General features: G+C 58.2%; 63 protein-coding genes, 3 tRNA genes and 4 pseudogenes. 43 read left to right on the top strand and 27 right to left on the bottom strand.

Translation table 11 applies throughout. The annotated features are described in order from the left end of the window. Positions 1-27: 27 nt before the first annotated feature. Together C3Y91_RS12135 and gloA are read right to left on the bottom strand one after the other, a co-directional pair. On the bottom strand, positions 28-1,092 hold the full coding sequence (locus C3Y91_RS12135) for a YcbK family protein (protein ID WP_168575331.1): 1,065 nt from the start codon (positions 1,090-1,092) through the stop codon (positions 28-30). 166 nt (positions 1,093-1,258) lie between these two features. Then, positions 1,259-1,699, bottom strand: coding sequence for a lactoylglutathione lyase (gene gloA, locus C3Y91_RS12140; protein ID WP_018073425.1), 441 nt, complete (start codon positions 1,697-1,699; stop codon positions 1,259-1,261). Between the two features lie 195 nt (positions 1,700-1,894). On the opposite strand from gloA, the gene C3Y91_RS12145 reads away from it, so the two are divergent. Then, entirely contained in the window at positions 1,895-2,473 is a 579-nt protein-coding gene (locus C3Y91_RS12145) for a cold-shock protein (protein ID WP_018073426.1), read from the top strand. Between the two features lie 2 nt (positions 2,474-2,475). Further along, a complete protein-coding gene (locus tag C3Y91_RS12150; RefSeq protein ID WP_024320686.1) occupies positions 2,476-2,964 on the top strand; it encodes a DUF192 domain-containing protein in 489 nt (162 codons plus the stop codon). 65 nt (positions 2,965-3,029) lie between these two features. Here C3Y91_RS12150 and C3Y91_RS12155 read toward each other — a convergent pair. Both C3Y91_RS12155 and C3Y91_RS12160 read right to left on the bottom strand, forming a co-directional pair. Beyond that, a tRNA-Pro gene (locus C3Y91_RS12155) sits at positions 3,030-3,106 on the bottom strand. 182 nt (positions 3,107-3,288) lie between these two features. Then, complete coding sequence (locus C3Y91_RS12160) at positions 3,289-3,501, bottom strand: hypothetical protein (RefSeq protein WP_020397615.1); 213 nt, start codon at positions 3,499-3,501, stop codon at positions 3,289-3,291. A 317-nt stretch (positions 3,502-3,818) separates the two neighbouring features. Between C3Y91_RS12160 and C3Y91_RS12165 the strand changes: the two genes are divergently transcribed. Both C3Y91_RS12165 and C3Y91_RS12170 read left to right on the top strand, forming a co-directional pair. Beyond that, positions 3,819-4,124 carry an ETC complex I subunit gene (locus C3Y91_RS12165; protein WP_130664515.1) on the top strand — a complete coding sequence of 102 codons (306 nt, stop codon included), beginning with the start codon at positions 3,819-3,821 and terminating at the stop codon, positions 4,122-4,124. Positions 4,125-4,181: 57 nt separating this feature from the next. Continuing rightward, positions 4,182-4,258: transfer RNA gene (locus C3Y91_RS12170), tRNA-Arg, on the top strand. 150 nt (positions 4,259-4,408) lie between these two features. On the opposite strand, the gene C3Y91_RS12175 is transcribed toward C3Y91_RS12170, so the two are convergent. From C3Y91_RS12175 to C3Y91_RS12190, 3 genes are all read right to left on the bottom strand, one after another. Further along, a complete protein-coding gene (locus C3Y91_RS12175) occupies positions 4,409-4,690 on the bottom strand; it encodes a hypothetical protein (protein WP_168575332.1) in 282 nt (93 codons plus the stop codon). Then, positions 4,687-5,553, bottom strand: coding sequence for a hypothetical protein (locus C3Y91_RS12180; RefSeq protein ID WP_168575333.1), 867 nt, complete (start codon positions 5,551-5,553; stop codon positions 4,687-4,689). The genes C3Y91_RS12175 and C3Y91_RS12180 overlap by 4 nt, the downstream gene beginning before the upstream one ends. 382 nt (positions 5,554-5,935) lie before the next feature. Beyond that, a complete protein-coding gene (locus C3Y91_RS12190; protein ID WP_168575335.1) occupies positions 5,936-6,511 on the bottom strand; it encodes a hypothetical protein in 576 nt (191 codons plus the stop codon). 126 nt (positions 6,512-6,637) lie between these two features. Here C3Y91_RS12190 and C3Y91_RS12195 point away from each other — a divergent pair, with 126 nt between their 5' ends. The 7 genes from C3Y91_RS12195 to C3Y91_RS12225 all read left to right on the top strand — a co-directional run bounded on the left by C3Y91_RS12195 (position 6,638) and on the right by C3Y91_RS12225 (position 10,293). After that, positions 6,638-6,844 carry a helix-turn-helix transcriptional regulator gene (locus tag C3Y91_RS12195; RefSeq protein ID WP_168575336.1) on the top strand — a complete coding sequence of 69 codons (207 nt, stop codon included), beginning with the start codon at positions 6,638-6,640 and terminating at the stop codon, positions 6,842-6,844. Positions 6,845-6,966: 122 nt separating this feature from the next. Beyond that, positions 6,967-7,284 (top strand): winged helix domain-containing protein, encoded by a 318-nt coding sequence (locus tag C3Y91_RS12200; protein WP_168575337.1) that lies wholly within the window; start codon positions 6,967-6,969, stop codon positions 7,282-7,284. A 187-nt stretch (positions 7,285-7,471) separates the two neighbouring features. Further along, on the top strand, positions 7,472-8,512 hold the full coding sequence (locus tag C3Y91_RS12205; protein WP_168575338.1) for a bifunctional DNA primase/polymerase: 1,041 nt from the start codon (positions 7,472-7,474) through the stop codon (positions 8,510-8,512). A 90-nt stretch (positions 8,513-8,602) separates the two neighbouring features. After that, on the top strand, positions 8,603-9,049 hold the full coding sequence (locus C3Y91_RS12210) for a hypothetical protein (protein ID WP_168575339.1): 447 nt from the start codon (positions 8,603-8,605) through the stop codon (positions 9,047-9,049). Next, positions 9,046-9,333 carry a hypothetical protein gene (locus tag C3Y91_RS12215; protein ID WP_168575340.1) on the top strand — a complete coding sequence of 96 codons (288 nt, stop codon included), beginning with the start codon at positions 9,046-9,048 and terminating at the stop codon, positions 9,331-9,333. Before C3Y91_RS12210 ends, C3Y91_RS12215 begins: the two co-directional genes overlap by 4 nt. Beyond that, a complete protein-coding gene (locus C3Y91_RS12220; protein WP_168575341.1) occupies positions 9,330-9,608 on the top strand; it encodes a hypothetical protein in 279 nt (92 codons plus the stop codon). Before C3Y91_RS12215 ends, C3Y91_RS12220 begins: the two co-directional genes overlap by 4 nt. Positions 9,609-9,612: 4 nt before the next feature. Continuing rightward, positions 9,613-10,293, top strand: a complete 681-nt coding sequence (locus C3Y91_RS12225) for a transcription termination/antitermination NusG family protein (protein ID WP_168575342.1) — start codon at positions 9,613-9,615, stop codon at positions 10,291-10,293. 128 nt (positions 10,294-10,421) lie between these two features. Here the strand turns inward: C3Y91_RS12225 and C3Y91_RS12230 are convergent, their stop codons facing one another. The 4 genes from C3Y91_RS12230 to C3Y91_RS12245 all read right to left on the bottom strand — a co-directional run bounded on the left by C3Y91_RS12230 (position 10,422) and on the right by C3Y91_RS12245 (position 11,860). Next, positions 10,422-10,730, bottom strand: coding sequence for a hypothetical protein (locus C3Y91_RS12230; RefSeq protein ID WP_168575343.1), 309 nt, complete (start codon positions 10,728-10,730; stop codon positions 10,422-10,424). Positions 10,731-10,770: 40 nt separating this feature from the next. Further along, complete coding sequence (locus tag C3Y91_RS12235) at positions 10,771-11,010, bottom strand: hypothetical protein (protein WP_168575344.1); 240 nt, start codon at positions 11,008-11,010, stop codon at positions 10,771-10,773. 39 nt (positions 11,011-11,049) lie between these two features. After that, complete coding sequence (locus tag C3Y91_RS12240; protein ID WP_168575345.1) at positions 11,050-11,184, bottom strand: YHYH domain-containing protein; 135 nt, start codon at positions 11,182-11,184, stop codon at positions 11,050-11,052. 205 nt (positions 11,185-11,389) lie between these two features. Then, complete coding sequence (locus C3Y91_RS12245) at positions 11,390-11,860, bottom strand: hypothetical protein (RefSeq protein ID WP_168575346.1); 471 nt, start codon at positions 11,858-11,860, stop codon at positions 11,390-11,392. A gap of 260 nt (positions 11,861-12,120) precedes the next feature. On the opposite strand from C3Y91_RS12245, the gene C3Y91_RS12250 reads away from it, so the two are divergent. The 16 genes from C3Y91_RS12250 (at position 12,121) to C3Y91_RS12330 (ending at position 28,761) form a co-directional block, all read left to right on the top strand. Continuing rightward, on the top strand, positions 12,121-12,357 hold the full coding sequence (locus tag C3Y91_RS12250; RefSeq protein WP_018449515.1) for a spike base protein, RCAP_Rcc01079 family: 237 nt from the start codon (positions 12,121-12,123) through the stop codon (positions 12,355-12,357). Positions 12,358-12,429: 72 nt separating this feature from the next. After that, positions 12,430-12,903, top strand: a complete 474-nt coding sequence (locus tag C3Y91_RS12255) for a terminase small subunit-like protein (protein WP_168575347.1) — start codon at positions 12,430-12,432, stop codon at positions 12,901-12,903. After that, a complete protein-coding gene (locus tag C3Y91_RS12260; RefSeq protein WP_168575348.1) occupies positions 12,869-14,440 on the top strand; it encodes a terminase large subunit in 1,572 nt (523 codons plus the stop codon). Before C3Y91_RS12255 ends, C3Y91_RS12260 begins: the two co-directional genes overlap by 35 nt. Beyond that, complete coding sequence (locus tag C3Y91_RS12265) at positions 14,440-16,515, top strand: hypothetical protein (protein ID WP_168575349.1); 2,076 nt, start codon at positions 14,440-14,442, stop codon at positions 16,513-16,515. Before C3Y91_RS12260 ends, C3Y91_RS12265 begins: the two co-directional genes overlap by 1 nt. Continuing rightward, positions 16,512-16,823: a hypothetical protein gene (locus C3Y91_RS12270; protein ID WP_168575350.1), complete on the top strand. Its 312-nt coding sequence runs from the start codon at positions 16,512-16,514 to the stop codon at positions 16,821-16,823. The genes C3Y91_RS12265 and C3Y91_RS12270 overlap by 4 nt, the downstream gene beginning before the upstream one ends. Before the next feature lie 35 nt (positions 16,824-16,858). After that, entirely contained in the window at positions 16,859-17,941 is a 1,083-nt protein-coding gene (locus C3Y91_RS12275) for a hypothetical protein (protein WP_168575351.1), read from the top strand. Between the two features lie 18 nt (positions 17,942-17,959). Then, the gene (locus C3Y91_RS12280; RefSeq protein WP_168575352.1) at positions 17,960-18,931 is read left to right on the top strand and encodes a phage major capsid protein; all 972 of its coding nucleotides are present in this window, start codon (positions 17,960-17,962) and stop codon (positions 18,929-18,931) included. Between the two features lie 22 nt (positions 18,932-18,953). Then, positions 18,954-19,739: a hypothetical protein gene (locus C3Y91_RS12285; RefSeq protein ID WP_168575353.1), complete on the top strand. Its 786-nt coding sequence runs from the start codon at positions 18,954-18,956 to the stop codon at positions 19,737-19,739. A 10-nt stretch (positions 19,740-19,749) separates the two neighbouring features. Then, positions 19,750-19,905, top strand: a complete 156-nt coding sequence (locus C3Y91_RS12290; protein WP_168575354.1) for a hypothetical protein — start codon at positions 19,750-19,752, stop codon at positions 19,903-19,905. Positions 19,906-19,965: 60 nt separating this feature from the next. Then, on the top strand, positions 19,966-20,532 hold the full coding sequence (locus C3Y91_RS12295; RefSeq protein WP_168575355.1) for a hypothetical protein: 567 nt from the start codon (positions 19,966-19,968) through the stop codon (positions 20,530-20,532). 15 nt (positions 20,533-20,547) lie between these two features. Then, positions 20,548-21,255: a phage adaptor protein gene (locus tag C3Y91_RS12300; protein ID WP_168575356.1), complete on the top strand. Its 708-nt coding sequence runs from the start codon at positions 20,548-20,550 to the stop codon at positions 21,253-21,255. After that, on the top strand, positions 21,252-23,075 hold the full coding sequence (locus C3Y91_RS12305) for a hypothetical protein (protein WP_168575357.1): 1,824 nt from the start codon (positions 21,252-21,254) through the stop codon (positions 23,073-23,075). The genes C3Y91_RS12300 and C3Y91_RS12305 overlap by 4 nt, the downstream gene beginning before the upstream one ends. Further along, positions 23,072-23,470, top strand: a complete 399-nt coding sequence (locus C3Y91_RS12310; protein WP_168575358.1) for a GNAT family N-acetyltransferase — start codon at positions 23,072-23,074, stop codon at positions 23,468-23,470. Before C3Y91_RS12305 ends, C3Y91_RS12310 begins: the two co-directional genes overlap by 4 nt. Continuing rightward, entirely contained in the window at positions 23,454-24,455 is a 1,002-nt protein-coding gene (locus tag C3Y91_RS12315) for a tail fiber domain-containing protein (RefSeq protein ID WP_168575359.1), read from the top strand. The genes C3Y91_RS12310 and C3Y91_RS12315 overlap by 17 nt, the downstream gene beginning before the upstream one ends. Continuing rightward, a complete protein-coding gene (locus C3Y91_RS37855) occupies positions 24,455-26,836 on the top strand; it encodes a hypothetical protein (RefSeq protein WP_246780191.1) in 2,382 nt (793 codons plus the stop codon). The genes C3Y91_RS12315 and C3Y91_RS37855 overlap by 1 nt, the downstream gene beginning before the upstream one ends. After that, positions 26,824-28,761, top strand: a complete 1,938-nt coding sequence (locus tag C3Y91_RS12330) for a hypothetical protein (RefSeq protein ID WP_168575360.1) — start codon at positions 26,824-26,826, stop codon at positions 28,759-28,761. The genes C3Y91_RS37855 and C3Y91_RS12330 overlap by 13 nt, the downstream gene beginning before the upstream one ends. Positions 28,762-29,030: 269 nt before the next feature. Here C3Y91_RS12330 and C3Y91_RS12335 read toward each other — a convergent pair whose 3' ends face one another. After that, on the bottom strand, positions 29,031-29,342 hold the full coding sequence (locus tag C3Y91_RS12335; RefSeq protein ID WP_130749715.1) for a hypothetical protein: 312 nt from the start codon (positions 29,340-29,342) through the stop codon (positions 29,031-29,033). 87 nt (positions 29,343-29,429) lie between these two features. On the opposite strand from C3Y91_RS12335, the gene C3Y91_RS12340 reads away from it, so the two are divergent. The 8 genes from C3Y91_RS12340 to C3Y91_RS12375 all read left to right on the top strand — a co-directional run bounded on the left by C3Y91_RS12340 (position 29,430) and on the right by C3Y91_RS12375 (position 34,639). Then, on the top strand, positions 29,430-30,785 hold the full coding sequence (locus C3Y91_RS12340) for a hypothetical protein (RefSeq protein WP_168575361.1): 1,356 nt from the start codon (positions 29,430-29,432) through the stop codon (positions 30,783-30,785). Then, complete coding sequence (locus C3Y91_RS12345; protein ID WP_168575362.1) at positions 30,785-31,138, top strand: hypothetical protein; 354 nt, start codon at positions 30,785-30,787, stop codon at positions 31,136-31,138. The genes C3Y91_RS12340 and C3Y91_RS12345 overlap by 1 nt, the downstream gene beginning before the upstream one ends. A gap of 206 nt (positions 31,139-31,344) precedes the next feature. After that, positions 31,345-31,776 (top strand): DUF7338 family protein, encoded by a 432-nt coding sequence (locus C3Y91_RS12350; protein WP_168575363.1) that lies wholly within the window; start codon positions 31,345-31,347, stop codon positions 31,774-31,776. A 24-nt stretch (positions 31,777-31,800) separates the two neighbouring features. Beyond that, positions 31,801-31,998 (top strand): DUF7940 domain-containing protein, encoded by a 198-nt coding sequence (locus C3Y91_RS12355; RefSeq protein WP_168575364.1) that lies wholly within the window; start codon positions 31,801-31,803, stop codon positions 31,996-31,998. Further along, positions 31,988-32,452 (top strand): lysozyme, encoded by a 465-nt coding sequence (locus tag C3Y91_RS12360; RefSeq protein WP_168575365.1) that lies wholly within the window; start codon positions 31,988-31,990, stop codon positions 32,450-32,452. The genes C3Y91_RS12355 and C3Y91_RS12360 overlap by 11 nt, the downstream gene beginning before the upstream one ends. Next, complete coding sequence (locus C3Y91_RS12365) at positions 32,452-32,796, top strand: hypothetical protein (protein ID WP_168575366.1); 345 nt, start codon at positions 32,452-32,454, stop codon at positions 32,794-32,796. The genes C3Y91_RS12360 and C3Y91_RS12365 overlap by 1 nt, the downstream gene beginning before the upstream one ends. Positions 32,797-32,832: 36 nt before the next feature. Then, a complete protein-coding gene (locus tag C3Y91_RS12370; protein WP_168575367.1) occupies positions 32,833-34,068 on the top strand; it encodes an SGNH/GDSL hydrolase family protein in 1,236 nt (411 codons plus the stop codon). 139 nt (positions 34,069-34,207) lie between these two features. Then, positions 34,208-34,639 (top strand): DUF1515 domain-containing protein, encoded by a 432-nt coding sequence (locus C3Y91_RS12375; RefSeq protein WP_168575368.1) that lies wholly within the window; start codon positions 34,208-34,210, stop codon positions 34,637-34,639. A gap of 74 nt (positions 34,640-34,713) precedes the next feature. Here C3Y91_RS12375 and C3Y91_RS12380 read toward each other — a convergent pair whose 3' ends face one another. The 4 genes and pseudogenes from C3Y91_RS12380 to C3Y91_RS12390 form a co-directional block, all read right to left on the bottom strand. Next, complete coding sequence (locus C3Y91_RS12380; RefSeq protein WP_168575369.1) at positions 34,714-35,469, bottom strand: hypothetical protein; 756 nt, start codon at positions 35,467-35,469, stop codon at positions 34,714-34,716. Between the two features lie 146 nt (positions 35,470-35,615). Then, a pseudogene (locus C3Y91_RS37860) lies at positions 35,616-35,774 on the bottom strand (thermonuclease family protein); the annotation flags it as partial. 63 nt (positions 35,775-35,837) lie between these two features. Further along, positions 35,838-36,815: a hypothetical protein gene (locus tag C3Y91_RS12385; protein ID WP_168575370.1), complete on the bottom strand. Its 978-nt coding sequence runs from the start codon at positions 36,813-36,815 to the stop codon at positions 35,838-35,840. 165 nt (positions 36,816-36,980) lie between these two features. Then, complete coding sequence (locus C3Y91_RS12390; protein ID WP_168575371.1) at positions 36,981-37,127, bottom strand: hypothetical protein; 147 nt, start codon at positions 37,125-37,127, stop codon at positions 36,981-36,983. A gap of 176 nt (positions 37,128-37,303) precedes the next feature. Between C3Y91_RS12390 and ligD the strand changes: the two genes are divergently transcribed. Then, the gene (gene ligD, locus C3Y91_RS12395) at positions 37,304-38,347 is read left to right on the top strand and encodes a non-homologous end-joining DNA ligase (RefSeq protein WP_168575372.1); all 1,044 of its coding nucleotides are present in this window, start codon (positions 37,304-37,306) and stop codon (positions 38,345-38,347) included. Here the strand turns inward: ligD and C3Y91_RS12400 are convergent. After that, positions 38,332-38,514 (bottom strand): hypothetical protein, encoded by a 183-nt coding sequence (locus C3Y91_RS12400; RefSeq protein ID WP_168575373.1) that lies wholly within the window; start codon positions 38,512-38,514, stop codon positions 38,332-38,334. The genes ligD and C3Y91_RS12400 overlap by 16 nt on opposite strands. Before the next feature lie 430 nt (positions 38,515-38,944). Here C3Y91_RS12400 and C3Y91_RS12405 point away from each other — a divergent pair, with 430 nt between their 5' ends. After that, complete coding sequence (locus tag C3Y91_RS12405; protein WP_168575374.1) at positions 38,945-39,232, top strand: hypothetical protein; 288 nt, start codon at positions 38,945-38,947, stop codon at positions 39,230-39,232. A 306-nt stretch (positions 39,233-39,538) separates the two neighbouring features. On the opposite strand, the gene C3Y91_RS12410 is transcribed toward C3Y91_RS12405, so the two are convergent. Further along, positions 39,539-39,829, bottom strand: a complete 291-nt coding sequence (locus C3Y91_RS12410) for a CopG family transcriptional regulator (protein ID WP_168575375.1) — start codon at positions 39,827-39,829, stop codon at positions 39,539-39,541. A 209-nt stretch (positions 39,830-40,038) separates the two neighbouring features. On the opposite strand from C3Y91_RS12410, the gene C3Y91_RS12415 reads away from it, so the two are divergent. Both C3Y91_RS12415 and C3Y91_RS12420 read left to right on the top strand, forming a co-directional pair. Next, the gene (locus tag C3Y91_RS12415; RefSeq protein ID WP_168575376.1) at positions 40,039-40,260 is read left to right on the top strand and encodes a hypothetical protein; all 222 of its coding nucleotides are present in this window, start codon (positions 40,039-40,041) and stop codon (positions 40,258-40,260) included. 27 nt (positions 40,261-40,287) lie between these two features. Continuing rightward, a complete protein-coding gene (locus tag C3Y91_RS12420) occupies positions 40,288-40,878 on the top strand; it encodes a hypothetical protein (protein WP_168575377.1) in 591 nt (196 codons plus the stop codon). On the opposite strand, the gene C3Y91_RS12425 is transcribed toward C3Y91_RS12420, so the two are convergent. After that, positions 40,857-42,143 carry a tyrosine-type recombinase/integrase gene (locus C3Y91_RS12425; protein WP_168575378.1) on the bottom strand — a complete coding sequence of 429 codons (1,287 nt, stop codon included), beginning with the start codon at positions 42,141-42,143 and terminating at the stop codon, positions 40,857-40,859. The genes C3Y91_RS12420 and C3Y91_RS12425 overlap by 22 nt on opposite strands. A 140-nt stretch (positions 42,144-42,283) precedes the next feature. Between C3Y91_RS12425 and C3Y91_RS12430 the strand changes: the two genes are divergently transcribed. Beyond that, a tRNA-Arg gene (locus C3Y91_RS12430) sits at positions 42,284-42,353 on the top strand. A 342-nt stretch (positions 42,354-42,695) separates the two neighbouring features. On the opposite strand, the gene C3Y91_RS12435 is transcribed toward C3Y91_RS12430, so the two are convergent. The 4 genes and pseudogenes from C3Y91_RS12435 to C3Y91_RS12450 all read right to left on the bottom strand — a co-directional run bounded on the left by C3Y91_RS12435 (position 42,696) and on the right by C3Y91_RS12450 (position 45,645). Further along, positions 42,696-43,028, bottom strand: coding sequence for a thermonuclease family protein (locus C3Y91_RS12435; protein WP_130672544.1), 333 nt, complete (start codon positions 43,026-43,028; stop codon positions 42,696-42,698). Positions 43,029-43,344: 316 nt separating this feature from the next. After that, a pseudogene (locus tag C3Y91_RS12440) lies at positions 43,345-44,386 on the bottom strand (IS110 family RNA-guided transposase). 249 nt (positions 44,387-44,635) lie between these two features. Then, on the bottom strand, positions 44,636-45,250 hold the full coding sequence (locus C3Y91_RS12445) for a hypothetical protein (protein ID WP_246711195.1): 615 nt from the start codon (positions 45,248-45,250) through the stop codon (positions 44,636-44,638). 104 nt (positions 45,251-45,354) lie between these two features. After that, positions 45,355-45,645, bottom strand: a pseudogene (locus C3Y91_RS12450) (CopG family transcriptional regulator). A gap of 198 nt (positions 45,646-45,843) precedes the next feature. On the opposite strand from C3Y91_RS12450, the gene C3Y91_RS12455 reads away from it, so the two are divergent. Further along, the gene (locus tag C3Y91_RS12455) at positions 45,844-46,341 is read left to right on the top strand and encodes a hypothetical protein (protein WP_075223906.1); all 498 of its coding nucleotides are present in this window, start codon (positions 45,844-45,846) and stop codon (positions 46,339-46,341) included. A gap of 18 nt (positions 46,342-46,359) precedes the next feature. Here C3Y91_RS12455 and C3Y91_RS37870 read toward each other — a convergent pair. Continuing rightward, positions 46,360-46,491: pseudogene (locus C3Y91_RS37870) on the bottom strand (CopG family transcriptional regulator); the annotation flags it as partial. Between the two features lie 404 nt (positions 46,492-46,895). On the opposite strand from C3Y91_RS37870, the gene C3Y91_RS12460 reads away from it, so the two are divergent. Further along, positions 46,896-47,471 (top strand): DEAD/DEAH box helicase family protein, encoded by a 576-nt coding sequence (locus tag C3Y91_RS12460; protein ID WP_168575379.1) that lies wholly within the window; start codon positions 46,896-46,898, stop codon positions 47,469-47,471. Positions 47,472-47,699: 228 nt separating this feature from the next. Here C3Y91_RS12460 and C3Y91_RS12465 read toward each other — a convergent pair whose 3' ends face one another. From C3Y91_RS12465 to C3Y91_RS12475, 3 genes are all read right to left on the bottom strand, one after another. Then, positions 47,700-49,727, bottom strand: a complete 2,028-nt coding sequence (locus tag C3Y91_RS12465; RefSeq protein ID WP_168575380.1) for a calcium-binding protein — start codon at positions 49,725-49,727, stop codon at positions 47,700-47,702. 696 nt (positions 49,728-50,423) lie between these two features. Continuing rightward, positions 50,424-50,714: a DUF982 domain-containing protein gene (locus tag C3Y91_RS12470; protein WP_018073436.1), complete on the bottom strand. Its 291-nt coding sequence runs from the start codon at positions 50,712-50,714 to the stop codon at positions 50,424-50,426. A 123-nt stretch (positions 50,715-50,837) separates the two neighbouring features. Further along, positions 50,838-51,161: a hypothetical protein gene (locus C3Y91_RS12475; RefSeq protein WP_226306678.1), complete on the bottom strand. Its 324-nt coding sequence runs from the start codon at positions 51,159-51,161 to the stop codon at positions 50,838-50,840. A 477-nt stretch (positions 51,162-51,638) separates the two neighbouring features. Here C3Y91_RS12475 and C3Y91_RS12480 point away from each other — a divergent pair, with 477 nt between their 5' ends. Continuing rightward, the gene (locus tag C3Y91_RS12480) at positions 51,639-51,818 is read left to right on the top strand and encodes a hypothetical protein (RefSeq protein WP_017964118.1); all 180 of its coding nucleotides are present in this window, start codon (positions 51,639-51,641) and stop codon (positions 51,816-51,818) included. The last annotated feature ends 62 nt before the right edge of the window (positions 51,819-51,880 follow it).

The following is a 51,880-nucleotide window of genomic DNA, read 5'->3' on the forward strand; positions in this document are numbered from 1 at the left end:
TAACGTTATGTAAAAAACGCGCGGCCGTCAGATCGCCCTTGCGGTCGTTATCGGTGCGCGTTTGCCGCCGCAGCCCCAGTTCCAGTCACGCGTTTTGCCGGTATCGAGGTGGACCGAATCCGTATGGCAATAGGTGCCGACGCCGCCGCGGTCCGGCAACGAGCGGATATAGGCGGCGATATCCCATTTCGCGACACCGTCGATCTGGATGTCGGCTGCCTCGCAGCTCTTGTGCATCGATTCGTCAGCGCCGCCGACCAGACGGTTATGCTCTTCGTCTCGATAGCCGGAGGTGACGATGACCGGTCGGCCGAAATGGTTTTCGACCGTCTTGATCACCTTCAGCAGATCGGGCTTGAAGCAACCGACCTCGACCTTGTCGTTCTGGAGATGCAACCCGTTCGGCGCGATGCGCGTCATGCCGGGCAGGGCGGCCCTGTGCAGCAGGCCGGAGAGGCTGCCGAGCAGGTTCTGCTTCGGCGCGCTGTAGAGCGCATTCATCGTCGAGGTCGGAATGCTGCCCGTCGCCAACGACGCTGTCTGCACAGGCGCAAGCTGCGTGCTGTCATTCTGTGAGGATTGCTGCGGCAGCACCGGCTCTGCCGGCTGTGTGGGCACGGGGGGCTGGCTATAGACGCTGCTTCGCGCCGGAGCTACACCTTCCACCGGCGCATAGGCCTGCGGCTGAATGACGGTGGACGTGCTGTTGTTCTGCGGCGCCGGCTGGTGATCGGAAAAGATGCTCATCGCCTGCGCGTTGATCCGGGTCGACTGCAGGACGAGCCCGCCGATATTGGCAGGGGGCGCTGTCGCCGGATCGGCGAGCGGAGCGGCGGCATTCGGACCTTGTGCCACGACCTGAGGCGCGGCTTGAGCGCCGGAGACGTTGACGAGCCGGGGATCCGTATAGACCGAACGTGGGGCAGGGCTTGCGGGCGCTGCCGTGGCAAGCTGCGGTGCTGCCGCTTGTGCTGGAACCGCTGCGGCGGAATCGAGTGCCTTCTTGTCCGACGCGCAGCCGGTCAGCGCCAGCACCGAGGTGGCGATCAGCAAAGCGCCCGTCACGGGCATCCGCATCTGCATGTTACGCAAGTGACAGTCTCCAGTTGATGCAGAAAATCGGCGAAAAACGCTTTTCTTCCGCTTCGAGTCGCCAGGAGATTGCCTGCGGGGCCGGATCGCGGCAAGCGTCAAGGCGCCGGCCGGACCCGAAATCGAAAAAGCCGCAAGCCTCGCAAAAGCCTTGCGGCGAAAAGCCTTACCAGGCGCCGGTATTGCCCATCGAGGCCCAGGGTTCGGCGGCCGGAAGGGGGCTGCCCTTTTGCAGGATTTCGATCGAGATGCCGTCGGGCGAGCGCACGAAGGCCATGTTCCCGTCGCGCGGCGGCCGGTTGATGGTGACGCCGTTGTCCATCAGATTCTGGCAGGTCGCGTAAATATCGTCGACCTCATAAGCGAGGTGGCCGAAATTGCGTCCTCCGCTATAATCTTCCGTATCCCAGTTGTAGGTCAGTTCGAGGCAGGGAGCTTTTTCGCTGCGCGCACGGTCGAGATCGTCGCGAGCGGCCAGAAAAACCAGGGTGAAGCGGCCTTTCTCGTTTTCGTGGCGGCGAATCTCCTCCAGCCCGAACAGCGTGGTGTAAAAAGCGAGCGAGGCGTCCAGGTCTTTGACGCGTACCATTGTGTGGAGATAACGCATTCTATCTACTCCTTTATTGGGGCTGGCTTTTTTCAGCGAGCCGAGGTCAGCTTCGGGCAAGTCATCTTTATAAAATGTGCAGCTGGGAATAACCGAAAACTAGGACTTGCGCTTATCCGTTACCAAGATGTTAATCTTGATTTCAAGAATCAGTTAACCGTAACAGTGTGACGCGTATTCGAGGGGCTGGCGACAATGGCTGACAGGATTTCATCGAACGAATACTCCGACCTCGACGAGCTATCGGGAGAAGCGGTCGATCTTGTTGAAATCACCGGGGTCGTCAAGTGGTTCGACGTCGCCAAGGGTTTCGGCTTCATCGTGCCCGACAACGGCTTGCAGGATGTTCTCCTGCACGTGACCTGCCTGCGACGCGACGGTTACCAGACGATCCTCGAGGGAACGCGCATCGTCGCCCTCATCCAGCGCCGCGAGCGTGGCTATCAGGCTTTCAAGATCCTCTCGATGGACCAGTCGACCGCGGTTCATCCCTCGCAGTTGCCGCCGGTGCGCACCCATGTGCAGGTCACCGCGACGAGCGGACTCGAGCGTGCGCTCGTCAAGTGGTTCAACCGCACCAAGGGCTTCGGCTTCCTGACGCGCGGCGAGGGCACCGAAGACATCTTCGTGCACATGGAAACGCTCCGCCGCTTCGGCCTGACGGAACTGCGCCCCGGCCAGGTGGTCCTCGTGCGCTTCGGCCCCGGCGAAAAGGGCCTGATGGCCGCAGAGATCCATCCTGACGTTCCGAGCCCGGCAAGCCGGTCGCACTGAACATGCGCGGCCTAATCCTATTTGATGCCATCAGAAGCGCCATATTGGCGCTTTTTTTCATGGTCGCGCTGCCGGCTTTGGCCGAGGAGCAGATGCGGTTCGACAAGGAGCCGCTGCTCATCCAGACCGCGGCGGGCAAGGTGCTGCATTTCACCGTCGAGATTGCCTCGACCCCGGATCAGCGCGCCCGTGGACTGATGTTTCGCAAGGTGATGGCCGACGATGCCGGTATGATCTTCGATTTCGACGAGCCGCGGCGCGTCACCATGTGGATGGAAAACACCATCCTGCCGCTCGACATGCTCTTTGCCGACGACACCGGAACGATTCGCCACATCAAGGAAAAGGCAGTGCCCTATTCGCGTGACATCATCGATTCGATGGGCGCGGTGAAATACGTCGTCGAACTCAATGCCGGCATCGTTGCCAAACTCGGAATCAAGCCTGGCGACAGGATCGTCAGCGCCACGACGACCAAGAAGGCGAAGTAACGGCGCGCGCGACCGCGAGCGGCGCTGCGCCTGTCAAGGAATTCAACAATATCGGGATATTTGAATGGTCGGAGTGGAGAGATTCGAACTCCCGACCCTCTGGTCCCAAACCAGATGCGCTACCAGGCTGCGCTACACTCCGTGCCGTGAATGGCAGGGGAGATACACGGTTCACTTCGCCGTCGCAACCCATAAATCCTGCTCTGGCCGAAGATTCCTCGCCGAACCTGTGGATGCAAGACAGAAAAATCTTGATGGGTCGCCAGTGTGCTTGATCGCGCGAGTCCGTCTGCCTGGCGCAATTGGCGTCAGGGCAAGGCTACCTTAGCCGTGAGCGATCAGGCCGATATATTGAGCGTAGCTGATGGCAAGGTAGAAGAACGCCGTGATACCAGCCCCTATCACAATGGCATTGAACTCCGCCGAACGTCTCATCATGAGTGCAAATCCACTGAAACCAACTGAGCCGTAGAAATAGTGCCGAGGGCTGGCTGCGGCAATCAGGATGCAATCACAACATGCGACGATCGGTAACATTGCGCAATCCGGCCGGAGTCGCTTGGCCTTCAAGAGATGGCTGGCGCGACACGAGGGGAAGAATGCCCAGAGGCGCTTGTCCGCGGATATTCTTTGTTCCCCAACGCATCGGCTTGTCATGGGATGGAGCCGGCGGCGTCGTCGTGCACCGCCTTTTTCCTTGAAAAGGCGGGGATTCGCAGCTAAGCAAAATTCATCTCTTTGCGTTATCCTCAGCGATGATGCAAAAGGCCCGGCGCGGGCCGGCAACGGGCCGGCAACGGGATTGAGACCATGAAAGGCGGGCATTGTCCCGCATAGTCGGAGACGCTGCAGTCATGTCTGCCAAGATCTATCGTCCAGCCAAGACCGCCATGCAGTCCGGCAAGGCCAAGACCCATCTCTGGGTGCTTGAGTTCGATCAGGAGTCGCCGCGCAAGATCGATCCGATCATGGGCTACACCTCTTCGGGTGATATGCGCCAGCAGGTGAAGCTCACCTTCGAAACGCAGGAACTCGCCGAAGCCTATGCCCAGCGCAGCGGCATCGAATACCGCGTCATCGCGCCGAAGGACCCTGTCCGTCAGGTTGTCGCCTATCCCGACAATTTCCGTTATACCCGCACGCAGCCCTGGACGCACTGAGATTTCTCGTCCAGATATGCCGCATCCCGGTCGCGCTCCCAGGCGCGGCCAACAGACGGCCCCTTAGCTCAGCTGGATAGAGCACCTGCCTTCTAAGCAGGTTGTCGCAGGTTCGATTCCTGCAGGGGTCGCCATCATTTCAATGACTTACCTCAACCCTCGCTTTCTCGCTGGCTCCAGGGTAACACTGGGGGTAACGGCCGCGGCATTTCGCCTACGAGAAACCCCGGCCCGCCGGTGACGGCGGCCGAGGTTTGATCGAGGCTATCTGCGAACCCGACTCACTATCCGTCTTCGGTGAGGTTGCTGTCCAACTCGTCGCCATTCGGCTCAGTGTCTCCACCGTCCTCGTCGTTCTCGTCTTCGATTTCCAAATCGGCCTGTTCCGAACCCACCGGCATATACCAGTGGGTTTGCGTCACATGCTCAGGGGCGCCGAGGCTGGGTTCGTTGTCGTTGTCGGGTTCCAGGTTCTCGTCGCCGTCCAGGAGATCGAGCAGGGCGATCAGTTCTTCGATGTATCCCTCTAGTGTTTCGCGTCGCAGCTCCTGGACCACGTTGCTCATACGGCTGCCCTCCCGGCGACTTCTGCCACGGAGTCTATGAAGCGAGCGATTTGCCCAAGCGGGCTATCATCAGACTTCGTGATTTTCATGAGCGCACCTGCGGTGACGGCGAGGGCGTCAGCTTTCATTCCCAAGCCGGCGACCGTGTAGGCCGGGCACTGGGAGACCTCATTGGCCGCCGTTAGAAGCCGACCGTCGGCCTCCTTGACGCGCAGCCGAGCTGCATCGGCTCCAGAGATTTCGCGAAGATGCGCGGTTTCGGCCTCATACTGTTCAGCGAGCCCGATATTCACTTCGTACTCCCTGATCATCTTATCGCGAAACGATTGATGGCGGACACGAGCTTTTTCTGTACGGCCCTTCGGAGAGGATTGCTTCCATTTCTCGACTATCTCCCGAGCCCTGCTACTCGTTAGGATCGAGAAGCAGGTCCGCGGAGTTCCGCGCCGGAATTTTGCTGACATCCGCTTCGTCAGGTCGGCCGTGTCTCTCATGATAAAGCGGCCAATTATATCCCGCTCGCCGTCGTCTAAGTAACTACCATTCTGCGCGTTTGCGCCCCATAGCAGCGCCTCGGGAGCGAGTGGCCACCGATGCTTCCACTCATCGGCCAACCACTCTCGGGCTTGGTGCGCCTCCTTCAGATCGATGCAGGCATCGCAGAAGCCTTGGTATGCCGAGATCAACTCGGGGCTCTCCGCCTGGTCGTGAAGGCCTGATGACGTCAAGGCGCCAGCGCCATGCGCATCAGGCGCCAGGGCGACAGCTGCGGCCGTCGACGCAGTGGCGAGACCCCAAAGAAGGGCACGGCGGGTGGTGCTGGGCAAGCCTTCGGCGGTAGCCGCAATTGCTTCATTCGGCATGGTTAGCTCCTAATTGTGTCTGACACCAAATTAACTTGGTATCTTAACCATGACGGTGTTTCTTGTTGCAGTCAACACTAAAATGGGTATGGTACCAAAATTCATTGGTTGGAAACAAAATGCCTATAACTGGATTTCAGATTAAAGCCGCTCGTTCTCTCATCGGAATGGAGCAGGTCGAGCTTGCTGCAAAGGCGGGTGTCAGCGCCAATACAATAAGGAACATGGAAGCTGCTGGAGCCGAACGCATAAGTGTTCGCACTGGCACTCTCGATGCCGTAACGGACGCGCTCAAAGCCGCGGGTGTCTTAATTATTGATCAGGGGCCGAGCGATGGTGGCGCAGGCGTTCGCCTCATAAGCAAAGGAGCATAGACCCAATCTCAAAAAGGGATGTCGTCGTCGAGATCCCGTGAGAAATTGCCGCCGCTCTTTCCCTTAGGTGGTGGCTGTTGTTCGACCGGCCACTTGGGAGGCTGCAGCTTGGCATTCTTCAACGCATCAGCCATTGCGTGCCCTGCCGCATAGTAATCTTTATGCTTCATGTCCTCATGGAGCTGGATGAACTCATCGATGCGCGGCCAAAGAACATCGATATAGTGATTGAGATAAGTCTGCTTTTTCTCAGTCGCAAAGAAAAACGGCCAGTGGTTGCGTACGAAAGATAGGCGCCGCTCCTCCTCAAACGTGGGAATCAATTCGGGCACCTTTGAAACCTCAAGTGCACGGACGCCTTCGCTGACGTCCCAAAGATCCTGCCAGGTAGTATGGTAGTCTTCGTAACCGTCCGAACGTGTGATGACGGTATTTGCCGCCGCGGCGAGGATGGCCCGTTCGACGACGGTGGTGATCGTCTGACCTTTGAACCTCGCCATGTAATCAAGGATGAACCGCGTTTTCGGATCCAGCCGAATGGTTAGCGCTTCAGACTTGGGGTTTTTAGACGCAGGTCTACCCATCGAATCTCCCTATCGCGCGTACGCATAACTAAGTTGTGAATAGATTGCAATCATCACATTAATATTTGCCCGATCTTGGTGGTTCTTGTATTATAAGAACCGTGCAAAAACGTCAGGAGTTTGGGTATGAATACAGAACATCCGTCTCGTGAGTATCTGACTGGAAAGCAGGTGGCGACCCGGTACCAGATTACGCCGGTATCGCTGTACAGATGGGAGCGCGACGAACGCCTCGGCTTTCCACAGCCGATGATCGTCAACCGCCGCAAGCTTTACAAAGTGGAAGAATTGGTCGCCTGGGAACGAGGGCGGGCAAAGGAGCGGTCGGCATGATGCGAGCTCCGAACGAAAAGCGGCGGGGACCATCCAGGTCGCCAAACTCAGAGATCCCCACCGCTCTTAACGAAATCGCCTTTTCAGCGACCCCCCGTCACCAGCAGCCTTTAGGAGCGCCGATGAACAGTTCAGGTAGAGCACGGTCACGTTTGCGAGTCCAGAAAGTTGACGCCGGCGAACCGCTTGGTGAACCGCAAAATCTCATCGGCCGTCTCGCATGGACGATGCGACTCCTGATCAAAGCCGGGGAGCAGGGGGTGTCTTCTCTGGACCACATTGGTCCAAGGCTGTCAGACTACGTGTTTAAGTTGCGTCGACGTGGTTATGCAATTGAGACCATCGACACTAAACATGGTGGTGAATTTCCGGGCGTCCATGCGGTGTATCGGCTTCACAGTGAAGTCCGCATCCTGGAAGGCGAGAGGGCGGCAGCTTGACGGAGGCGCGCCAGGAAGCCGAAGAACCGAGTATCACCGTAGCAGCCGCGCAGTGGGTCGCGGACAATCCACCGCGGCCCGACATCATCCCGCATCTGAAGGCCAGGTTTTCGCTGACTTCTTTGCAGGCGGCGGAGGCTTGCGCCATGGCGCAGAAGTTTCGCCTTCTGCGGAGGGCCTACGGATAATGGGGGCGTTTGCGGAATGGCAACCCGAGTATGCAGCGCGCGGAATAAGCACGTTTCCTGTTGTCGTCGACGACAAGCTTAAAAAACCTGCCGTTAAAGGTTATTTGAAAATCGGTCTTCCCACCAGCAGTCAGCTCGCCCTCAAGTTCCCCGCTCATGAAGCGCTCGGCATTGCCTGCCGGCGCAATAAGCTGACGATCCTGGACGTCGACACGACTGACGAACGCGAGCTGGCTGACGGACTGACCAAGCATGGTCCGACGCCGTTCATCGTCAGAAGCGGTTCTGGGCATTTTCAGGCTTGGTATCGCAACGGCGGGGAGGGCCGGCGCATCCGGCCCGATCCGGAACGTCCAGTCGATATCCTTGGTGACGGCTACGTCGTCGCGCCGCCCTCAATGGGCGCCCGCGGCCGATACGCAATCATTCAGGGGTCGATGGATGATCTAGATCGACTGCCGGCGATGATTGGCACGCGGGTTTTTCCGCAACCTGCGACGTCCTCTGACAAAGACAAACCCAAGATTGTGGACCAGTCCGACAAGCCTATCCACCGCGTAAGCGGGATGCGCGACGGTGACGGTCGCAACAACTCCCTTTTCACTCGCGCGCTGCGCCAGGCCCGTCTGGCGACAACGAAAGAGGAACTGATCCAGATGGTTCACCACGCAAACACGCAGTTCGCTGAGCCGCTGCCCAATGAAGAAGTGCTCAGTGTGTCGGCGTCGGCCTGGAAGTACAAGCAAGCCGGCCGACTCATGGTCACCGGGGGTGAGGCAACGGCGGTGATCTTCCAGAGCGACATTGATCACCTCTGGGACAGGCCAAACGCAATCTCGCTGCTGATCCGCCTACGCTTGGCACACGGACACAGAAACGGTGGCGAGTTCGCGCTGTCGAGCGCCTACGCGGAATCCATGGACATGAGCGTCCCCACCTTCCGCACTGCTCGCGATGACCTCGCCGACCGCTTCTTCATCAAGATTGTTCATCCGGGTGGAAGGGGGAAGAACGACCCCCCGATCGTAAGACTGCTGTGAGACAGAGGCAGAGAGACAGGAGAGAGATGTGTATAGTTATATTGTAGCAAAATTCTTTCTACTAAGCCCTCGGGTGATCGGCGGTGCGAAATGAGCGCCCGCGTCCTCAACGTCACTCGGAACGATGACGGCCAGTTCCAGATCACCGATCAGCGCGGCAAGGTGGTCGAAGGTCCGTTTGATACGAACGCCGCGGCTTGGTCGGCGCTCGATCGCATCGACCACGATGAGATGCCCGGCAAGCGACGCAGCAATAAGAAGGTTCTCTGGGGCAGGCCAGAGAAGCCAGCAAAGCCCAAGGACAACAAGGTCAACCAGCGCCAGGCTGCGAAGGACCAGCAACGGATGAACGCCAACGCAGCAAAGGCACCTGGCTGGGTTCGATCCGTCGCCGCAGCCAAGTTCGATCCGGCCGGCGAGCGCAATTACCGAGATCACCGGCTCGGCACGTTTGGCGCCGCGTCTGATGTGAAGCGCATCGATCCGGCAACCTATCTCGCAGAAAAGGCCGCCAGCGCCGGAAAGGACAAAAGATGACCATCAAGGAAAGGCAGGAACGGGAAGCGCACGACCGAGAAAACCCTTGGCGCCCGATGGTAACAGCCAAGGCCGACGGGTTGATCTGCGATCTGCTGTTCGACGACATGGCGGGTCACTTCGCGACAGAGGCACTTCAGTACTTTCTCGATGTCGACGGTAGGTGGTACCAGATCGAGCCGCCCCGCCGAATCTATGAACAGCCGATGAATTGGCGGCCGTCGTATGTGCGAATGAGACCAGAGCGCCGACGGATCGTGAAGCAGCGGAGTAACGCCCGATGAGGAACGATGAAGCCATATTCCCCTGGACGAAGCTCGACGAGTTCGGCCAGGCATTCCGGAGCGGATACGTTATCCGCATCGAGGAGCGCGGCCAGTGGAAGACCTGGGGCGACATGGTTTTCCCCACCGAAGAAAGCGCGAATGTCACCGCCGCGCGCTGTGTCAACCGGGTGTGCGACATCGTGCCGGCAAGGGAAATCGTCCACCGAGCGGGCAAGCCAGGGCGGGATTTTTGCTTCGCAAGAAAAATCATCGTCGACGAAGCGAGGGCATGACAGCATGTGGAAATATCGAAACGCGGATTCGGTCCCTGAGGCAGAGTTTTTCCAGGCCAGGAAGGGCGAGGGCAAGCGAGACTCGCCGGTGGAGACATGGTTCGCAGTCAAGGCCGCTCCTGGCGCTCAGCGCTGCCCATCAATGCGGGAAGGGCAGGACCGCACGGGCGACAGCGTCGTTGAGCGCAACCTTCGCAACGAGGGCTTCGAAGCGTTCATGCCGAGCTACCGGATAGAGGTCCGCCATCATCGTCAGGGGCACTGGATCGAGCGACGCTTCCCGACATTCAACGGATACCTGTTCGTCAACATAGGCCCCCACGACTACCGGGCTGTTGAAGCCGTCGACGGCGTGAGCAAGATCCTGCGCTTCACGAAGCAGTACGAAGAACGACCAATGCCGTTCGAGTTCCCCCAGGAGACAATCGACCGGCTGCGTTACATCGCTTGGGAGCAGGAACAAAACTTCCTGGTTGCCCGAGCTCGCCGTCAGCGAGAGGAAGAGATCGAGCAAGAGCAACGGAGCCGTGGGAAGCCGGTAAATGCCAGCAGCCGCAGGATTCGGAGAGCGCAGTTCACCGACCTGGGCGGCGGACTGTCATCCAGTATGTCCTCGGCGTCATCTCGGTCGTTCATAACTGAAACGTTGAAAGCGCTGAATAATATGGCTATCAGGCTTGATTAATCATAACCATCTGGTAATGTGTGCGCACTGATTTGTGGATGTACAGTGCGCAAACGACGCCGGTCCACGCGGATAAGCAGCAATCCGCACCATGGAAGAAATACGTCCAAATTTTGGGCGTTTCGCTCCTAGCCGCCGCCATCTCCGGTTCCGCCTGTGCCGTAACCGCCATCATCCTGCGTATTTCCGCCTCCGCCTCTGGCCAAAAGCGCATTCAAATCGTCACCGTCGAACAGCAGATCTTTTCCGGGCGTGTGGACGTGCAGCTCGGTTTTGAACGCGTTGGAAGTGTCCGCCTCCTTCGCAAATTCGAGGGCGTCCCGCAGCGATCCGAATGTCTTTTTGTCGCTATCCCAACCTGGCCGCCAAATAAGGACAGATGTCTGCGTGCCGCCGTGTTGAGATAGGATCTCGTCGGCATCAAACTGAGATTTCATTTCTGGCGTCTCCTCACGCTGCGTACGCACTAACCTGCGCTCACAATCGAGTATCTATCAAAGGAATGTCACCGGTTTCCTTGGCGATAGCCCCAGCGCGCTCAAGCACGGCCATTTTTGTGGCCGGTTCTTGATGGGCGAACGTAGCGACGGCAGAGTCCGTAATCCGGAAGCGGCCGCAGTGATCGCATATTACCTCTGTAAAATCTCCCATCTTGGGGAGTGCCTCTTTTGCGGTGCCCTCGCAAACCGGACATTTGTTGTTATCAGTCCAGGTCATCGGCTTCTCCTGAATTAGCCCTGGGTCAAAATGCAGGCGTCAATGGCAGTGATAGTCGCCGGTCTTGTGATTGGTATGGCAGCCATTTTTGTCGAGGCCGCCGCCATGGGCAAAAGCGCTGGCTGCAGTCAAAACGAATACGGTCGCTGCGAGAGCGATCCTAATGGTTTTCATTGGTTGAGTTCCCCATCCCTTTAGACGCGCAGTAGAGCATGCGCTTGCCTCGCAGTCGAGGAGTTTTCAACTACAAGTCTGTATTTGTGGGGGCAGGGTAAACGGCGCCATCATCGTTGCAGTCGCAACATCACCCAAGAAGCAGTATTTGTCTGTCGCACCGGAAAGGTAGCCGCGAGCGCGGCTACCTGGATGCTCCGCCGTTTCAATAGTTATACATTTTCATCGTTCCATCGAACGTACCGCCATTCCCCCAAAAGCTGATTTGGTGCAGATCAGCAGGAATCCTCAATGCGCCCCTGCAGTCTCCGCAAAATAGCGATCCAGCACCGCCTGTATCATGCCAGAAGGTAGTCTGTCCGACGCCGGTGATAATGGGAGAGACTGAGGTTCTGAAGAAGGTATATTCGACGCCAATATGCGCATCTATTAACCAGCCGGTTCTGCCCAGAACGAAGCAAGTCTCGTCATTTCGGCCCTCTGCATGATTGCCGTTTTGTAGAGCGTATGCGCGATAGCCAGACGAAATATCGTTAACGCGAAAACCTAGCACGCGGTCTTTTCCTTGAGCGCGTAGCCATCCGCTGACGAAAACTTTAACAAACTCCCCAGGTGCAGTAACGCCGGCGGTGTGAACCTCCTCACCCGAGATAGTCGCTTCATAGATCAATTTCATGCCCCATCCTCCAGTTGTAGTGGCTTTAGAAATGAACACGTCAGGCGGCAAGAGTCGAGTCGCTGCACGCGGCAAGGAAACCGCCTTCGCTGCTCTGTTCCTCAGGCTGCTTGCCAAGCCTTCGATCAGGGAAAGTGGGCTCGATTCTTCATTGGTCTGCGAGAGTAGGCGCCGCCCCCTGTCGGGATGATACGCAACGCTCAGGACCCGCTCAACCGCATCGAGCATGAGTTCGTCTGAACCTTTCAAGGAGAACTAGAATGGACCCCTCGATTGCTCCGGCCTCGCGGGCCGCGGCGGTGACGCCGAACGATACTGCCATTGTCGGCGCCCGAGCCCTCTACATCGGCACGGCGGGCGATGTTGCCATTGCGCCGCGTCGGGACATGGACCCTGTTATCTTCAAGAGCGTGCCGGCCGGAACAATCCTGCCGGTTCACGCCGCCATCGTGGCGCTCACCGGGACTACGGCGAGTAACATCATCGCGCTGTTCTAGGCGTCACAATTCGTCACTGTGACGTCACGTGACGTCACGCTACAGCAGCCCGGCCGATCAGAAGGCAGGACCATGACAGGCAGACCTACCAAATTCACGCATTCCCTTGCCGGCATCATCTGCGAACGGATTGCTGACGGCGAAAGCCTTCGATCAATCTGCAGGGATGATGCCATGCCGGCCAAGTCGACAGTGTTGGCCTGGCTGGCTGATGACGACAAGTCAGCTTTTCGGACCAAGTATGCGCAGGCGCGCGAAATTCAGGCCGACGGCTTCGTCGACGAGATGGTCGAGATTGCCGACGACGGCACGAACGACTGGATGGAAAAGAAGAACGCCGACGGTGAAACGACCGGCTGGCAGGAGAACGGGGAAGCCATCAGGCGCTCGCAACTCCGCATCGGAACCCGGCAGTGGATTGCCGAGAAGCTGAAGCCGAAAAAGTATGGCGCCAAGGTCGAGCTGGAACACGGCGTGACCGGCGAGGTGTCGCAGCTGCTGGAAGCTATCAATGGCAAGACCCGCGGACTTCCAAGCAGCAGTTGATCAGTTTTCGGACTGGCGCTGGCGTCTAAACAATCTCTACTGGATCACCGACAAGGAGGGCAAAAGGGTCCGGTTCGAAATGAACTGGGCTCAGATGACCTTCTTCGAGCAGATGCATTACCTGAACGTGCTGCTGAAGGCCCGCCAGCTCGGCCTGACGACGTTCATTCAGATCTTCATGCTCGATGCCTGCGTATTCAACCGGGACATTCGGGCCGGCACGATTGCTCACACGCTCGGCGATGCGCAGACCATCTTTCGGGACAAGGTGAAATACCCTTACGACAACCTGCCCGAGGGTATCCGGGAAGCGGTGCCGATCGCGAGGGATAACCAGACGGAACTGCTCCTGGGGAACAACTCGAGCATCCGCGTCGGGACATCGCTTCGATCGGGCACGCTGCAATACCTGCATATCTCCGAATATGGGAAGCTCTGCGCCAAATATCCGGAGAAGGCGAGGGAAGTTCGGACCGGCGCCCTCAACACCGTCCAGGCTGGGCAGCTGGTGTTCATCGAAAGCACCGCCGAGGGGCAGGAGGGGCATTTCTACAATCTCTGCGAAGACGCCCAGGTAAAGCACCGCCAGGCATCAGCGCTGACGCCGCTCGATTTCAAGTTCCATTTCTTCCCGTGGTGGAAAGAGCCGCAATATTCGATCGATCCGGCCGGCGTCATCATCACCGACGCGTTCGCCAAGTATTTCCGCACATTGGCCGATCGGGGTATCGAACTGACGGATGGTCAAAAGGCCTGGTACGTCAAAAAGGCTGAGACGCAGCTCGGCGATATGAAGCGGGAATACCCGTCGTCACCAGCGGAGGCATTCGAAGCCAGCGTCGAGGGTGCTTACTACGCCGATCAGATGGCAGTGGTCGATGCCGAGGATCGACTTGGCGTTTACCCGCATGTGGTGGGCTACCCGGTCCACACGATATCCGACATTGGCATGGACGACACGAACAGCGTCTGGCTGTTCCAGGTCCTCCCAAGCCGCGTTCGGATGATCGGCTACTTCGAACACACCGGCACCGGCATGGATGGCATGCTCGATGAACTCGAGCGCCGCGCCGAAGAGCATGGCTATGTCTATGGCATCCACAACATGCCGCACGACATCCGCGTCAGAGAGTGGACGCGCGGCGGCATGACCCGCATCGAGATCATGCTGCAGGAGGTCAAGGCTCGAAACCTCGGCACGGTCCGGAAGGTCGAGCGGGCCTATGTGCATGACCGTATCAGCGGCACGCGACGCATCCTGACGAAGGTCGAGTTCGATCAGGCCGGATGTGATCAGGGCGTCAAGTGCCTGCGCAACTATAGGAAAGAGTGGGACGAGGATCTGAGCGTTTTCCGCGACGTACCCCTGCACAATTGGGCATCACACGGCGCCGACGCATTCGGCGGCCTCGCGATCATCTTCACCGGATTGGCGGCCGAACCATTGAAGCCCGAACCGAAGCCGCTGCCGACGTTCCAGAACATGACGTTCAACGATTTCGTCAACTCCACACCGACCCATAGCGAGCACGTTTGATGGACGACGAAGCCACGACATTGCCGGACGGTGAGCAGTACGACCTGGCAAAGGTTGGCGCTAACTGGCAGCAGGAGATCGAGCGCGCGCAGCGATACTTCAAATCCTGGGTCGATCGCTGCACGAAGATCGAGAAGATTTACCTGCAGCAGAACGATCAGCAGAGCGCCAAGCGCCGATTTGCGATGCTTTGGGCGAATATCTCGGTATTGCAGCCGGCGGTTTACGCCCGGGTGCCGCAGCCCGTCGTCGAGCGCCGCTTCAAGGATGCGGAGCCGGTGGCGCGAATGGCATCCGAGCTCGTCGAGCGAAACCTTGCCTACACCGCCGATGACGCTGATCTAGATTCCGTCATGCGCTCGGTTCGCGATGACTTCCTGCTTTGTGCCCGGGGTAGCGTCTGGTTGCGCTATGAGGCGGATTTCGAGCCGCTGGATATGGGCGTCGAACCATCCGACCCCGCCGGCACGGCCGCTGCCGGTTCGCCTATGGAGCAGATCACCGATGAGCGGATCTGCATCGATTACGTGCATTGGTCGGACTTCCTGCATTCGCCGGCAAGGCGTTGGAAAGATGTCACCTGGGTCGCGCGGCGCGTGCCGATGACCGATGGCGAGTTCGATAAGCGCTTTCCTGAGGGGCGGGCAAGCCTCGCCGCGAACGGCGCCGGCTCGAACCACGGGACCAATCAGACGGAGCGCGCTCAAAACGAGGGTAAAACCTACGTTTGGGAAATCTGGTGCAAAACCGAGGATTACACTGTTTGGATCGCCGACGGTTGCCCGACGGCGCTCGAGGTGTCAGAGCCGCCGCTGAAGCTGAAAGGCTTCTGGCCTTGCCCGCGGCCGGCATTCGGGACCTTGTCGACGAGTTCGCTCATCCCGGTACCGGATTACGTCTATTACCAGGGCCAGGTCGATGAAATCGATCTGCTGACTAAGCGGATCAACAAGCTGACCGATCAGCTGAGGCTGAAAATTTTCTATCCGTCCGGCGACGGCTCGGTATCGCCTGCGATCGAAAAGGCGATGCGGCCTGAGAACGACACGGTGATGGTCCCCATACCAGAGTGGGCTGCCTTCACCGATAAGGGTGGATCGAAATCCATCGTCACCTTGCCCATCGACGACGTTCAGAAAGTCATCGTCGCCTGCATCGAGGCGCGCAAGCAGCTCATCGAAGATGTCTACCAGATCACCGGCATCTCGGACATTGTCCGCGGCGACACTCAGGCGTCGGAGACGGCGACCGCCCAGCGGATCAAGAGTCAGTGGGGTTCGATCCGCATCCGCGACCGTCAGTCGGAGTTGGCGCGGTTCGCGCGGGACATCGTGGCGCTCGCCGGCGAAATCATCTGCGACCAGTTCCAGCCGGAAACGCTGATGCTCGTCAGCGGCATTCAGCTTCCGACCGCTCAGCAGAAGCAGATGGCCCAGATGCAGATGCAGCAGGCTCAGATGGGCGCGCAGCAAGCAGCCATGCGGGCGCAGCAGATGGGGCAGCCGGCGCCGCCGCAGCAACCGCCTCAGTTGCCGCCGGAAGTCCAGAAGATGATGGAGCAGCCGACCATCGACGAAGTGACGCAGCTTCTCAGGAACGACAGCATTCGCGGTTTCCGCATCGACATTGAGACGGATTCGACGATCGAGCCCGACGAGGATGCGGAGAAGCAGCGTCGCATGGAATTCGTCCAGATGGTCGGCGGCTTCATGCAGCAGGCCGGCGCAATCGCGCAGCAGACGCCAATGCTGGTGCCTGTGATGGTCGAGACGCTTCTGTTCGCTGCCCGCGGTTTCCGGGCCGGCCGTCAGCTGGAAAACACCCTTGAGCAGGTCGGTGCACAGCTCGCCCAGGCAGCAACAGCACCAAAGGCACCGCCGGAGCCGACGCCTGATCAGATGATCGATCTGAAGACCACGCAGGTGAAAGCGCAGGCTGAGGCGATGAAGGCGCAGACGGGTCTGGCCCAGGCGCAGATCGAGCATCGCACCACGATCGAGCAGGCGCGCAGCGATATGGCGGCCCAGGCCATGGAGCAGGCCAGGAACCAGCAGCAGCCAGGAGCAATGCAATGAGGGAACGCTATTGCCGCGTTTGCGGGGGTTGGCACGAGCTCGACAAGTGGCCGCACGACTGCATGCCGGTCCAAAACCGGGCGCAGTCCGATCTGCCGGCGCCGCACTTCATCAGCGATGCCATCGAGATCCAGTCGATGCACGACGGCAACACGTACACCTCGAAAGCCAAGCTGCGTTCCGCCTATCGGGCCGCAGGCGTGGTCGAAATTGGCAACGAAAAGCCGCAGCCCATCGAGAAGCCGAAAACGGATCGCAACGAGATCCGCAACGAACTGCGGCGAGTTCACGCTGAGTACAACGCCTGAACGGGCATCAATCCCCGAAATAGGAAACATCCGACATGGAAGACCTGATTAACGAGGCCGGCAACGGCAGCGAAGACCTCGGCACGTCCGACAAGCCGATCAGCATCCGGGACAGCCTGAGGGCGGCGATCGACAGCGCCGAAAGCTCAGCATCCGGCGGCGGCATGGAGCGTCAGCGCGACGAGCATGGCCGATTTGCGCCGAAGGAGACGGACAAGACCGCCCCGGCGCAACAGGCGGCCGCTGCCCCAAAGACTGCACAGACGTCGGCCGCGGCAACCGCTGCTCCTGCCGCCCAGCAGACGCCACAGGCGCAGCCTCAGGCATCCGAGCAGCAGCCGGCCGCAACCCACCGTGTCCCGCCTGGCTGGTCTCAGGAGGCCAAGGCTCAGTTCGGAACACTGCCGCCCGAGGTCCAGGCCGCCGTCGCCAAGCGGGAGCAGGAAGTCGATAACGGCTTCCGGGTCCTGCAGGATTACAAAGGCCTCGAAGAATTCACGCCGATCGTGCGCCAGGCCGGCACGACACATGCCGATGTCATGCGGAAGGCGATCGACTGGGAACAGTCGCTCGTTCGCGACCCGGTCAACACCGTCATTCACGTCGCCAAGATGGCCGGCGTCAATCTCCATGCCCTTGTCGCCGGGCAGCAGGACCAGATCCTGCAGCGCCGTCCGCAACAGGCCCAACAACAGCCAACGCCTCAGCCCGTCAACGTCGAGGCCACGGTTGAACAGGTACTTCGGAAACGAGACACTGAAACTCAGGTCAATGCCTTCATTTCCGACCCGGCAAATGTGCACGCCGAAGCCGTTCTTGACGACATGGTCGCCCTCATCAGCGCAGGGCGCGCATCGTCACTCAAGGATGCTTACGACGCCGCCTGCTGGATGCGCCCCGATATTCGTCAGCAGCTGATCAGCCAGGCTGCGCCGGCGACCACAGTTCAAGACCAGACCTCCCAGAGGGCAGCAGCGGCAGATCAGGCCCGCCGCGCCTCGCGATCGATCTCCGGCTCTTCCGCCCCCGGTCCAACCCAGGGCGCCGGCGCCGGCCAACCAACCTCAATCCGCGATTCCCTCCGCAGCGCATTGCACGCCGCGAACGGTCGCGTTTGACCAAAAGGAAAGTGAACCATGGTTTCCCCAAACCTCTCTGAAATCGTCACCACGACCCTGCGCAACCGCAGCGGCGTGGTTGCGGATGACGTGACGAAGAACAATGGTCTTCTGAACCGTCTCAACACCCGCGGCCGTAAGAAGCCCGTCTCAGGCGGCCGCACCATCGTCCAGGAACTGCAGTACCAGGAAAACAGCACCTTCAAGCGCTATTCCGGCTATGAAATCCTGAACGTTCAGCCCTCGGACGTCATCACCGCTGCCGAATACGACTACAAGCAAGCCGCGGTTGCCGTCTCCATGTCCGGCCTGGAACAGCTCCAGAACTCGGGCGAGGAAGCGGTTCTCGACATGCTTGAACAGCGTATCGAGAATGCCGAAATCACGCTGAAGAACAACATCGCTCTCGACTGCTATTCCGACGGCACGGCTGATGGCGGGCGGCAGATCGGCGGTCTTCAGCTGTTGATCTCGACGTCCCCAACGTCGGGAACGGTCGGCGGTATCAATCGCGCGACCTGGGGCTTCTGGCGGAACCAGAAGTTCTCCGCATTGGCCGACGGCGGCACCGCTGCGACGAGCGCGAACATCCAGTCCTATATGAACCGGCTCTACATGAGCTGCGTTCGCGGTGCGGATGCTCCCGATCTGATCATCGGCGACAACAACTACTTCCGCCTCTACTGGGAATCGCTGCAGGCGATCCAGCGCATCACCTCGGCGGACAAGGGCATGGCTGGTTTCCAGACCCTGCAATACATGGGCGCCGACGTCGTGTTCGACGGTGGCTTCGGCGGTGGCGCGCCTGTCAACCAGATGTTCTTCCTGAACACCAAGTACCTGTTTTATCGCCCGCACCGCGACCGCGACATGGCTCCGATCGGCGATGAACGCATGAACACCAACCAGGACGCCTTCGTGCAGCTCATGGGCTTCGCCGGCAACCTCACCATGAACAACGCCTTCCTGCAGGGCGTGCTGTTCGCCTGATCGAACGAAAGGATCAACTCCAATGACCATCGCAACTTCCCAGACCGATCGTCTTGGCGCGAACCCGTTCGTCGTCGAAGGCCCGATCGTTGCCGGCTCCGGTGTTCCGGGTCCGAACTTTGCCCTCGGCGCCGTTGCCGGCGGCGACCGCGAATCCGAGTGGGTCTATTGCAAGCTCGTTCTTGCATCGACCACCACGCTCCAGCCCGGTCAGTGGTTCCAGTGGGACCGGGACTATACCGCATCTCTGCTCACCACGGCTGCGGCCGTCGTCGGCAACCGCTGCGGCGTCTTCGCTGGTGCAAGCCAGGCTCCGACACAGTCCGGTGGACCGGCGCAGTCGATCAGCCTGGTTGCTGGCACCTATTACATCTGGGTCCAGCGCAACGGCGAGGCTCCGGCTCTCGTCACCACTGCTACCGCTGCTCTCGTCGTGGCGGAAACCACGGCAACGGCAGGGCTTGCCAATGCCCCGGCTTCAGCCACGACGACCACCAAGGCGATCCAGGGCGTCAACTTCACGGCGGCCAATCAGACCTTCACAGCGACCACCGTCAACGGTTCCGCTGTGTTGACCTCTCTCGGTAGCGTCAGCCCCGCAGGCGGCCCGTTCATCGGTGCCGCTATCTCAGGCACCGGCATTCCGGGTTCCACCACCATCAGCGGGATCACCTACACCCCCTCGGGTACGGTCCAGAGCATCACCATGTCCGCCAATGCCACGGCCAACGGCACCGGCATCACCATCACGGCGACGGGTGTGCTCGAGGCAACGCTGATGCGTCCGTTCCTGTCGAAGGTGAACTAAGGAGGCTGAAATGTCCCTGACGAGTGAGCTTAACAAGAAAATCGAGGCCGACCGCAAGGCCGGCCGCGACATCTCTCCGGTGATCGAGGAACTCATCCTGATGATCGCCGAAAAGGTCGACAAGTCGAAGGTCGAAAACCATCCGGCCACAAAGACCAGCAAATGATCAACGGCGGGCGCTTCGGCGCCCGTTTCCTTTCCCCGCCATCAACAGCGAGACAAGCCCATGACCAACAACAACACCGGCGTTTATGCGTCGTTCAGCATTCAGCCCATCGAACAGCCATTCCTCACTGAAAAGGAAGGACGTCCGATTTTCAAGGACGTCGAGTTCGTCACCATCTTCATCGCCGGCGACAAGCACACCGAAGTGCAGCGGGTTGCGACTGATCACGACAAAGAGCGCTTTTCCGACGCTTACAAGCGCTTCAAGGAAGGCGCTGCTGCTCGTGAGCAGATGGTCGGCACACCGCTTGCTCAGTGGTCGTACCTCAAGCCCAGCCAGATCAAGGAGCTGGAGTCGATCAACGTCTACAGCGTCGAGCAGCTGGGAGCTCTTTCCGACACCTCCAAGCAGAAAATCGGCATGGGCGCGAACGAGCTTGTCTCCGCCGCCCAGGCCTTTCTGGTGACCTCCAAGGACGCCAGCGCCGCATCTGCTTTCGCCGCGGAGAACGAACGCCTGAAGGACGACGTGAAGCGCCTGGAAGAGCAGGTTGCGGAAATGGGCCGGCGCTTCGAAGCCATGGCGAAGGAACAGGGCGGCTCCGGCCGTCGCAATGCAGCCGCTTAAATCGGAGATCCGCGCATGTCGCTCTTGACCATTATCCAGAACGTATGCGCGGAAATCAGCATCGACCCGCCGACTGCTGTCATGTCGTCGGCGGATCCACAGATTGCTCAGCTGCGCATCCTTTCTTTTCGGGCAGGCCGCGATCTGCAGCGAAACCATGACTGGTCGGCGCTGGTCGTGATCAGGGATTTCACGGCGACGGGCGTCATTCCGGAACCTGCCGAACCGCCTGCGGATTGGGATCGCTTCCCCGATAATTCGAAGATTTGGAACACGTCGCGCCTTTGGCAGTTGAACGGTCCCGTCGAGCCTCAGACCTGGGAACGCAACACGATCCTCAATTCCAACCCGGTGCCGCAGATCTGGCGCATGCTGGGCGGTAAGCTCGCAATCTATCCGAACGATGCCGGAGAAACCTTGCGATATGAATACGTGTCGAATGCTTGGGTCGCCCTAAACGGCGGCACGACCTATGCCGCCACCTGGGCCAACGATACCGACACCGCGAGATTTCCTGAAGAGCTCGTCGAGTTGTCGACCATCTGGCGATGGAAGCGGGCTAAGGGCCTCGACTACGGGGAAGAGATGGCCAATTTCGAGCGTGCCAAGGAGTCAGCGGTTGGTTCCGACCGCGCCGCGGCGCCGGTGGATCTGTCTCTGCCGAACCGCGGGCAGGTTCCGGAAAACTATTGGCCCGGCACGATCACGGTGCCGAACCCATGACACGCAAACCTGTCTCATCCGGCGCGGGCATGACCCGGGTCTCTCCAAGCAAGGATTGGATTGCACCGATCGGCGGATGGCGCACCGATGTCGAAATGGCGGATATGCCGAAGGACGCAGCGTTCCAACTCGACAACTTCTTTCCGGAGGCGAACCGCGTCCGCGCCCGATACGGTTTCCTGGCGTTCGCCACCGGCCTCGGCGCCGACGTCAAGACAGTCATTCCGTATTCCGGCGTAAGCAACCGGCTGTTCGCCGCGGCAGGGGATAAGATATTCGACGTGACGGCTGGGGGTGCAGTCGGCGCCGCCGTCGTCTCGGGCCAATCCGCCGCGCATTGGTCGACACAGCAATATACGAACCCCGCAGGCCAGGAGTATCTGCGCCTGGTGAATGGCCTCGACACGCCGCTGCTGTTCAACGGGACTTCGTGGACCAACAACTACCTCGTCGGGACGGCGACGCTTGCGACACAGAACGTTGCGGTCAAGAACGTGCCGTATACCCTCAGCTTCTTCGGCACGGGATCGGTGACCTTGTCGGGCGCCTATGCTGGCGTTCTCAATGGGACAGGCGTCGCCAATCGGGTGACACTGACCTTCACACCGGTTGCCGGCACACTGACGCTCACGGTGGCGGGCTCGGTCACCAATGCGCAGCTTGAGACCGGCGCCGCCGCGACTCCATATGTCCCGTCAACGATGATCACGGGCATTCCGGATTCGTCATTGCTGATCGCGGTGACGGCTTATCGGTCTCGTCTGTGGTTTATCGAAAAGAACTCGACGAACGTCTGGTACCTCGCCACTGATGCTGTCAGCGGCACCGCAACAGTCCTGCCGGTCGGCGGCAACATGAAGTACGGCGGCACGCTCGTCGCGATCAACGTCTGGACTATCCCGGTATCAACGGGCCTGCAGCAATGCCTGGTGCTGATGTCGTCCGAGGGCGAGGTAATTGTCTTCCAGGGCTCAGATCCGTCCAGTGCAAGCAACTGGGGGCTGATCGGCACGTTCAAGCTCGGGCGCCCGCTCGGCACTGACAGGTGCATGCTATCGGTTGGCGCCGACCTTGCGATCATGACCACCGATGGCATCGTGCCGATCACAAAGGCCGTGCAGCTCGATCGCGGCGCCACGAGCCTCGGCGCCATCACTGCCAAGATCGGCCCGACATGGCGCGAGACCGTCGCGGCGATCGGCACAACGTCCGAGGAATGGCAACTGGCAAGCTTCCCGGCGCGTCAGATGGCAATCGTCAACCTGCCGTCGTCGTTCGGACCGTATCAGTATGTCATGAATACCGAGACCGGCGCATGGTGCCGCTTCGTCGGGATCTCGGCGTCATGCTGGGCGACTTGGCAGGACAGGCTGTTCTTCGGCAGCAGCGACGGAACCGTCTATGAGGCAGAAGCTGGCGCCAGTGATAATGGAACGGCGATCGACGCCCTCATGGTTGGAGCGTGGAACCGCTTTGGTGACGGCCTGTCGACGAAGTTTTCGAAGCTGATAGGCGTCACTGCTCAGATCGGCGTGTCGACGCTGATGTATGCCGGCATCTCGACCGACTACCAGACGAAGATCCCGACAGCGCTCTTATCGTCGGTTGAAAACAGCGCTGCTGCGAAATGGGGAACCGCGATCTGGGGGGTGTCGAAATTCCCGGGCAACATCCTTGCCAGGAAATTCGCCTCTGCCGGTGCTGCTGGTGCTGCGCTTGCGCCGACTGTGCGGGCTCTGATTTCCGGGTCTTCGGCGTCGGTATCGGAAGCTGCCGTCGTGGGCGGTGAGGTGCTTTACGAAAAAGGCGCGCCGCTTTGATCGTTTCGGAGCCTCGCGCCGATATCGCGGCCTGGGTCGGCGGCAAGATCGGGGTTTCGTTCGAACCTCCATACACCGCATTGGCGCATGTCGATCGCGGCCGGATCATCGCCGGCTATGTCTTCAACGTCTGGACCGAACACGACGTAGAGGTTTCGCTTGCCGCCGATCGGCTGTCGCTGACGCTGATGCGGGCCGCCTTCCGTTATGTCGCCGATCAACTCGGTTGCCGCCGTGCAACGTTCAGGACGCGCGCCGATAACGTTGCCGCTCAGAAGGCGCTCGACCGGCTCGGCGCTCGCCTGGAAGGCCGTCAGCGTGGGTACTTCGGCGACTGCGACGCGCTGCTCTTTGGAATCTTGAAAGAGGAATTCCCCTATGGTCTCCACGCCTAAGGCGCCGAAAGCGCCCGATCCGACACAGACTGCGGCGGCGCAGACAGCGACCAACGTGGACACCGCGATTGCCAACGCTGGTCTGAGCCACACCAACCAATACACGCCGGATGGCTCGCTGGAATACAAGGTCACCGGCAACTCGACGATGACCGACCAGAACGGCAAGACCTATAAGCTGCCGACCTATTCGGCCTATCAGACCTATTCGCCGGAAAATCAGGCGATCTACGACCAGACGCAACAGACGCAGCTCGGGCTGTCGAAACTGGCGAATGAGCAGACCGGCAAGATTTCGGGCATCCTCGGGACGAATGTCGATCTCAGCGCCGGGAATGTCGACAAATACGCCAACGACCATTGGCAGGGCGGGTTCAACAACCAATGGGATCGCGACCAGGCGAGCCTCGAGCAGAGCTTAGCCGACAAGGGCATCTCGATGGGCTCCGCTGCCTATGACAATTCCATGCGCGATTTTTCGACGCGCAAGCAGGCGGCGTCGGATCAGTACCTGGGAGACATGTATTCGAATGCGCAAAACTCCATCCTGACCGAGCGCAACCAGCCGCTGAACGAGATATCGGCGCTCATGTCCGGCTCGCAGGTCAACCAGCCCAACTACGTCAATTCGCCGACGACGCAATTGCCGACGGTGGATCAAGCCGGCCTCATCAACGAGAACTACAATCAGCAGATGGGCGCCTATAACCAGCAGGCGGCGAAGTCGAACGCGGCCATGGGCGGTTTGTTCGGCTTGGGCTCGGCGCTCCTCGGCGGCTGGGCAATGTCCGATCGCCGCCTGAAGCGCGATATCCATCGGATCGGAGCAACAGCCTCCGGGCTGACGATCTACGAATACGAATATGTCTGGGGCGGCGGCCGCCAAGTGGGCTTGATGGCCGATGAGGTCGAAACCGTCTTCCCGGGCGCCGTCACGGAAGCCCCTGGCGGCTTCAAGATGGTCAACTACGCGGGGGTTCTGTGATGGGCTTCATCTTCGGCGGCGATACCGGTCAATCGCAGGCAGATGTGACCGATGCTCGCAAGCGGCTTGCTGCGGCAATGCTGCAGCAGGGCACGGACACCAGTCCGATCCAGTCGCCATGGGAAGGCGCTGCACGTATGGCCCAAGCCCTCATGGGAGGCCTGGCGATCAAGCAGCAGGGCGACGATCAGCGCGCGGCCGATGCTCAGGTGATCTCCGCAATCACCGGGCAGCCTTACACGCCCCCTGAGCAGCCCAAGGGCTTCCTTTCGTCTATCTTCGGCGGCAACAAGGCGGCTGAACCGGGCGCTACCGGCTCTTCCATGCCTAAGGTGGATTCGGCTGGCAATGTCGCGGCACCAACCACAGTTCAGCCTGGCGGTAATCCTGAGGTGGCCGAGTACATTCGCCAAGCATCGCTCGCCAGAGGCATTGATCCGAACTACTCGCTTCGCGTGGCTGGTCATGAGGGTTTGAATGTATTCGACCCGTCATCGCCCGATCACGGCGGTGATGAAGGTTCCTCATTCGGTCCGTTCCAACTTCATTACGCAGGCCGGAGCAAGTCAATGCCGAACCCAGGCCTTGGCGATGAATTCACCAAGGCTACTGGGCTGCATGCCAGCGATCCGTCGACATGGAAGCAGCAGATTGATTTCTCGCTTGACTGGGCCAGAAAGCACGGCTGGAGCCCATGGATGGGCGCAAAGGCCGAGGGCATCACCGGTAAGATGGGGATCGGCAATGCGCCGCCCCAGCAGCAGGCCTCGGCCGGCATGCCCTCTGCACCGCCGGTCAATCCTGCCGCACCAGCACCGGTGCCTGGCTATGTAGATCCCATGGTAACGCCGCGCGCCGCCGCTACTCCCATGCCGCAAGCGGCCGCATCAGGTGAAGTCGCGAGCCTTGATCCCTCAATCGGCATGCCCATGCCCGGTGCAGCAGGTCAGATGCGTGCATCCTCTCCTGCACAGGTCATGCCGCCGCAGGGAGCCCCACAGGCCGCGTTGCCGCCACTTCCCACGTCCACAGTTGGCCCGACGCCGAACGTCGCCAGCATGCCGTCCGCGTCACAGATCCCTCCCGAGTTTCAGAACAGCCCGCAGCTCATGAATGCCGATCCGAACAAGGGCATTCTCCAGGCGATCCTTGGCGGCACTCCTGCATCTCAGAATCAGGTGGCCCAGGCGCAAGCCCTCGGGCAAAATCAGCAGCCAGCCCAAGCTCGACTTGTTCAGGCGCTGGACGGTGCATCGCCACAACAGGCGGCAAACCCGATGGCAAACCCGCGCGCTCAAGCGTTGGTGCAGGCGGTCATGAACCCGAATGCATCGCCGCAGGTGAGGGCAGTGGCCACCCAGCAGCTTCAGACGCTGATGCGTCCGCCGGAATATGGTTTCCAGACCCTACCGGATGGCACCATCATGCGCACTGATCCGCGCACGGGCACAATCGCGCCGATCTATCAGGCAACGCCGAAACCCGTCGAAGTGAATGGCCGCCTGGTCGATCCAGTCAGCGGGAAGGTGATCGCTGATTATAGCGACCCGAGCACGAGCACGGTTGACGGCTCGGTCGTCGACAACAGGACTGGTAAGCCGATTTTCCAGAGCCACAAGCCGATGGAAGTCAATGGCCGCCTCATTGACCCTCTAAGCGGCGAGCAGATCGCGGATTACAGCAATCCGAACGTGTCTGAGGTCAACGGTGATCTCGTCGACCAGCGAACCGGAAGGGTCATCTACAAGAGCGCTCCGAAGGGCGTGACGGTCCAGCCGGGCGAAAGCCTTGTCAATCCGCAGACCGGCGAACCGCTCTATCAGGGCACCGGCTACAAGCAGGAAGACGTGTCGAACCTACGGAAGGAAATCCAGAACCTGCCAACCTACAAGAGCTACCAGCAGGCGCTTCCTTCTTACTCGTCGATGGTAGACACGGCGAAAACGGACTCGAAAGCATCTGACCTGAACCTCGTCTATGGCCTCGGCAAGATCATGGATCCGAACTCCGTGGTGCGTGAGGGCGAGATGGTGATGGTAAACAATACCTCGAGCCTGCCCGACTGGCTGCAGGGCGCTATCAACAGCGTCAACGGTGGATCTCGGCTCGAGCCCGCTACGAGAATGGCAATCCTCAATGAAGCTCGCAGCCGCATGACGGCCTACCGTGGCGCATTGGACAACGACATGTCGCAGTATCGCGGCATCATCGGCCGGCGCGGAATGAACGAGGCAGACGTGCTTCCGACACTTGGCGATATCGCGGAAGTGCCGAATCTGAGCCCGCCGCCGGCGGCGGATGTAGGGGCGCCTCCTGAAGGTATCCCAGCCGATGTATGGGGCGCGATGACGCCCGCGGAGCGCAAGCTATGGCAGAAATGACACCCGAACAGCAGCAGGCGCTGGCAATCGCGGCCGCGCGGCTGAGGCTCCAGAAGCAGCCACAGCAGCCTCAAGGCCTACCGGCAGACGACGCAATTTCAGTTTCCAGAACTGGCATTGGTGGCCTCATCGAAGGTATTCCGATCGCTGGGCCGATCGTGCGCGACTGGACGGAGCGAGCTGCAGGAGCAACACTCGCGGCATTCTCCGATGAGACTTACGACCAGGTCATGGATCGCATCCATGATGCGAACAGAGCGGAAAAAGAAGCAAACCCGATTGTCGACAAGGGGGCGCAGATAACCGGTGCCGTTGCCGGGACAATCCCGGCAGTTATGGCTGCCCCCGCGGCATTCGGAGCAGGGGGCGGAAGTTTGCTCCTGCGTTCGGGTATCTCTGGGTTGACGGGCGCGACCATTGGCGGGGTGGACGCTGGTGTTCGCTCAGGGGGTGATGCGGAGAAGATCAAGGAAGGCATCACCATGGGCGGCCTGTTTGGCTTGGGTGGTCCCGTGGCGGGAAAAGTCGTTGGGGCTGGAGCTCGGGCCCTCGCCGATGCCGTCCGCACTCGTGCCGCAGCGCGAATTGCTGGCATGGACCCGCAAGCGTTCGGCTATTTCCGGCGCGCGGTTACCGACGATGGCCTGGACGCGGTGAGCTTGCCCCAGAAATTGCAGGAGATGGGGTCTAACGCTATTCCAGCCGACCTTGGACCGAACCTTCAGAAGCAGGCAGGTGCGCTCGCGGCAACGCCCGGAGCGGCGCAGACGACGATTCGAACCACGCTCGCCGATCGCGCGGCGGGCGCTAACGCCCGAATTGGTCAAACGATCGATGAAACGACTGGTCGAAACGTGGTCCCGTCGGAGGTCCAGGCCGATATCGCCGCAAACCAGAATGCTCATTCGCCACTCTATCGCGAGGCATTCCGCGAGGCCAGGCCGTACAGCACAGAGCCGATTGCATCCGCGCTCGAGGCTGACATCGGTCGGCTTCGCGGCCCGGCGCAAGCCCGTTTGCGGCAAGTGCGCGGCATGCTGAACATCGCCGACTCCAATGTTCTATCCACCGATCCCGGCGTCATGTTTCAGACCCGCCAAGCGATCGACGGCCTTTTGAAGACGGAAATTGATCCGAAGGTGATCTCCGCGTTGACCGAAGCTCGTCAGATGCTCGACGACGGCCTTACGCGCGCTGTCCCGCGCATCAAGGAGATTGATGCGGGATACGCCGAACTTGCTCGCCAGGACGAGGCAGTGACACGTGGTCAGCAGGTTCTGGATAGCGGCCGAACAGCGCCCAGGCCGTCAGAGCTGGCGGGAGAGGTCGAACGCGGCGCCCAGCCCCAGGGGATGCAGATCGGGCCTTCGGCGGTACCGTTGCGGCTGTCCCAGGGTGCCAGGGCCGAGATTGACCGCATAGTCGGCACAAATTCCAACGATATCGTAGCCATGAATAGGCTGATCAAGGGAGAGGGCGATTGGAACCGAGCGCGTCTCGCAACCCTGTTCGGCCCAGAGAAAGCGGAGCGGCTGTTCAAGGTACTCGATAACGAGAGCGTGTGGGCTGATACCGCCAACACAGTGACCCGCAACAGCGAAACCGCGGCGCGCCTTGCAGCCCAGAATGAGTTGGGTGGCGGCGTTGGAAATTTCGGTGTCAAGGAAGCATTCAAGGCCGGCGGCTTTCTCGGTGCGGCGCGGTCGGCTGCTATCGATAAGGTCGACGACATCGTCAAAGCGCTCATGTCGAGCGAGACCGGCAACGCGACGCGTGAAAGCCTGGCCCGCGCTCTGATCGGGGAGCAGCGGGAAAAGCTGGTCGAAGGTCTGATGAAAGCTAAGACAATGGGAACAACGCCCACATTAGTCGATCCGGTCGTCAAAGCTCTGCTTCTGAACGGTGGAACCGCGAGGACGCGATGAAGGATCGATCCAGCAAATGACCAAGTAGAGGGCGATCACGAATAGAACCCCGACTATAACGCCGCCGTTGAAATCGTTACCAACGACGTATCGCAAAGCGTCAACGCCAGACACGACCGCGTAAAGCAATGCGGTCGTCGCAATGATGCAGCCGATTTGCAGAAGTCGGATCATGACGCAACCAATACTACAGCCGTCGAGGCCTCGCAATTCGCGGGGCCGCTTCTTTTTGGAGAAGGTGAATGGGGGAAGCCAGAATGACGAAAGTTTCAATTCGCCTGCGATTTGTCCGCTGGTTTCAGAGCGTCCGTGATCATCTGCCCGAGTATGGAATGCAAAGACTGCGCCACGACAAGGTTCATCCTGATCCGGTTGGTGACCGAGACTACACCAAGATTATTCGCGTCCTGAATGCTGCCTCCCAGGGAAAGGTGAATTACACCGTTGAACTGCCGCGCTTCGGAAATAATGTCGACATAGTCAACCTTCGTTGAGTTGTCGCGCAGTTCCCACCAGACATCGCCGATAGCAATTTGCTGCCCTGTCGAGATTACAACTCGATTTTCCTGATCTTCGCTCATGATCCACTCCCGTTTTCCGGGATCATTGAATCATTTCTATCGAGAGTCGAGGGCGGCCCACGGGCTGCCTTTTCCATGGAGCACTGAATGCCCAGAAACCCATCAACCGGCGTCTATTCCAAGCCTGCCGGAACGACACCCTCGGTCGGCCAGGTCATCGACCCCGTGCCGTGGAACGCGTTGACCACCGACCTCGGCAACGAAATCACCAACTCGCTGCCGCGTGATGGCTCGGCGCCGATGGTTGCGCCGCTCAAGGCGGCCAGCGGCACGGTTTCGGCGCCGGGTGTCGGCTTTGCGTCGACCCCGCAGACCGGTATCTATCTGAAGGGCGGCGGCCTGCTCGGCTTTGCTCAGAATGGGGTGGACATCACGTTCGACCCGTCTTTGGTTTATGCGGCCAAGGCAGGCGATTACACCGCGCTGGTCTCCGACAACAACGCCGTCCATCGCTTCACCGCGGCCGCTATAGTCACCCTGACGGCAGCCGCAACGCTCGGCGCCAGCTGGCACTATGTGGTGATCGCCGACGGCGGAGACGTGACGATCGACCCCAATGGCGCAGAGACGATCGACGGCGCGGCGACGCTGCTTGTTCCGAACGGCTATTCCGTCTTCATCATCTGCAGCGGGGCGACTTTCTTCACGAACAAGGTTCTGACGCGGCTTTTGGCGAAGGCCGAAACCACGGCAGTCGGCAGTTTCATCGACGGGCTTCTCCTATCCAACAACAGCGGCAGCCCAACTACCCATGTCGATTTCGCGGCCGGCTCGGTTCGTTCTGGCTCGACTTTCGTGTCCAATGCTGCGTCGATCACCAAGAGGATCAACGGGACATGGGCCGTAGGAACCGGCAATGGCGGACTTGATGCCGGCGCTGTCGCGGCCAACGCCACCTATTTCGCCTATGCCCTTCGTAAGACGGCCGATGGAACGTTTGACGTGGTTCTCTCGACGTCAGCGACGATCGGCGGCGTCACCACGACCCTGCTCACCGGCTACACCATAGTGAAATGTATCGGCGTGGTGCTGACGGATGCCAGCTCGCTCATTCGGCCTTTCATCATGTATCCGCGTGACTTCTATCAGTGGGTGACGCCCATCAGGGAAGCGACAAACGTCGCCATCTCAACAACCTCGGCACTCATGGCGATTACGGTTCCAAGTGGAGTGAAGGCCGAGGCGAAGATCCGACTTATGTTTTCATCTGGCGCCACGACCAACTCCGCTCTCATCCACGACCCAGCCAAAGGAACACTTCTCGCTGGTGGCAACGACTCCGGCGGAAACGTGGGTACTATCCAAGTCGCCAGCGGTTTCGCGGTGGGGGGTGGCGACGTCTGGACGAATACCAGCAGGCAAATCCGATATGTCGCAGGTGCTTCCGGCAGTATCTGGGTGTGGAATGACGGGTTCAATTTCCCATGCGGGAGGACTGTATAATGGCTTTTGTTTCTCGATCAAACGGCGCCATCGACAGCGTGTTCGAACAACTGCAGGAGGGCAGGGCGGAGGAATTTCTGTCTGATGATGATCCGGCAGTTGTCGCGTTTCGAAATGCCCCGCCCATCGTGTCGTCGGTATCGGCGCGACAATTCCGTCTGATGCTTCGGCGCTCCGGCCTGCTCGACCAGGTCAAGGCATGGGTGGCGCAGCAGGACGGGGAAACCCAAGACGCCTTCGAATACAGCGGCACATTCGTCAAGGATAGCCCGATGATGACGGCTGGATTTGCAGCGATGGGCTTCACGCCGCAGCAGATCGACGGGTTTTTCGCGGCGGCGGCTTCTCTCTGACGGTCAGGGCAAAAGATAGCCGGAATGTATGCTGTAGCGAATTGCAATCATGAAGGCGCCGCCAATAAGCAAGGCGAGAATAAGCGCTTTGCGTGTTTCACTCTGTAGCAATTTTACCCTCCACAAAAAACGGGGAAGTAGGCCTTCCTCGGATTTTGGCAACGAACTCCTGCTGAAAATTCACAACCCGGAGCGTCCGCCCCACGATGCTTGCTCTGCTCTACATCATCTATCTCCCAGTCAACATAGCGCTCGTCCTGCTCGCCTACGCCCTATCGCCATTCCTGGCGGCATGGTCAATGAAGCACGGCCCAGTTCTTCCCGGCCGCTGGCGGTGGTTCTCGACGCTGAACGCCGATCTGGACGGCTATATCCCGCAACGTATCGCGGGCTTCGACCCAACCGCCAAGGGCTTCAAGCTCTGGTGGCAGCGGACTCGCTGGACATGGAGAAACCCATGCAATGGCTGGCAGTCCGAATTGCTGGGCGTTGAGGACATCGCCTCTGCCTTCACCGTCAAGCGCGATCTGCCGCTGCCGTTCGGCTTTTATCTCAAGTTCTGGCTTGGGTGGAACCCGGTCAAGCGCGGCGGGAGCCGATACCCTTTTATGTGCCAAATCTCGCCCAAGCGGGCCTGAACCCACCCACATCTGGAGCCTCCCATGCTCGTCCATAATTGGCGGCGCGTTCTCGCGCACTCGCTGTCGCTTTGGTGCGTCTATTTCGCGGGAGCCTTTGAACTCGCGCCGTACATCGTCCCGTATCTCGACGGCTACATCCCACCGTGGCTGTCGATCGTCCTCCTGCTGCTTTCCGTCCCGGCTCGGGTAATCGACCAAAGGCTTTCCAATGACAAATAGAATGAAGAAGGGCAGTGCGGTTGCTGCAATGGCCGTGGCGTTGGTCGGATCGTTCGAGGGTCTGCGTCAGAACGCCTATCCCGATCCGGCAACAGGCGGCCAGCCTTGGACGCTTTGTTATGGCAGCACGAACGGCGTGAAACCGGGCGATCATAAAACCGTCGAGCAGTGCAAAGCGCTTCTCTCGCTCGAGCTCCAAACCTACGCCGCCGGCATCGAGCGATGCGTCACGGTCCCTTTGCCGGATGCGCGCTTCGTCGCCCTCACGTCATTCGGATATAATGTGGGCATCAAGGCAGCTTGCGGTTCCAGTGCCGTCAAGCTCATCAATCAGGGCAAGACCGCTGAAGGCTGCGAAGCTCTCCTCAAATGGAACCGCGCGGCCGGCATCGTCTTTCCCGGCCTGACCCGGCGCCGGCAGAAGGAACGCCAGTTCTGTTTGGAGGGCGTGTGATGCTCTCCCTAATCCCAGACGTCATAAAGCTGCCGGTCGCCATCGCCCTCGGCGCCGTCCTTGCCTTTTACCCGGCCCGTTGGCTTGGGCAGTCCGAAGGCAAGCAGATGGCCGCGACGGCCGCTCTCTCCAAATCCGTCCAGGTCCTGCGGGAAAGGAACACCATCGATGACGAAGTTTCCACTTCTGATGCTGCCGCTTTGTGCGCTGATCTCGGGCTGTCAGACGACGACAAAGCAGAGTGCGTGCGACGGGTTCTCTCGCCTGACTCCGAGCCTGCAAACGTCGGTGAGCATCCTAAAGACCGATCGGCCGTTCGCAAACCAGATTGCCAGCCACAATAAGTTCGGCGCCTTGCAAGGCTGTTGGGGGGCAAGGCCATGAGCCTAACGCTTGGAATAAATTTGGCTCTTACGGGCCAGAACAGCGGGGGAGGCGTGGTCCATCCGACGCCGACACAGCGGCAGCTCATCGCGAGCTTCACATCTGTTCCGAACCTAGCGCCGATCGTTATGAATTCCGGCGGCTCCTATACAGTGAACCAGATGCGTGTCGGACATGATGTCGGCCGTGCCAACTGCCATGATATCCGAATTCAGGATGTGCAGTTTCGCGTCAATCCGGGCGCTGGTACGGAACTATCGACCCCGGTAGCAACGAGCACATGGCGACGGGCGCTTGAGATTGGTTCGACAACCTATGTCGCTACCTATGACGGCGGCTCGGCAACGAAAGACCTTGTCGCTGGCGGTCTGATCGAGACGGATACGATCCCCACGGCGGTTGCTGCTGCCGGAAGCCGCATCTTTACCAGAGGTGTCCGTACAGTCGTTGACCCGACGACAGGGCAGATTAACGGCGTCAATATGAACGGCCCCGCATCGCAGGGCTTTCGTACTGTCGGCGGCAACCAGATTGCCGGCAACGGGGCGCTGAATAATTCGGGCTCCGGTGGCGGCAACGTTGTCTGGCCGTACCTCATTACGGGCATTCCAGATATCCCGATGGCCTGCGGGAAAGTCGTCGGCGACAGCATCGGACAATACCTGAACGATACCAACACCTCAACGACCGGCGGCTTCATCAAGCGCGGCCTGCAAAGCGTTAATGGGGAATTCCTTCCTTGGCAGTTCCAGGGTGTAGACGCCAACAAGATGCAACTGCAGACGCCGACGAATGCGCCCTTGCAACAGCAGGGGCTCGAACTGCTCACCTTCGTCATCATGCAGTGCATCACCAACGACATCAACGCGAACCGCACCCTTGCTCAGCTCAAGGCCGATTTCACGGAGATATCCACCAGGGTCAAAACGACGATCGGCCCGTATGGCCTTCCCGTGCTGATGATCGGGCTCGCATGTCTAAATCGCGGGCCATTCACCGGCGCTCAGAACACGGTCAAGAACGATTACAACGATTGGCTCGCCGCCGGCGCGGATGGCTATTGCGACGTGTACATAGACCTCAGGCCATACCAGGGCGACACGGCTCTCTATTCGGATGGCATCCACCCGAGGAGCGCCGATCATATCGCGATGGCAACTCCGTTCGCCGCTGCGATGGCCCCGATGCTTGACCCGTATTACCGGCCTCCCGGATACGTGTCGCTGGTTTGACGAAAGCGGGCGCCCGACCTGTTCGAGCAGATCGAGCGTCCTGACCAAATGACGATCGACGGGATCGCCAAAGGCTAGAACACATGTTGTCAGTCGGAGGTCTCCTATTCATTAATGCATGCGGCGGGCATACGAATAGATGACGACATCCAATGACGACATTCTTCGCGCGCTCGGCCGTGTCGAAGGCAGACTGACCGGCATCGAGGACAGCGTTTCTCATCTTCGCGACGAGTTGAGCGACGAGAAAGACAATGCCCATGAAAGCCGGGCCGTGATCCATAGGCGGCTCGACGAGCAGGCAAGGCAGATCCATCTGCTCGACATGACTGTAACCGTCAGCAGCAACGTCGATGGTCAGATCCGCGAAGAAATCAAAACCCTCAAGGACACCGTCGAAAAGAACCACGAAGCGGTCGCCCCCACTCTTGAGGAGTGGAAAAAAATGAAGACTCTCGGCTACGGGATTTCAGGGCTCATTGCCTTTGCCGGCCTCACGATCGGCGGGGTTGTCGCCTATATGAGCGATGGCGCGGTAGCGGCGTTACGGCATTGGCTCAAAATCAATTGAGAAGCAGACGCCCTGCCGCCAGCCATGGCCAGATTAAGGGGTCTGCCTCGACAATTGAATTTCTTCTCGTGGATTCAAAACTGGCAATACCCTGTAGTCACTTGATAGTTAGGTTCAGGAAACATCAGCTTTAGCTGGGAATAGCTACTCTCCGGAACTAGCTGCTGCAAGCAGCTGTTTTGTTGAGTGTTAACAACAATAAAATTGTACAGGTTTGTTCCTGGCACTGGGGTGGCAGGAGTGAAAACCGGCTTTGGAATAGATGCTGTAGCAGGTGATCCACCTCCCAAACCCGTCCCCGGCACTACCACTTCCGGAGGGCTGGCGGCCTTGACGGCGTCGCGTATCGCGCGGTCAAGGGCCCTGGCGCCGCCTGGGTTCAGGCCAATAGCAATGTCAGAAAGAAATCCACCCGCGACCTCATATTCCTGCCGCTTTTCCTCGGTCGCATAAGCCGGACTGAAGAGTATGCCTTCAAGGAAGGAATCTTTTTGAGAGTGAGGAAGGGATGCAGCGCTCAGGTAAGAGGTGACAAGAGCCGGCGCAGCTATTCCGATCTGAACTAGAGAAAGTGGATTTACAACTTCGCTGTTAAGTGCGGCAACAATTCCACCTAGCAGGACCAGACTGAAAACTCGGATACAATAGCCGGCACACATTCCCATTGTAAAATCATGTTTGTCGATCAGTGCTTGAAAAACCGTAAGGTCAACAGTGATTAGCGTCGCGAGGACCGGTAACAGTCCGCCTAATCCCCCTATCGCGAACCGGGCAACTCTATTCATTGTTGGTGCGGATTGGTTTTGCGGAACAACATCAGCATTTGCCATTTGAAAGCTCCCCCACTTTGGTTGCACAATACCACTTAATGGGGAGTCTCCGCCAGATTGAACCCTCAATGTCATTGCAATTTTATTCAGACAACCATTGGAAGTTCTTTCCCTGAATAAGTACTGCAGTCTCGCGGCTTCTATTGCTATCTGCACCAGTCGTTTCGCCGCCTCGGGCTCCAGCTGCGCGCGAAGCCCTCCCGAAGCAGCTTCTTCCCAAGCTCCTCACCATTCGTTCGATAGATGTTGACGAGCGGCCGGTGAGACAGGGTTTTGTCGACTGCGCCGCTCACACGAAATCGCATTAGAGCTGCGGTAGGGCCGGTCCGAAAACCTGCTATTACGATGCTTGCGATGAGGACGCATGTTTATTTACGGGGAGCCGGGCCGCCCTCTATGCCCGAGATTGGCGTGTCCGTTTTGCCGCCGCCATCGGCGTCATTTTTTGGAGACTGTTCACGGCGCCCTTCGCTAGTGCCCTGCGAGAATTCCGTATTTGCCAAGGTAGCGCCAAATCGTCGGTTCCATTCCGCGGCCGCACGCTTGAGATCAGCCGGCATTTTAGCATCAGTCGGACAATCCAATTCTGTAAGGGTCGCGGCGATTTCCGATTGAAGGTTGACCAGACTATAGACAAGCTGTGCCTTTCGACTCAATGCGTCAGGTGACGCGTACACCGTTTGAACGGCGGTCATAGCAGTCGCGAGGGCCGGAAGAACGATTGCAGCGGACTTAATCCATATTGTCGCGCGCGGTTTGTCTTTCCAGAGGTCCGAAGAGTTTGCTGCAGCGAAAACAGTAGTAAGGAACCCGAGCATTATTAGTGTGGTCGTGAAGAGGTTAGACTCCCATCGCAGTTGCGCTAGCTCTCGCTTCGAGGACTCGATTTGAGATGCAATCCTGTATCCCTGAAAAGTGACCTCGCTGAATCCTTGCCTGAGTCCTACGTTCCCGAATGGAAGGCTTTCGATGTCGCGGGCCGAATTTTGACCGGGACTAACAACGATTAAAGTGCTCGGCGTTTGAGGTCCTTGGTCTTGTGCGGCGCAACGGCTTAGCCATGGCGCTACTACGTTAGAAAGTTCGGTTTCCTCTGGCTTAAGCGGGGTTAGGGCTCCAAAGATTTTGTACACGAGAGGACTATCAATTGCGTAGATGAGGTTTTGTGGAACAGCCCTAGATACGACGAAGAGAATTATCCATAGGCAAGCGATTCCGACAAAAGTAGTGTAGAAAAATTGCAATATAAGTCGAACAGGATGATTAATGAGCCGACCAATCACATGTCTTGTTAGGCGAAGCAGCCATGGTTGTTGTGATTCTTCGTTCTCTTTATTGTGTGGCATGCGCTGTTACTCCAACCATCAATCGCATGCAATCACAACCACAATGTTTTCGCAATAGGATTGCATATGTTGCTTGAACCTGGTGCCGGATATTCAATCTATCAGGCTTGAATGGGCGTATCAGCCAGCTGCTGATGAAACCCGCCATAGCGGCTGCCTCAATCATCAGTGACCGAGCCAGGCTTCCGCCAATATCATCTCGATGAAATCGGCGCTGCTCATGATCCTAGTTTCGTGGAAACCAAATTCACTGACGAAGGTGACCGCCCAGAGCGCACTGTCGACCTGAACTGCCATATGAAATGATCTCATAGTTGCCTCCTTTTTTCGAAGAAGACAGCACGGCAGTCAGGACACGTCGACTCGCAAAACTGCGGGTCACCCATCGGCGGCCGTCCAAGGACGTTGCTAGATGTTCTCATCCTGGCCGAAGTCAATAACTCGTATTGGGCAATTGCTTTTTAAGACATTGCTGATGGGATGGCGGCATGACAAAGCCGCCGAAACCAAAGCCGCTCCTGCAGGATGCTGAAAAACCGGTTCGATCCCGGCCGCGCAAGCCGCGAGATCCCGCGCAGCCAAACCTCCCCCTCGACCCCATGCCAGATCGCATTGAGCCGTGTCTTGCGCTTTTGAAAGCGCGACCGCCGAAGGGAGACGATTGGGTTTATGAAATCAAATGGGATGGTTATCGCCTTTCGGTTCATGTTGAGCCGACGGGCATTCGCATCCTGACGCGCGGCGGCTATGACTGGACGGATCGTTTCCCGGCGATCAAACTGGCGGCCATGTGGCTTCCCGTTGGCACGGCAATCCTCGACGGCGAGGCGGTGGTTCTCGACGAGCAGGGCAGGTCGGATTTCGGCCTGCTTCAACAATCGCTCGGCGGTCGGGGCGGCAAGAAGAGTTCAAGCGACGCCATCTTCATGGCTTTCGATCTGCTCTATTTCGACGGTCACGACCTCAGGAAGTCCGAACTCGACTTGCGCCGGCATCTGCTTGAGGATTTGGTGCCGGCGGGCGAGCAGGGCGATATCCGGCTCTCCGAGGAGATCGAGGCTGACGGCGATCAGCTGCTGGCAAGCGCTTGCGACCACGGGTTGGAAGGCATCATCGCCAAGCGCCGGGATGCGCCCTATCGCAGCGGCCGGCTCGGCGACTGGCTGAAAATCAAATGCGTCCAGAGTGACGGCTTCCTGATCGTTGGATATGAGAAGTCGACGGCATCATTTGGCGGCATCGGGCGGCTGCTGCTCGCGGCACGCAAAGGAGATGACTTCGTCTATGTCGGGGGAGTGGGGACCGGCTTTAATGAACGATCCGCCGCCGAGCTCCGGGAGCAGATGGACAAGCTGATCATCGGCAAGCCAGCTGTCGATACCGGGAGGAAGCGGAACGCGGTGTTCGTCAGGCCGGAGCTTGTCGCCGACATCGAGTATCGGGCCTGGACCCATGACGGCAAACTCAGGCATGCATCCTATAAGGGGTTGCGGGAGGTGCAGGATGAGGCGATGGTTTATGAGGTAGAATAATCCGCCAGCGCCGCTACGGCCGAGGGCGAATCCCAGGGCGGTCCGTTGCGCACCGTGCGCAGCCAGTTCTTGGTGGCGGCATGAAGCGAACCGTCATTCTCGAAATCAAAGAACTGGCTGCCGAGGCAGGAGCCGACGGTTGGACGCTCGTTCGCGAGGGCAAGCACCTAGTCATTGACTTCCAGTTCAAAGACCGCCTCGTTCGGCAAGTCGTTGCTTCCACTCCATCTGGCCCGTCGGCTCGTCGAAATGAGGCGGCATGGCTGAGGCGACAGGTAAGAATTTAGGGTCACCATAGGCCGGCGCGATTCACCACCCGCGACTACACCAGCGGCGCGCCGGCTGGTTTTTACGTCGTAGAACTGCGCCGCAGCGGAGATGGACCGTTTCCACCATTTGTGTAAGCTCGAAAACAACTTGGAGCTCAGCAGTGAAGTTAACAGACATTCCAACCGGTACTTTTGTTAATAACCTGATATTCGTCGATCTCTGCACCCGTTCATTAAAGATGGCTAATTTAACGTTAGCCTAAATGATAAAGTTGTAGTAGGCTGTTTTTCGTACTTACGGTTTACTAAGCAACAAAGGGAGGGTGTTATGTCTGTCGTTCTTGCTGCAGCACGCGTAAAAGATGGTCAGCTGGCCGAGCATACAGCCAACGTTACGTGGGAAAACGATAAACTTTCATTTGAGATTGACGGAAAATATAAGAATAATTTTGTTCCGGTAGTTTCCCACTGTCGCCATTCTGCGTATGTTACTTCTAGCTATTGGATAAAGGAGGTAGGCCCGGAATATATTACTGTTGAGCAATCGGCCCAAGACACGAGTGGAAGGGTGTTTCCTCCAACTAATTTCACGGCAATTATCGTATCCACCATATAAGAGACCTGCTTTACCGACCCAGGCCTTGGGCTCTAGTGGATTGGTCGCGACGGAGGAATCCAAAATCGGATTCCTCCACGTGGGTGTTTCATGCGTACAGGGATCACACTTGACGTCACCGCGGCCGATCGTGTCCGGCTTGAGACTGTCGTTCCCGCGCCGGCAGTTCTCCCCAAAGTATGTGTGGCGGGCTAAGATCGTCTTGTGATCGAGCACGAATTTTAGGTACGACGAGAAGTACGACGCGCGCTCTGAATGCGCTATCTTCAATGCCGATCCGTCCAGTCGATCACTGGGGATTGCGGCTCAGGCGGTGCCATCCACATCCCCATCTTCATCCAGATCATGAACCGGCAGATAAGTGTTCTTTTCCATCCACTCCCGCACGATGAACCTGATCGTGTCATTCCTTGTCATGCCGAACTCGCCGGCGAGATCCCGCAAGGCTTCCTCAACTTCATCCTCCATCGAGACGGCCGCGGCGTTGCGCAGCCGCAGCGCCGCGCGGCGAAGCATGATCTGAAGATCAGCACGCGAGATATCCGCGATCCGGTCGGCGGCGTCCTCTAAGAGAGAGGCGGTATCGGCCATAGTCACCCGTTCCTCGCATGTTCTTGCATATGTTTCCTGCTCCAAACGGACCTACCACATGTGCAGCGCTGTTACCTTGAGGGGTAACCGCGCAATCGCCCCGTGTCCGGATTTTCAACACATCCTCTATAAAGGATTAACGTCGGTGCACCTTTTTGTTGACTCCCAGCGTTAGAGATTCAAAATTCTCTCGTTTCGCGAGAGGATTTATCAAGATGTCCGAACTTGAAGACCTTCTAAGACAGAAAGCCGAGATCGAAGCCAGGATCATGGAAGTTCGTGCCGACGAAGTCGACAGGCTTAAATTCGACCTCGCTGCTATCGCATATCAACTTAGGGAGTTGAATGCTCTCCCGAAAACCCTTGTGGCTGCATTCACCGATAAAGCCGGCACTTTCAACGTCTACCGGACCATGGGTGTGAAGAGACCTCAATAGCGACGTGCATTCCGCAGGAGGTGCGCCATGAATTTGGCATATCTTGCCCGGGGTGCGGCGTCTGCTGAACGTGCTAGGGCACGGATGCTGCGTTCCGGCTATACGGTCTGGGGACAAAAGCTCTGGAGCGAGGAGGAAGATTTAATCTGCCGCCTCTTTCACCCAGACTATTTCGCTTTGCGCCAGATCCTTTGCAATCGGACTGAGCGGGCTATTCAGGCCAGATGCCGGAAGCTGGGCCTTGTGAGGCCTCGGCAGTCATGGGAGTGGCTGGCTCGTCAGAAGCTTCGAAAGCTCTATCCGGAGGCGACGTACGACGAACTCTGCGCGGCCTTCCCCGACCGTGACCTGCAAAACATCCAAGCGGCGGCGCGTTACTACGGATTTAAGCGGAAGAAGAAGCCGTACAAGAAAACCGGGGTTCCAGCGCTCGATGCCGTCCGATCGAGATGCTACGACGTGAAGATCAATATGCGGGAACTCGACGAGGATTGCCGCACTAAGAAATATTTCCAAAAGCGGGGATACAAGGCGCAATATCCGAACTTTCGCGCAATTAATCGCGCCGCCTCCTATCTTGGAGGCTATCTCGATTTTCACTTTCCCCCCGAGACCTGAAGCGCATTCTGCGCGTCGGACCCGTCTACGGTCAGTCCCTTGACGTGGTCCGCCCATGCAATCAGCGCCGCCCGCTTTTCTTCGGCGTAGTCGTAGCGATTGTAAACCGCTGCAACCCCTTTGATTGACCCCGATCGGTGATTGATCACTGCTTCGACGACATGAACGGGCACGCCCAGCCGAGCCATTCCACTCGCTGCTGTGCGTCTCAAGTCATGGAATGTCCATGGCTCCAGCTCGACCTTGGCCGCGGACTGCCCGAGCGCTTCGGCTTCCTTCCTGGCAATCTTCAGCATTTCCGCATCGATGTTCTTTTTGGCCCGTCCATACCCTGAGACTTTTGTCACGCCCGTTGTCGTGAAGAGAAAAATTGGCTCTTCATCGTCCGCCGGCCGGATCTTCGGAAGCGCCTCGATTTCTCGCAAGGTTTCGGCCGCAAGAGCAACGAAGTGTTCCTTGCGGTTCTTCGCTCGTTCAGGCGGGATAATCCAATGCTGGTCGTTTCCTGCCAACTCCATTTCCCACCAACGGGCGCCAGAGACCTCGCTGCGACGTTGTGCGGTCAAAAGCAGAAGCCGGGCCATTGGTCCGAAAGGATAGCCGAGGTTTCCGGATGCCAGCCAGAATAGCCTGACTTCGTCGTCCGTTAAAATCCGATCGCGCGTCGTCTCTTCACTGGGTTTGTCGATCTTCTTTTCCATTGGCGAGGTATCGACAATATCGCGCTGGACAGCCCAATTGAAAAATTTCCGCAGCAGCGAAAGTAGCCGGTTGGCGACGATAGGTGCGCGCTCCGCAACCTCGTCCAGGTGCGCGACAATCTCCTGCCTTTTGATGCTCTTCATTGTCCGCCTGCCGAATTTCGGCCGGAAGTCTTTGTCGAAGAGGCGCTTCCTCTCCGTGATAGTTGAAGCCCGGTTTTTCTTTTCGACATATCGTTTGATGAACTCGTCGAGCGCATCATTCACGATATCGAGCTTGAGCGCCTTCTTGGTCGCTTTTGCTGCCGCGGGGTCCTTTCCCTCAGAGACGTCGCGCAAAAGCTTCGATGCCTCTTCCCGGGCCTTAGCCAACGGATAAAGGGGCAGGGGGCCAATCGTGAATTTTTTCGGCTTTCCCTCAAACCTGTAACGGATGGCCCAGCTCATCACCCCAGAAGGCTGGATGATCAGATAGAGACCTGGCAAGCCGCCATCAGGAATTTCCTGTCGAGAGTCCGACGCTTTGAGCGCTTCGATTGCGCGAACGGTCAGGGTTTTTGCCATTGGTCTTTCTGGGGTAACGCCGGGGTAACGGCGAAAGGGTGATACGTCGTGATTGCCATTGTTATTATCACGATTCACCACAAGCCCTGCAAGCCTTGGGATTCAGGCGGTCAGCATATATCTGTTGATATCTGTTGATAGGCCGAGTTAATAGAAATCACCTGCCTTCTAAGCAGGTTGTCGCAGGTTCGATTCCTGCAGGGGTCGCCATCCATTTTTCAAGTATATGTTTTTGCTTTATTTTCAGTCTTGAACCCCTCATCGGATTTGGTTTGAGGGGTTAGGCTGTTCTCGTTAAGTTTCGCAGCGCCCGAAATCAAAGTGGCGGCATGACCAATCCACCTCGCATGCCTCCAAAACCGCTGCCGCACGAAGGTGCGCTGCAAGTCTGGCGAAACCGCAGACACAAAAAAAGCCCCACTACGGAGCGGGGCTAAGGTTGAGGTGGGTCGCATAGCGAAGTGTAACGAATCTCCGCACGGCCCGAAGGTTTTACGATCAACAGAGCATATTGTTCCCGTGCCGACAGATTTTCTTTAATCGGTCGCACCATTAGTTCGGCCTCTTCGGGCTCCAGGTGCGCGCGAAGCCTTCCGTGAGCAGTTTCTTCCCGATCTTTTCCCCGTTCGTCCGATAGATGTTGACGAGCGGACGGTGAGACAGGGTTTTGTCGACTGCGCCGCTCAATACGATCCGCAATCCCTTTTCAGCCAAAAGCTCTTCCAACCTTCCCTTGGCGATCAGCGCCAGCTTCCGTTCCTTGATGCACTTCGCGTGCGATCCAATCTCCGGCGTATCGATGCCCGTGACGAACGGAATACCTTCCCCCAGCAGTCGCATGTTCTGCCCGCTCAGCGATGCGGAAATAATCAGTCCGGCAAACATGAACCTTCTCCCATGCTCGGCCGATAAGACCGCGCAGACTTGATCGAAGCGGGCCGATCCATTCGCGAACCGACCCGCCGATGAAACACAAGTGCCGACCTGTCATATTGAAACGCTGCCATCATTGCGGCGGCATTGTCGGTGGTCAGCAAACCACCATGCCCATGGTGCGTTTCGCGGAGCAACGGCCCTACAATTATGCCTGTGCTTAACACCTGCGCCCTTCCGGTATTCCGTGCTCGCTCTTGTCGTTTCCAACAGGTCTTCATCTTAGCGTTTCACCAACCTGTAATCTGAGGACGATTGATGCATTAACTCACGCCATCGTCCCAACGTCGACGGTGCCTCCAGGCTTGATGTAATTGCCGCCCCTTATCAGCAGAGCCCAAACTATTCGCGCGGTCTTGTTGGCCAATGCTACTGCCGCCACTTTAAAAGGGCGCCGCTTCCGAAGCTTTGCTAGCCACGGAGAGACTCGTTCAGCTGTTTTGGCACTCCGAATAACCGACATTGCTCCGGTTACAAGCAGAGTTCGGAGGTGGCTATTTCCCATCCTGGAAATATTGCCCAGCGCCTGGCTCTCTCCGCTCGAATGACTTTTCGGAGTTAGGCTAATCCATGCCGCAAAATGGCGGGCCGATTTAAATCCACTAAGGTCAGGAGCAAGCGCTGTGATGGCGACTGCAATTATAGGCCCGACGCCAGGGATGGTCATGAGTCTCTTGATATCGGCGTCGTTCTTCGTTCGAGCTAGGATTTCGCGATCAAGTCGTGCGATGTTCGCCCAGAAACTCAATCTGTTTAAGAATTTGCTGCAAGGCGAAGCGAGCGGAAGCCGGAATGCGGCCGTCGTGCTCATCGTTTGCGATGGCGATAAGTGCCTTCAAACCAGTTGTACCTTGGGCGGTCGCGACCCCCAGTTCAGCCAAATGGGACCGAAGTGCATTAATCGCTTGCGTCCTCTGGCGTATGGCCAGGGAGCGCGCCCGGAAGATCATGCCCGATGCCTGTTGTTCAGCAGATTTGACGGGGACAAATCGCATCGTCTTTCGCGTCAAAGCTTCGTTGATCGCTTCCGCGTCATTGAAATCGCTCTTTCCCCGCTTCACGAAGGGCTTCACATAGGCAGGATGGATCAAACGGACCTCATGGCCGAACTCGGCAATGCGGCGAGCCCAATGATGAGCGGTACTGCAGGCCTCGAGACCGACCAGGCACGGTGGCAATTTCGCGAAGAATTCGAGAAGGTCTGCCCGTTTTATTTTCCGATTGAAAACCGTTGAGCCATCAGCGTCGGCAGCATGCACTTGGAAAACGTTCTTCGCTATATCCAGTCCGATAGTCGCTATTTTCTTCACGACACAACTCCTCAGGTTGGTGAACAACGGCGAGGATTTTGTCGTTTGTTTCACGTCGACGGCAAGAGGGTGCGCCGGCCTCTGATCGAGGATCTTGTGCCTGCCGGCGGGGGACGGACGACGGCAAGCTGCGGCATGCTTCTTATAAGGGGCTGCGCGAAGCCGCTGATCAACTGCCGGTTTATGAGTTGGACGACATACGCTAAGGTTCAACACCGGCCAGCCTCGTCGGTCGGCAAACAGCCCCCCTCAGTCTTTGCTAGTAACTTCCACTTGATCCCTTCTGTTCGGCCTTTTGATTCTCTTGGCCAGCAAAACGGTCGACGAGATCCCACCGCTCAGCATTTTTAGAAGAACTATATTGAAAAAGGTGAGAAAATACGCATTCCCGAGAACTGTTGTCGAAGCGCCTGCACCGTAGACCGGTAAAGGAATGAGAAAAATAAAAGAAACGAAGGTGAGCACATATGCCAAATCCGCTTTCACAACGCTTTTTAGATCGGCAACTATAATTTCTCGGCTCAATTGGGAGGAAATGATATAAATCGAAAACAATAGTGTCTTCACGACCGTAAATGTGATCAGAGAAAACGAAAGACATGTGTAAAGGGCGACCTGTTCTGGATGGTTCTCCGCCAGCCATGGCAGTTCATAGTGGTATTTCGGTAGAATAACCAACAAGTATCTTAGGTACGGGGCGATGTAATCCAGTACGCCTCCTCTGGTCAGCCAAAGAAACAAGATCGACATAGACAAAATAGCCATATCGAGGGGCGGACCGCTAATATGGCTCTCATATCGTTTGATAAAGTTCTGATTTTGAAGGCGAAAGAAAAGATCAACCCCGGCAAAACTTTTAAACATCATTTACGTCCAGCCTTTGCCCCGAACTATGCCTGAAAAACTCAATCGAAGGGGCGGGGCACTTCGTAGTGGGAGTGGGCGGAGTCTGTCAAGCATAACGCCCGTCAACCATTCCCGTCGACCTCTCCATCTTCGTCGAGCTCGTGCACCGGCAGATAGGTGTTCTTCTCCATTCACTCCCGCACGATATATCTGATGGCGTCTTCTCGCGTCAGCATCAGCTCGCTCGAGACGTTCCGTAGGGCCTCTTCAGTATCGTCGTCGAGAGCGATGGAACCGGAGTTGCGCACGAGCAAGGCGGCGCGACGCAGCATGATCTGCAGATCTGCCCGGGAAATGTCGGCGATGCGATCGGCGGCGTCTTCAAGGAGGGTGGGCATATCGGGCATGGTCAGGGTTTCTCCGGCGCCTGAGGTCCTTCTGAGCCGATTAGCATATCGGAGTGGCGAAGGCACCCACAGACGATGCTAACCTTCTGCCCCGTCGTCAAAAGCGTACGCGTCATTATTCCGAGGAAGAGGCGGGAGCCGGACGGTTGTCATACGCACCTTCGCGTGCAATTCTGCCGCGTAGGCTGTTTAGGCAAGGTGCACATGGCGGTAACAACATTCGCATCTCCACCCTGGTGGAGAATTGCCGTTGCAGTAATTGTAGTGCCTTTGGCGGCATCCTTCGCATATGCGGTTTACAGCCCAGCCTATCAGGGCTTGCCGGATATGATGGAGCGCGTTGTCCAAACAACTGAAGTCGTCGCATTCTTCGGTGCTTATCCGCCAACTGTTGCCTTGGGAATTCCATTGATACTCTATTTCAGGGGACGAGTAAGGGCGTCCCTTGCAAATTGTGCGATGGCCGGGGCCTCCGTTGCTACCTTCCCGTGGTTATGCCTAACTGTATTTTTCGGCCCGGATAAGGCCTACACGAATGATCACATCACCTATCAAAACGGAATGATGACGTGGTGGGGGTTGCTGGAAACTACCGAATTGCTCACAGAAATAGCTGTATTCGGAATTGCCGCCGGTGGACTGTTCTGGCTAATCGCCGCGGCCGGCATCAAAAAACAGCCCCCTTCTAAAGTGTTTGATTAGCGGCTCTCGATATTGCCCGATCGCGATCGATCCAGAGCTGCGCAACAGCAGCGCCGCGCGGCGGAGCATGATCTGAAGATCCGATCGCGAGAAATCTGCGATCCGGTCGGCGGCGTCCTCGAGGAGGGTGGCGGTATCGGGCGTTGTCATCGGCTCCTCAATGCTCCACGCATATGTCTCGTGCCGGCGACAATCCGCGGCGGTTACCTTGATGGTAACCGCCCGCAATCGCAGTCTAACCGATACGCCGGACGTGAGGAAACTGAGGGGCAGTCGATAAATTTCCGCAGCGGAATCAATGGCGTCAAACTACCCCTCAAATCCGAGCATATTCACTGAAATCACTGCATAAATTGTGATTCTTGGCAATCCTGCAGGGGTCGCCATTTTTCAAGTGTCCATCCATGCAGCATGCCGTTCGCCGAACAGGTAGAGCGGCTTCCGTAAAACGAAGTTGCTGGGCCGTGGACCGTCTATCCGATTGGAACACGCATTTACGGCCATGTCTTCGGGCGACATGATTATCAACGAAAACTATGTAGGTGTCGCGAAAGATGGGTGTCCGCATCGTGCTCATAGGCTTCCCGGGCGTTGGTAAGTTGACCATCGCGAAAGAGTTGAGCGCCATGGTTTCGGCAAAAATTGTCGACAACCACTGGGTCAACAATCCGATTCTGCGTCTGCTGGATGAGGATGGAACGGCCCCGCTTCCAAAGGGAATATGGGAGTTTACAGGTCGAGTTCGACAAACCGTCCTTGATGCAATCACCGCTTACGCGCCGTCTGCCAATTTCATTTTCACGCAAGCCGGCTTGGAGGGTGATGAGCGGAGACCTCGTACCTTTCAACAGATTGCCAGTGCTGCCGAAGCCTGCGACGCCGTTTTGGTGCCGGTGCGTTTGCTGTGTGATGAAGAGGATCTGGCTCGCCGGGTTTCGAACCCCGAGCGACGCCAAAGGTTGAAATCCACGGATGTGGCAGCCTCGAGGGATCGCAGTCGGAGGGCGGGGGGTTTCGATCCACTCCACCCAAACACATTGGTGCTCGACGTCACTACCGCATCACCGGGAAAAACGGCCATCGCGATCCGAGAGCAGATTCTAAAGGTCCTTGGCGACCTGTCAGCCTGAAATTCGTCGGAGTTGATTCTATTCGCGCTACGATCGTCGATACGCCTGATGGCGGGAGGCGAGGCGTTCTGACGAGCTATCGGTTTACGCAAAGCCGGCCCGAAAGGCCGGCTGACGCCTGTCGAAAAATCGCAGCGCGCGGATGGGGCTCCCTCATCCGCGCGCCGAAGTAGCCGACTTTTGCGGCCAGCGTGTTGTGGCGATCGGACGACCGCCACAACGCTATCGTTACAGGAGAAAATCGCCTGCCCCCAGGTGGACGAGGCCCTTCAGCTGAACCTCGAAGTCATGAATGCCGTCGCCGTTCATGTCGGCCTGGATAACGGTAACATCGCTCGCGGATCCGGCGTGGTCGTCATAGTGCCAAGCGAGCGCGCCAGCCTTGTGATCGAACAAGGCATTCTCCTGTGCCTGGAAATGGAAGGTACCATTGCCCGCCGCAGAGCCATTCGCATCGATCGCCGAGATGTCGATCTTATCGACGCCGTGCTGGAAGTCGGTGATGACGTCGCGGTTCAAGCCGGACCCGGTTTCCGTCGGTGCCTTCAAGATAAACGTATCCTCACCGATGCCACCGGTCATAATGTCCTTTCCGACACCACCAATGAGGACATCATTGCCGGCGCCGCCGTCCAGCTTGTCCGCGCCAGCCCCGCCAGTGAGAACGTTGCCGCCGCCGTTGCCGCCGGTCAGTACGTCGTTGTAGCTTGACCCGGTCAAGTTTTCGATGCCGGCGATCTTGTCACCGGTCGCCTGGTCGCCCGATGCGGCCTTAGTCGCCAAGTTGACGTTGACCGCGTCGGAGCCCTCATAGCTGGCCGTGTCATTGCCAGTACCGCCGTCGAGCACGTCCGCGCCGGCCCCGCCCTTCAACACGTCACTACCGCCGAGACCCTTGAAGGTTTCGTTGCCGCCGTTGGACTGGCCGGTGTGCGGTAGGATGTCGTTACCGTTGGTGCCGATGATTTCCTTCGTCGGCGCAGTTGGCGTTCCCGGTTGCGTCGGCGTGGTTGGCGTCGTCGGCGTGGTTGGCGTCGTCGGCGTCGTCGGCGTTCCCGGTGCCGCGCTGGAGCCCGATTCGTAGGCACCCATATCGACAGTTCCAACGACGCGAGCGTGGTCGTCCAGATCGACCGAGCTGACGCCGTACTTGGCGGTTCCGCCGTCGATCGCTGCCGAGCCCGAGGCGAGGTGGAAGTTGTCGCTCGCTGCCCCCACGAAATGCGGGTCGATGCCGAGCTTGTTGCCGTTCGCCGTGCTCGGCATAGCGTTGCCGCCGTCGGTCCTGACCGAGGCCTGGCCGGCCGTGCCGTTGTAGGTGTTGTTGTTGGCCCAGACGACGTTGGCGTTGGTATAGCCGCCGTACGACGTGTTATCGACCGCGGTGTTGTTCTTGTTCACCGATGGGTCGGCTACGGCGACGTTGTTGACCCAGGTGTTGTTGCTCGACTGCGCGTTGCTGAGTTCGCCGCGCCAAGTGCCGTCGTTCAGCGGGTCCTGATTGTTGTGGTATGCTGTGTTGTTCTGCACCGTGATGGAGTCGCTCCAGGCAACCTGGATGCCTTTGCCGCCGTTCTCGTAGACTAGGTTGTTGTCGACAAGGGTCTTAAACGTATAGTTCGGATGACCATCCGTCTGTGTGCTCTGGAAATCGTCAATGATGATGCCGTTGCCATCGGTGTGCGCACCCGTCTTCGTGACGTTGTCGTGCGAGATGTTGTTTTGTACGATATTCCGGTAGCCGGTCGTCGAGGTATCGCCGGTGATGTTCCGGTTCTCGTAGATCGAGATGCCCGAGAACCAGCCTGACGACGCGTTATTGTAGGTCTCGTTCCCTACGATCTTGACGAAGTCAGAATAGTTGAACTGAATGCCCGACTCCCCGCTGTCGTGGACCTTGTTGTTGAGAATTGAGACGTGATGGACGTTGTTCGCTTCGATGCCGTCACCGTTGCCGCCCTTAATGTCGAAGCCGTCGATTGTCACGTAGTTGGCGTTGACACTGATCCCGGTGTACGAGCCCGCGGGCGGCCGGATCAGCGCTGCGCCGGGCACTTCCGAGCGTAGCGTGATGTCGCCTGCCGCCGAGCCGTCCTTGTCGATGTTGATGCTCTCGTTGTACGTCCCTGGCTTCACCACGACCTCGTCGCCGGGCCTAAGGTTCGCCGCCATTGCCTCGCTGATCGTGTGAAAAGGAGACGAGGCACTGCCGTTACCGCCGCCGCTGCTGGTCGTCGCTACGTAGTATGTCGTCATGGTCTTGTTCCTCAACCTTAGCGTTGTCTTTGCCGGTACTATTTTTGGTTAATCAGGCGTTACGGCGAGGGGTTATAGGGCGACATCCTGGAGGGCGCAACAGTAGAGCGACAGTAAGTGCTTGAGAAACATAGCCATATTGCTGCCACATTATCCAAATCGATCCGAAGTTACGTTTTGAAATATTTAGTGAATTTCGAGTCGCCCGAATTGAGGCAGTATAAAGGTCTCGCATGCCGCGAATTATTCTTTCTGCAACTGCAGCGATATGCGTCCCTTGAAAACATTAGAAAAACCTGATGGGCGTGACGGGATTCCTCCCGCCAAGGGCGGAATCGACATTTTTTCTGAATTTAGCGATTTTGGGCAGCGTCGACTTACCGATTGGTACTGATCGAGATGGTAAAGGGAGCAAAGCGCGACTCAAAATACGTGCAGTCCCGACTGTCGACGAGGATAGGATCTTCGTCCTGCCAAGCGTCCATACCCGTCTTCCTTGGCCTCCGGTGGGAAAAGCCGCGGCTCTGTATATCCACGCCTGCGTACTTCGGGAAAACCTTCGACGAGAGCTGGAATGCCGAAGAGGTCAGCCCTCACCTCGTCCCCGCTCAGCGCTTATTTTTTTGAGAAGCAGGAAATCGCGGCCGACAAGCGATCCAACGCGCTCATTGCTTCTCGTCGGAAACAGCGGTGATCTCAGTGAACGACCGAGAGGTAGCGGATGCCGGCTTCATCAGCCGCTCTCATCAGCGCTTCCCGCGCGGCGTTTGGGGGTGTGGTGCCGCGGATGGCGTCGAGGCATGTCCTCACCGCCACGACATACTCCTCGCCATCATCCCCAGGCCATTCGGAAATGAGCATGGTGGCTGCGTCGCCGAGTGTTCTGACGACGCTGTATTTATCTTGGCCGCTCATGAGCATCCTCAGTGCGGGAAACTGATGCGATGTGTACCGATTCATGACATTTGGTCCTTGCATCATCAACATATTAGTAACCTTGCAAGAAGCGTTCCAACCGGAACTGCTGCATGATCATCCGCGGATGGTTCCGCAAAAACAGTCGGCAACTGAACGGGAAGATCGATGCAGTCGCAGAGCAGTCAAGCCGATCTACGTCAAAGCGCGGCCGAGCAGATCCGAATTGGTCTTCGGATGCTTGTCGGATGGATGATAGGATCCAATGAGGGCTGCCGTTACCATGATCGACACCGAAAGGAATGATGCGACGATGCTCAACACGGGAACCGGAGACATGCGACCCGCCCAGAAGAAGACAAAGCCAGCCGCGAACGCAAAGAACCAAAAGACCAGGACTTCGCCCATTATCCTCGCGAATATCTCCAATGCACCGGAGGACACCGAAACCACTGTGTCCAATCCTCCAAGCCACAACACGAAGTTCAGCACCATATCCGCGATGAAGGCCAATACCATCGATCCTATCAAAAACCGTGACATCTCGTTTCTCCGTTGAAATCTTAAGTTGTTGTTTTGTCAGGCGCAGCTTTCGATCAGATTATCTGGATTGTTAAAATGCTCAGGGCCTTGCCCTCTTGTCCGATTGGGCAGCAATTCGAGGCAATGCCTACACAACCAAGTGGCCGGGAACTTGTTTTAAACACATTGCCGTCTTATTGATTCTTCTATCGAAATTGCTTGTCGAGCTTGGTTTGCGCCCTTGGCGTCCCAGCTGATCTTTCCTTTCAAAATCGATTTCTGCGCCGTCCGGCAGCCCCCGGAGGGTGATTGTCATGCCGGTTGAGGGGGATCGTCATGAACGCGGGCAATTCTTTGATCGACGCAAGCCTCCGCCAAACACCCATCGTCGCTGCCTGATATGCCTTCGGTCTTTGACCGCGGATGTCAGCGGCGGCATTCAGGCTGGGTTTTCCAGCCATTGAGGAGAATTTCATGAGCAAGACCAATGCAGAAGCACTGTTGCGCAAAATGCAGCGCCAGGTCGCCAATACCAGTGGCGGTGGCCATCTCGGCGGCACCAACTTCGGTCAGGGCAATGACGCCAAGACCTCGTCCGGAAGCGGCAATCGCCCGGCAGGCAAGGGCAGGCCGCCAAGTGGCGGCAAGCGCTGACGACAGCGCCGCGCGTCTTTTAAGACGCGCAAAGGACGCTGTAGCACTTTGAATGGCTGCAT

The sequence above is a fragment of the Rhizobium ruizarguesonis genome, from assembly GCF_012349115.1.
GTDB lineage: Bacteria > Pseudomonadota > Alphaproteobacteria > Rhizobiales > Rhizobiaceae > Rhizobium > Rhizobium ruizarguesonis.

Bases quoted from the DNA above. Each gene is read 5' to 3' on its own strand.
- C3Y91_RS12365 (WP_168575366.1), top strand. From the start codon at position 32,452: ATGCTCTCCCTAATCCCAGACGTCATAAAGCTGCCGGTCGCCATCGCC.
- C3Y91_RS37855 (WP_246780191.1), top strand. From the start codon at position 24,455: ATGGGCTTCATCTTCGGCGGCGATACCGGTCAATCGCAGGCAGATGTG.
- C3Y91_RS12240 (WP_168575345.1), bottom strand. From the start codon at position 11,184: ATGAAAACCATTAGGATCGCTCTCGCAGCGACCGTATTCGTTTTGACT.
- C3Y91_RS12380 (WP_168575369.1), bottom strand. From the start codon at position 35,469: ATGGCAAATGCTGATGTTGTTCCGCAAAACCAATCCGCACCAACAATG.
- C3Y91_RS12180 (WP_168575333.1), bottom strand. From the start codon at position 5,553: ATGCCGAATGAAGCAATTGCGGCTACCGCCGAAGGCTTGCCCAGCACC.
- C3Y91_RS12470 (WP_018073436.1), bottom strand. From the start codon at position 50,714: ATGTTGATGATGCAAGGACCAAATGTCATGAATCGGTACACATCGCAT.
- C3Y91_RS12190 (WP_168575335.1), bottom strand. From the start codon at position 6,511: ATGGGTAGACCTGCGTCTAAAAACCCCAAGTCTGAAGCGCTAACCATT.
- C3Y91_RS12150 (WP_024320686.1), top strand. From the start codon at position 2,476: ATGCGCGGCCTAATCCTATTTGATGCCATCAGAAGCGCCATATTGGCG.
- C3Y91_RS12390 (WP_168575371.1), bottom strand. From the start codon at position 37,127: ATGAGATCATTTCATATGGCAGTTCAGGTCGACAGTGCGCTCTGGGCG.
- C3Y91_RS12285 (WP_168575353.1), top strand. From the start codon at position 18,954: ATGACCATCGCAACTTCCCAGACCGATCGTCTTGGCGCGAACCCGTTC.
- C3Y91_RS12265 (WP_168575349.1), top strand. From the start codon at position 14,440: ATGGACGACGAAGCCACGACATTGCCGGACGGTGAGCAGTACGACCTG.
- C3Y91_RS12345 (WP_168575362.1), top strand. From the start codon at position 30,785: ATGGCTTTTGTTTCTCGATCAAACGGCGCCATCGACAGCGTGTTCGAA.
- C3Y91_RS12280 (WP_168575352.1), top strand. From the start codon at position 17,960: ATGGTTTCCCCAAACCTCTCTGAAATCGTCACCACGACCCTGCGCAAC.
- C3Y91_RS12415 (WP_168575376.1), top strand. From the start codon at position 40,039: ATGTCCGAACTTGAAGACCTTCTAAGACAGAAAGCCGAGATCGAAGCC.
- C3Y91_RS12165 (WP_130664515.1), top strand. From the start codon at position 3,819: ATGTCTGCCAAGATCTATCGTCCAGCCAAGACCGCCATGCAGTCCGGC.
- C3Y91_RS12260 (WP_168575348.1), top strand. From the start codon at position 12,869: ATGGCAAGACCCGCGGACTTCCAAGCAGCAGTTGATCAGTTTTCGGAC.
- C3Y91_RS12255 (WP_168575347.1), top strand. From the start codon at position 12,430: ATGACAGGCAGACCTACCAAATTCACGCATTCCCTTGCCGGCATCATC.
- C3Y91_RS12300 (WP_168575356.1), top strand. From the start codon at position 20,548: ATGTCGCTCTTGACCATTATCCAGAACGTATGCGCGGAAATCAGCATC.
- C3Y91_RS12235 (WP_168575344.1), bottom strand. From the start codon at position 11,010: ATGACCTGGACTGATAACAACAAATGTCCGGTTTGCGAGGGCACCGCA.
- C3Y91_RS12355 (WP_168575364.1), top strand. From the start codon at position 31,801: ATGCTCGTCCATAATTGGCGGCGCGTTCTCGCGCACTCGCTGTCGCTT.
- C3Y91_RS12480 (WP_017964118.1), top strand. From the start codon at position 51,639: ATGAGCAAGACCAATGCAGAAGCACTGTTGCGCAAAATGCAGCGCCAG.
- C3Y91_RS12465 (WP_168575380.1), bottom strand. From the start codon at position 49,727: ATGACGACATACTACGTAGCGACGACCAGCAGCGGCGGCGGTAACGGC.
- C3Y91_RS12195 (WP_168575336.1), top strand. From the start codon at position 6,638: ATGAATACAGAACATCCGTCTCGTGAGTATCTGACTGGAAAGCAGGTG.
- C3Y91_RS12160 (WP_020397615.1), bottom strand. From the start codon at position 3,501: ATGTTACCGATCGTCGCATGTTGTGATTGCATCCTGATTGCCGCAGCC.
- C3Y91_RS12340 (WP_168575361.1), top strand. From the start codon at position 29,430: ATGCCCAGAAACCCATCAACCGGCGTCTATTCCAAGCCTGCCGGAACG.
- C3Y91_RS12455 (WP_075223906.1), top strand. From the start codon at position 45,844: ATGGCGGTAACAACATTCGCATCTCCACCCTGGTGGAGAATTGCCGTT.
- C3Y91_RS12445 (WP_246711195.1), bottom strand. From the start codon at position 45,250: ATGTTTAAAAGTTTTGCCGGGGTTGATCTTTTCTTTCGCCTTCAAAAT.
- C3Y91_RS12290 (WP_168575354.1), top strand. From the start codon at position 19,750: ATGTCCCTGACGAGTGAGCTTAACAAGAAAATCGAGGCCGACCGCAAG.
- C3Y91_RS12210 (WP_168575339.1), top strand. From the start codon at position 8,603: ATGAGCGCCCGCGTCCTCAACGTCACTCGGAACGATGACGGCCAGTTC.
- C3Y91_RS12385 (WP_168575370.1), bottom strand. From the start codon at position 36,815: ATGCCACACAATAAAGAGAACGAAGAATCACAACAACCATGGCTGCTT.
- C3Y91_RS12305 (WP_168575357.1), top strand. From the start codon at position 21,252: ATGACACGCAAACCTGTCTCATCCGGCGCGGGCATGACCCGGGTCTCT.
- C3Y91_RS12420 (WP_168575377.1), top strand. From the start codon at position 40,288: ATGAATTTGGCATATCTTGCCCGGGGTGCGGCGTCTGCTGAACGTGCT.
- C3Y91_RS12435 (WP_130672544.1), bottom strand. From the start codon at position 43,028: ATGTTTGCCGGACTGATTATTTCCGCATCGCTGAGCGGGCAGAACATG.
- C3Y91_RS12475 (WP_226306678.1), bottom strand. From the start codon at position 51,161: ATGGTATTGGCCTTCATCGCGGATATGGTGCTGAACTTCGTGTTGTGG.
- C3Y91_RS12225 (WP_168575342.1), top strand. From the start codon at position 9,613: ATGTGGAAATATCGAAACGCGGATTCGGTCCCTGAGGCAGAGTTTTTC.
- C3Y91_RS12205 (WP_168575338.1), top strand. From the start codon at position 7,472: ATGGGGGCGTTTGCGGAATGGCAACCCGAGTATGCAGCGCGCGGAATA.
- C3Y91_RS12215 (WP_168575340.1), top strand. From the start codon at position 9,046: ATGACCATCAAGGAAAGGCAGGAACGGGAAGCGCACGACCGAGAAAAC.
- C3Y91_RS12220 (WP_168575341.1), top strand. From the start codon at position 9,330: ATGAGGAACGATGAAGCCATATTCCCCTGGACGAAGCTCGACGAGTTC.
- gloA (WP_018073425.1), bottom strand. From the start codon at position 1,699: ATGCGTTATCTCCACACAATGGTACGCGTCAAAGACCTGGACGCCTCG.
- ligD (WP_168575372.1), top strand. From the start codon at position 37,304: ATGACAAAGCCGCCGAAACCAAAGCCGCTCCTGCAGGATGCTGAAAAA.
- C3Y91_RS12250 (WP_018449515.1), top strand. From the start codon at position 12,121: ATGGACCCCTCGATTGCTCCGGCCTCGCGGGCCGCGGCGGTGACGCCG.
- C3Y91_RS12370 (WP_168575367.1), top strand. From the start codon at position 32,833: ATGAGCCTAACGCTTGGAATAAATTTGGCTCTTACGGGCCAGAACAGC.
- C3Y91_RS12405 (WP_168575374.1), top strand. From the start codon at position 38,945: ATGTCTGTCGTTCTTGCTGCAGCACGCGTAAAAGATGGTCAGCTGGCC.
- C3Y91_RS12295 (WP_168575355.1), top strand. From the start codon at position 19,966: ATGACCAACAACAACACCGGCGTTTATGCGTCGTTCAGCATTCAGCCC.
- C3Y91_RS12230 (WP_168575343.1), bottom strand. From the start codon at position 10,730: ATGAAATCTCAGTTTGATGCCGACGAGATCCTATCTCAACACGGCGGC.
- C3Y91_RS12375 (WP_168575368.1), top strand. From the start codon at position 34,208: ATGACGACATCCAATGACGACATTCTTCGCGCGCTCGGCCGTGTCGAA.
- C3Y91_RS12425 (WP_168575378.1), bottom strand. From the start codon at position 42,143: ATGGCAAAAACCCTGACCGTTCGCGCAATCGAAGCGCTCAAAGCGTCG.
- C3Y91_RS12245 (WP_168575346.1), bottom strand. From the start codon at position 11,860: ATGAAATTGATCTATGAAGCGACTATCTCGGGTGAGGAGGTTCACACC.
- C3Y91_RS12270 (WP_168575350.1), top strand. From the start codon at position 16,512: ATGAGGGAACGCTATTGCCGCGTTTGCGGGGGTTGGCACGAGCTCGAC.
- C3Y91_RS12460 (WP_168575379.1), top strand. From the start codon at position 46,896: ATGGGTGTCCGCATCGTGCTCATAGGCTTCCCGGGCGTTGGTAAGTTG.
- C3Y91_RS12200 (WP_168575337.1), top strand. From the start codon at position 6,967: ATGAACAGTTCAGGTAGAGCACGGTCACGTTTGCGAGTCCAGAAAGTT.
- C3Y91_RS12330 (WP_168575360.1), top strand. From the start codon at position 26,824: ATGGCAGAAATGACACCCGAACAGCAGCAGGCGCTGGCAATCGCGGCC.
- C3Y91_RS12315 (WP_168575359.1), top strand. From the start codon at position 23,454: ATGGTCTCCACGCCTAAGGCGCCGAAAGCGCCCGATCCGACACAGACT.
- C3Y91_RS12350 (WP_168575363.1), top strand. From the start codon at position 31,345: ATGCTTGCTCTGCTCTACATCATCTATCTCCCAGTCAACATAGCGCTC.
- C3Y91_RS12175 (WP_168575332.1), bottom strand. From the start codon at position 4,690: ATGAGCAACGTGGTCCAGGAGCTGCGACGCGAAACACTAGAGGGATAC.
- C3Y91_RS12360 (WP_168575365.1), top strand. From the start codon at position 31,988: ATGACAAATAGAATGAAGAAGGGCAGTGCGGTTGCTGCAATGGCCGTG.
- C3Y91_RS12335 (WP_130749715.1), bottom strand. From the start codon at position 29,342: ATGAGCGAAGATCAGGAAAATCGAGTTGTAATCTCGACAGGGCAGCAA.
- C3Y91_RS12145 (WP_018073426.1), top strand. From the start codon at position 1,895: ATGGCTGACAGGATTTCATCGAACGAATACTCCGACCTCGACGAGCTA.
- C3Y91_RS12275 (WP_168575351.1), top strand. From the start codon at position 16,859: ATGGAAGACCTGATTAACGAGGCCGGCAACGGCAGCGAAGACCTCGGC.